Genomic DNA, 56,137 nt, shown 5'->3' with positions numbered 1-56,137 from the left:
GCAACGCGCTGGTTACCGCACGGAAGAAGGGGTCGGATCTGTTGCTCGTCGTTCCGGAGTCGCCGCTGTCGGAGTCGTACGATGTCAAGGCGTTCGAGCAGGAGACGTACCTGCGATCGACGGTCGGCTCCGTGGTGTCGGTCAGAAGCTCCGAGACGCTGCTCGACGGGTTCACCGAGGCGTTTCGACGCGTGGCGGCGGGTGAGGGACCGCTCGCGCTGCAGGTTCCGTGGGACGTGATCGACGGCGAGATGGATGCCACGGCGGATCTCGACGGATACGAGGAGCTGATCGCCGCGGTGGGGAGCCGCGACGCTGCGGCGGCCGGCGGCGCACGCGTCCATCCCGACGAGACGCTCGTCCGACGCGCGATCGACGCGTACGTCGACAGCGACGCGTTTCAACCCCCGGTCGTGCTGGCCGGATACGGTGCGGTCGAGGCGGGCGCGAGGGAAGCGATCGAGGCGTTCGCCGAACGGACCAACGCGGTGTTGGCCACCTCGCTGCAGGCACGCGACTACTTCGCGGAGCATCCGTTCCACGTCGGGTTCACGGGAAGCTGGGGATCACCTCTTGCGAACCGATACGCGAACGAGGCGCACGTCGTGTTCGCGGTGGGTGCGAGCCTGAACCCCTACACGGTCGACGAGGGTCACGTGTTCGGCGATGAGACGCGAGTGATCCACATCGATCGGGATCCGACGGCGATCGGCCAGCACACGAACGTCGACCTCGGGATCGTCGGCGACGCCCGCGTCACGTTCGAGTCGCTGGTCGCGGAGCTGGAGCGGCGCGGGATCCATCGGGGTGACGACCTGTGGACCGAGGATCGCCGGGCGGAGATCGCGGAGACGACGCCGATGAACGACCGCGAGTTTCCGTCGGTGCCGGACGCCGTCGACCCGCGCGAGCTGGTGACGGCGCTTGACGATCTGCTTCCCGAGGATCGGAAGCTCGTTCTCGACGGTGGTCATTTCACCCGGTGGTGTATGGACGGAATCCACACACCCCCCGAGGATCTCACGTTTACGCTCGATTTCGCGTCGATCGGACTCGGGCTTCCGATGGGCGTCGGCACCGCAGTGGCGAGCGACCGTCCCTGCGTCACGGTGTGTGGCGACGCGGGCTTTCTGATGTCGGTACAGGAGCTGGAGACCGCAGTTCGAAGCGACGTTCCGATGACGATCGTCGTGATGAACGACGAGTCGCTCGGCTCCGAGTATCACAGTCTCGACGCACACGGCGAGGCTCCCGAGGTTGCCCTGATCTCGACGCCGGATATCGCCGCCGTCGCCGAGTCGCTTGGGGCGACGGGGCGGACGGTTCGGAGCTTGGAGGAGCTTGACGCGCTCGAGGAGGAGCTCGCCTCGGTGCCGGACGGCCAGCTCGTCGTCGATTGCCGGGTGAACCACGAGGTGCGACATCGGAGCAAAACGTAGATACGGGTCGCGACGAACCGGACTGCATGGAGCGGACGCCACAGGGCACACCCGTCGGGGTCGACGACCCCTACGACGTCGCCGGCGTGTGCGACCACCTTACCGATGACGGCCGCTGCCGGTACGCGCTCGCACACGCCGGCAACGATCCGGAGTTCGCTGCCGCACGTCGTGCCGACGACTACGCCTGCCACGTCGGCTCCGACGGTCGCTGGCGCGCGTGCCCGAAGTACCGGTCGACGACAGACGGACGCGAGTGCGTTCGATGTGGCCTACCGGAGACGCGGATGGCTCACGACGACTCGCGCCCGCTACTGGAGGAACACCACCTGCAGTACGGGAGCGCTGACGTCGACGAGGACGACGCGGGCCCACACGAGATCACCGTCTCGCTGTGCCGCTGGTGTCACGCGAAAGTACATCGGTCGATCGCGCGGGTCGACGACGACGCGAACCCGGATCCGGAGGCGGTTGCGGAGCGAGAACGACGGCGCTCGCTGGAACGGTCTGAGACCGGGTTCGAAACGGCCAACGACCGGTACGGCGAGGACGCCGACGGCTGAGGCGTCGAGTCGGGAGACCGTTCGTCGCGCCGATGGGTCGCCGGCCGGATCGTGGTCAGGACAGCTCCGGCTCCGATCCCGTCCGCAACTCCTCCCCGAGGAACTTACCGAGGAGAAGCAGCGTCGCGACCGCCAACACCACCCCGAACGTCAGCACGGCACCCGACAGCGGCGCGAGCCCCGCCGCCACCTGCTCGCGGATGAAGTTCACGGCGAGCGTTCCGGAGACGCCGAGCAGCGCCAGCCCGGCGATGTTCAACACCGCCGGCGTCGGCCGGGAGACGGCGGGCGAGTTCAGTACATACAACACGACGACGATCGCGAACGGCGTGCCGACGGTCCCGAGCGCGAGCACCAACACGAGCTGGCCGAGCACCTCGCCGCCGATGAACGCTCCGGGTGCCGAGAGGAGCGCGGCCGCGACGAGCAGGCCGCGATACCGACCGTCCTCCACGGTGGTCCCCCACCCGAGCTTGTCGGCGAGGAGGAGTGGCGGAACGATCGTGTTCGCGCCCAGCGTCGACAGCGCCGCGCCGCCGAGTCCGATCATGAACAGCAGCTCCGCGTTCGCTCCGACGAGCGGCCCGAGCGCCTGTGCCGCCCCGATGGCGGTGAGCTCCGGGTCGCTGAGCACGCTTGCGGCCACGAGGAAGATAGACACGCTGTACACGCCGAACGCGACGACCATCGAGAGGAGCACGTCGAGCGCAGCCAGGTCGCCGTCCGTCTCGTCCCATCCCCGCGCCTTCATCCCGTACGCGTGCATGGTGATCAGCGTGATGTGGACGGCTCCGCCGAGGATCCCCGCGGCCACGAGGGCGCTGCCGCCCGGAAGCGTCGGCGTGAGTCCGCCCACCGCGGCGGTCGCGTCGATCGGAACGACGAGCAGCGAGGCGACGAAGGCGACTACCACGCCGGCGACGAGGAGTTTCGCCACGAACTCGATGAATCGGTACCCGCGTCCGGCGAGTCCGAGCGCGAGGATACCGGCCCAGACGACGCCCCAGATCCGCGCGTCGACGCCCGTCGTGGTCGCGAACACCGAGCCGACGGTGTTCATGATGACGAGCTGGGCGGCTCCGGCGGCGATCACGACGTCGGCCACGAGGATCCACGCCCATCGGTCGCTCAGCTGCTCCTCGACGACCGCAACGATTCCCGATCCGGTGAGGAGCCCGAGGCGCATCGCGAGATACTGCGCGGTGGCACCCCCCACGGCTGACAGCACGACGACCCAGAGCAGCGAGTAGTCGAACAACGCGCCGGCCGTGACGAGACTCGCGATCGTCGCCGGACCGGCCGCGATCGCCCCGGCAACCCAGCCGGGACCCATTCGCTTCGCGTACGCGTACGATGCCCGAACCGGGTTCGCCGTTCCTGAGCTTGCCATACACTGGTTGTACTACCCATGAATAAACCGATAACGATCCGTTTCGTGCACTTTTGGATTCGAACGCTCGATCGGATCGTCCGGTGGAGGCGCGACCGATCAGGGGGAGAGCGCATCGGGACCGACCGGGTCGACCCCGTGCTCCGAAAGCAGCCGTTCGAGTCGCGGGACTCGCTCCTCGAAGTCGCCCGGCGCGTGAGCGTCCGTCCCGACCGTCACCGCGACCCCGTGGTCGAGGAGTCGATCCCGGAGCGTCTCGGTCGGATGAAACGTGTCGAGCGACCCCTTCGCCCCGATTCGCCCGGCGTTGATCTCGGGTATCGTCCGGGAGTTCAAACACGCCTTGACTACTCGCTGGCGGTGTTCCTCGGTCGTCAGTCCGTGGAGGTCCGGGTGGTTCTCGACGAGGTCGACGTGGGCGACCACCGCGAACAGCTCGGAGTCGACGAGTGACACGACGGCGTCGTAGTAGGCGTCGACGAACGCGCGTCGCTCCTCCGGATCGGCGTCCTCGAACGACTCGAACGCGAACACCTGTCGCCCGTCGACGTAGTGGACGCTGCCGATCGCGTAGTCGAACCCGGCGCAGTCGAGGAACGACTCGATCCGTCGTTCCAGTCCGGGCTCGTAATCCATCTCTACGGCGTCGTACGTCCGTACGTCGTAGCGTCGCTCGGCGATGGCGAGCGCCTCGCGGCGGCGCTCGTACGTCCGGTCGAAGTTCCGGTTCCACAGGAGTCGCTCCTCGCGCCACGTCTCGCTCAGGCTGCAGTGGTCGGTGAACCCGACCGCATCGAGCCCCGCGTCGACCGCGGCTCGCAACATCAGCGGAATCTCGCCGCCGTCCGAGTAGGAAGTGTGTGCATGGACGTCCGCGTTCACGACCGACGTACGCGGTCGACCCGCCTAAGCCCGTCGGCGCTCGCGTGTCCCGTCCGACTCACGTCAGGGACGGTCACAGATCGAGCGGCCCACTTTTGAGGAACTCCCGGAGGAGCACGGTCGCGTACGACCCGCTCGGGAGCGCGAACGAGAACGTCGGGTCGCCGCCCGTAACGCGCACGTCGAGGTCGGTTCGGCAGAGGATCGCCCGCCGCGTCCCGGACGAGTCGAACGCCCCCGGCCGATCGAAATCGTTCGGCGCCACGTCGGCCGCCCCAACCACCTCCCGCTCGATCGCACCGGGCTCGCCGTCCGCGAACTCGGTGTCGGTGCCCACGAGCGGCGCGGTAACGAAGGCTCGCCCGCGAGCGCAGTGTCGTTTCATCACGCTCACGCGATCGCCGTCGACACGTTGGAGTCGGTCCGTGTCCGGCGCGTACAGCTCGTCCGGGGCGTCCGTGTCCGCGAAGCAGGCGACATCACCTGCGACCGGTCGGTGAAACGGGAGCCCCCGCCGCAGCCGCTCGCTCACGATGCGGTTGAAAAGCACTGACTGGGCCGCGTTGACGAACAGCCGCTGGAGGTTCGAGGGGACCGCCTCCAGCGCGTGCCGCCAGTCCTCATGGTCGGGTGGGGCGGCCGGATCGACCGCCCGCTCCTCCAGGCGGTGGAGCATCGAGCGCTCGAACCGGAGCTTGCACGGCATCGCGTCGAGACAGGTGCTCCAGTCGCCAGTACCTGCTTCGTCGACACCGCCTCCTTCGTCGACGCCGAACGCCTCGTCGACTCGGTTCCTCCCCGCACGGGTGTCAGCGGGTTCGGCCGCGGCGGGGTTACCGGCGTACAACCGAACCGCCTCCCGCCACTCCCCGCGGACGACCGCGAGACCGACCTTGTGGGTGACCGGTCGCTTGCTCCCGAACCGCTGTTGCCCGAAGTAGTTCGGTACGCCGACCGGCTGCTCGATCTCACGTGTCTCGTCGGATTCTACCGACGGATCGCCGGCGAACTCACGGAGGTCGTCCACGACATCGGCGATCCGCTCGTCGGCGTCGGCGACCGCATCTGCGACGCGGATCTCGAAGGCGTTCCCGGCCAGATCGCCGAACGTCAGTCCGCGTCCCGCCAGTCCGATCGGCTCGATGTCGGCGCCGCGAACGTCCGGGAGTTCGTCCGGATCGACGCCGCGGAGAGTGAACAGCTGCGTCGTCACCGCGCGCTTGTCTTTCGTCCCGGCCCAGGACACTCGTTCGCGGCTGATCCCGAGAGCGTCGGACACCCGCCGGGCGAAGTCGTTCGTGTCCCAGTCGCGAAGCGTGACGCGGACCACGAGCTCCGGATAGCTTCCCGGATCGGCATCCAGCGGCTCCGGATCGAACGCTTCCAGCTCTCGGACCCGAAAATCCGCCGGCGACTCACGGAGTCGTCCGTCGATCCCGTCGGCGGCGCTGACGTAGTGGTCGATTCCGACGGCACGCTCGACCGGGTGGGCCCCACGACGGGCGTGTCCGGCGTTCGCTCCGTCCCGATTCGTGTGATCTGTCATTTAATACAGCGACAGCTCACCGGTGACGCGGTCGACGCTCTCGTCGCGGGCGGGGCCGACCGCCAGCGCGGTGACGGTTCCGGGATCCAGCTCCGTGTGCCCGGCGTCACGAACGATCGCGTACGGGAGCCCCTCGGTTTCGGCGCTGTCGGCCAGCTCGAACAGCTGGCTCTCGGAGTCGCCGCCGAGAACGACCTTCTTTTGTCCGGAGCCTTTCCACTCCGTTCGCGCACGCCGTCCCGCGTCCTGATACGCCGACAGCGACGCGTGTGCGACCTGTGCGGCGAGTTTCCCCTCACCCATGCCGAGGTCGCGACGGGCAACGATCGCTTGTTTCATGCCCGCGCCTACCGCCGCCGCGTGTATAGCTCTGTTCTCTCGCTCGCCGGTGACGCTTTCGGTCGGTCAGCGTTCCGACAGTCCCTCCGGTCACGTCGTTTCCGTAACGCCCGAGATCCCCGCGTACACACCGTATCCGACCGCGAGCCCGAACGCGATCGACCCGACCCACGCGACGGCCGTGACGAGGAACTTCCGCTCGCTGACGGTTTTGCTTCCGACGGCGTAGCCGGTCCCCGCGATCGAGGCGATGAAGATCTGATTGAACGACATCGGCAGTCCGAGCGCGATCCCGACCTGTGCGATGACGAACGACGGAATGAATATCGCGATCGCTCGTCGCGGTCCGAGCATCGAGTAATCCTGTGTGAGCGCCTTGATCATCCGCGTCGCCGCCATCCACGTTCCGAGCAGCATGCCGACGCCGCCGAAAAGCAGCACTGGCGTGATAGGGTCCGACGTCGTCATCGTTTCGGCGAGCGGAAGCAGCGGTCCAACCGCTAGTCCGACCTTACCACCCCCGGCGGTAAACGCCATCAGCGCTCCTAACCCGAGCAGGAGTCTGCGTTGTGCCCGCACGGAGTCGGCGTCAGCGTCCCGGTAGACGATCCAGCCGACGGCAGTCGCGATCACGACGGTGATCACGAGCCGGCCGACGAGCGCCGGCCCGGGCACGACCCCGCCGACGGCGGTGGCGACCGACGCTTGCTCGCCCGGCGGACCGAGGAGGAGGAACTCCATGTTCGCGACGACGGCACCGACCGCGCCCGCGAGCAGCGCCACGGTGACCGACTCACGATACGCGTCAGAGCGGAGCAGTTTCGTGATCGCGTACACCGGCGGTGCGACCGCGACCGGCGTCACTAACCAGTAGGCGACGAGTTCGGCGTACGTCCCCCACGCCGGATCGCCACCCATCGCCAGCCCGACGCCGACGATGCTTCCGGTGATGGCAAACGCCGTGGCGATCGGGTATCCCTCGAACACCCCCGCCGCAATGTACACGGACGCGATAACCAGTGCGACGGCGGCCGCCAGCGGCGACAGCGTTACGCCCTCGATGAGTCCCTCGCCGATCGTCTCGGTGATCGCTGCGCCCTGAAGCACGGCACCCGCGAACGCGAGCACGCCGACGAGGAAGGCAGCTCGCATCGTCGTGATCGCGTTGGCGCCGACCGCGGGCGCGAACGGCGTCGATCCAGACGAGCCGGCGCCGATGGTCCACGCTGCGAAGAAGCTCGCTGCCAGCGCCACGACGATCAGGACGACGGTTCCTGCGTCCATCGGTCAGCTCCGTGGTGGTTTCGGTCTCGTCGTTCTTAATTTCACCTCCGACTATCGTCGCGGCCGGTCAGCGCCGACCCGAGCGACCGGGTCCTCGCGGCGTCACTCGGTTACGAACTCGACGCCGGTGACGTCGAAGCGTGCGCCGCCGTCCGCAGTGTCCCCGACGCGGATCTCCCAGCCGTGAGCTTCCACGATCCCCTTGACGATGCTCAGTCCGAACCCGGTCCCCTCCCGGCTCGACGAGTAGCTGGCCTCGAACACGCGGTCGCGCTCGTCCGCCGGGATGCCAGGGCCGTCGTCCGCAACGTAGAACCCGTCGTCGCTGACGCCGACGGTCACCGATACGCTCTCACCGCCGTGTTCGACCGCGTTCCGGAACAGATTCTCGAACACCTGCTTCAGTCGGCTCTCGTCGGCCAGCACGGTCCCGTCACCGTCGATGTCGAGGTTCGCGCACGCCGTTTCGACGGTTCTCCAGCAGTCGTCCAGCGTCGTCGACAGCTGCACCGGCTCGGGGTCGGTCACCGCCGTTCCCTCCCGCGCAAGCGTGAGCAGGTCGTCTATCAGCGCCTCCATCCGTTCGTGAGCCCGATCGATCGGATCGAAATGGTCGCTGTCACACTCCTCTCTCGCCAACTCCAGTCTCCCCTGCGCGACGTTCAGGGGGTTTCGCAGGTCGTGTGACAACACGCTAGCGAACTCGTCTAACCGCTCGTTTCGCCGCTGAAGCTCCTGCTCGCGAGCGTTACGCTCCGTGACCTCGCGGGAGTTGACCACGTGCCCCTCGATCACCGTGTCCGTTCGGTCCGTACCGATCGACTCGAGCCACACCCACGACCCGTCCGCGTGTTTGAACCTGTACTCGACTCGTTCGGTCATGTCCTCGTCACTGTCGACGATCCGCGCGAACCGCTCCACGACACCGGACCGGTCGTCCGGGTGGACGTACTCGAACACGAGGTCACCGCAGCGCTGGCCGGGCTCGTAGCCGAGTATCCGTTCGACTGCGGGACTCTCGTAAGTGATTCTGCCGTCCTCGTCGAGCACGGTGATGACGTCCGAGGAGTACTCGACGAACGCCTCGTACCGCTCCTTGAGCTCGCGGAGCTCGCGACGCCGAGCGTGCTCGCCGGACACGTCCCGATACACCCACAGGCTCCCGTCCCGGTCCGAGAGCTCGATCGGCCGATGACTACGCTCGAACGTCCGTCCGTCGGCGAGCGCCAGCTCCTCGTCGTCGACGGCGTCGCGGGTTTCGACCAGCTCGTCGATCCGCTCGAGGAACTGGTCGGGGTTCTCGAAGCTGTCGCTGACTTGCTCCACGAGCCGCTTGCAATCAGTTCCGACCAGTTCTTCGGGCGATCCGGAGAACTCGAATAGCTCGAACAGTCGCTGGTTTGCCGCCAGGACCTCGCGTGCGTCGTCCTCCACGAGGACTCCCTGTGGCACCGCGTCGAAGAGCGTCGAGAGCAGTTCGTTCTTCCATTCGAGCTCCTGTACCTGCCGTTCATCCGTAATGTCGACGTACAGCGCGAGCGTTCCGATGGTCTCTCCGGTTCGATCTCGGCGTGGTGAAGCACGAAGTACGGTGAGAACCTCCTCGCCGTCCTGTGTCACGAGGGTCCGCTGCTTCCGAACGAACTCGCCGGCCAGCGCTCGTTCGTACCCATCGTCGAGCAGTTCTTCGCTCGACTCTTCGGCGTAGTAGTCGGCGAGTGGAGTCTCTCGGAGCTCCTCGATCGAGTATCCGAGGCGGTCGGCGAACTCTCGGTTGCAGTCGTCGATGACCGGCTTTCCGTCGACGTTACGCGTGAAAACGAGCATCACCGGCGCCTCCTCGAACAGGGTTCGGTACTGGTCGGCGTGGCGTTGCTGGAGATCGACTCGGTGATACGCGTGAGCGATCGTCTCTCCCAATCCCGAGAGCAGTCGTCGCTCCTCCTCGTCGAAGGCCGCCCGACGATCGGCGTACACGTTCAACACGCCGTACAGTGTACCGTCGTGAACGAGCGGCACGGCGGCGCTGGACTGATACCCTCGTTCGAGGGCCGCCTCTCGCCACGGTTCATACTGGGGATCCTCCGGAATGTTCTGCATCACTGCCAGTTCCCGGTCCCGTACCGCTTGACCAGTCGGTCCGAGACCGGTCGGGCTCTCGTCGGTCGTTATCTCGATCGCCTCGAGATACGCCTGCTCGACCCCCGCTCGCTGCCGGGGTTCGACCGTGCGCGACGCGGTGTCGTGTTCGCCGACCCACGCGAACAGATACGGCTCCGCATCGGTGATGATCTCGCATACCGCCTCGTCGATCTCGGCCCGTGTCGTCGCGCGTGCGAGCGCACCGTTGATCTCACGGACCACCGTGTTGATCCGTCGCTGTCGCTCCGCTCGGCGCGCCGCTTCCACCCCGTCGACGGCGTTCACGATCCGGTTTGCGAGGATGGCGAACTGCTCGCTGCCGTGACCTTTCTGCAGATAATCGGTGACTCCAGCCGCGATGGCGTCGCTTGCGACCTCCTCGGACCCCTTCCCCGTGTAGAGCACGAACGGGAGTTCGGGGTGAGCCTCTCGAACCCGCTCGAGAAGTTCGATTCCGTTCAGGCCGGGCATATCGTAGTCGGAGACGACACAGTCGATCTTGGCGTCGGCCAGTGTCTCCTCCGCCTCCCGGACGCTGTGAGCGGATTGCACGACGACCCGGTCGCTTTCACGCTCCAGATACGTGGCCGTCAGATCGACGAACTCCGGATCGTCGTCGACGTGCAGAACGTGGATTGGCTCGTCGGGGGCCATTGGGTGCTTCGTTACCGAACATCGATGGAGCACACACTTAAACAATACCATGGATCGTGACGAACCGCCGGATTCGCCGTATCCGTACTGCGCCACCGGCCATCCCGTCAGGTACGCGTCGGATTCGGGAGTCTTTAGGTGTGGCCCCTCCCGTTACCTGGCATGATACTGTCGGACGCCGACATCCTCGCCCGTCTCGCCGAGGGCGATCTCGCGATCGAGCCGCTGGACGACGTCGATCAGCAGGTCCAGCCCGCGAGCGTCGACTTGCGGCTCGGCGAGCGGTTCCTCGAGTTCCAGCGCACGAACATCCCCTGTATTCATCCGACCCAAGCCGACGAGGTCGGCGAGTACGTCACGGAGACGACGGTTCCCGAAGAGAATGAGTTCATCCTCCATCCGGGTGATTTCGTGCTTGGCACGACCAAAGAGCGCGTCGAGATTCCCGACGACCTCGTCGCACACGTCGAGGGACGATCGTCGCTCGGGCGGCTCGCGATCGTGGTGCACGCCTCGCTGCCGTACGACGAGCAGGTGTTTCTCTGGACGCCCGAGGAGGGGCTCGGATTCTACGAGATCGGGGAGATAGTCGAGAACGAGCGACCCGCACGTGCGGTCGCGTTCGATCCGAAAACCCTTCGTGTGCGCACGCATGCCGTCACCGACCACATCACGAACCCCACGAAACGGATCTACCGAGTGACACTGGAGTCCGGCCGAGAGGTGCTCGTGACGAAGGACCACAACCTGTTCACGATCGACTCTGCCGGCGGTGTCACGCGGATCCCTAGCGACGACGCCGAAGGGACACACGTAATGGTTCCCGGAGCGCTCCCGTCGTCCCCCACGGAAGAATCGGCGATCGACCTCGTCTCGCTGTTCGAGGGAGACGACGACGTGGTCGCGTACGCCGCCGACGGCTCCGGAGCCGTCCAGTGTGTGTCGAGCCCCGGCGCTCCCGCGGACGCCAACGTCGCGTTCGAACGAGGCGATCATCGACTCCCTCGTGAACTGGAGCTGACGCCGGAGTTCGGATGGGTTCTCGGGCTGTATATTGCCGAGGGGTCCGCACGACGGAAACGAGTCGAGTTCGAGAACACGAACGGGGAGCTCCTCGACCGCGTCCAGCACTGGTTCGAGCAGTACGGTGCAAGCGTTCACAGGCACGAGGAGTCCGGCATCGAACGTCTCACCGTCCGCTCCGCGCTCTGGTCGAAACTGTTCCGTGAACTTTCCGGCTCCGGAGCAGCAAAGAACGTCCCCGAACGGGCCTGGAACTGGTCGACGTCCGTGTTGGAAGCGATCCACGAGGGGTTACTGGACGGTGACGGCTGCCGTCGGGAAACGCGGAACACGCTGTACACTGCGAACGAGGATCTCGTCGACAGAGCGATGTATCTCGCTTCCCGGCTCGGTCTGGAGAACTCGGAGCGTCACCGAGACCGCGAGACGCAGATCCCCATGCGCGACAGTCACAACACGAGCGCCGAACGCGCGGTCGACACCGCGGTGAATGCACACGAACGGTGGCAGTACGTGCCGGTCCCGAGCCGACTGCTCCGAGAGATGCGCCACGAGGCCGGGTTAACCATGCAGGAAGCCGCTATCGAGATGGGATACGCCTCGCCGTCCAGCGTCTCGAACGTCGAGAACGAGGCGTACGACACGATCAAACGAGAGACGCTTCGAAGGTTCCGCGACGCATACGCCGACGCCGACGCGAACACGGATCGCCTCGACGAAATCCTCGATGGTGATGTGCGGTTCGAGGAGGTCGTTCGGGTCGAGAAAACCGATCGGATCGAACCGACGTACGATCTCGAAGTCCAGCCGAACGGGGCCCCGGTCGAGAACTTCCTCGGAGGGCGTGGTGGCGTGTTCCTCTCGAACACTGCGGGTCTGTGCGACCCCGGGTATCAGGGTCAGATCACGCTCGAACTCTCAAATCTCGGCACCGCACCGGTGGCGCTCTCGCCCGGCATGCGCGTCTCCCAGCTCACGTTCACGGAGCTTACCACCCCGGCAGATCGGCCGTACGGCGCGGAGCGTGGGTCGAAGTATCAGGACCAGGATGGACCGCAGGCGTCCCGCATCGGCGACGATCCCGAGTTCACCAGCGACGACGACGCGTCCGCTGGCGACGACCCCGATTCCGGGGGTGATACCGCATGAGGTTCATCGAGGAGGTCGTCGTCGACGAGTTTCTCCCGACGGTGCGGTCGATGCTCGCCGAGGATCTCCGTGAGCGCGGGTTCACCCAGCGCGAAGTCGCCGAGGCGCTCGGCATCTCACAGTCGGCGGTCTCGAAGTACGCCCACGGCGACGTCGCCAGACACGAGCGGGTCGTGGCGGACGAGCGCGTTCGGGAGGTCGTCGAGCGCGTCGGCGAGGGGTTGGCGTCCGGCGATATGAGTCCCGTCGCTGCGCTCGTCGAGATCGAGGTGTTGATCCGGCGGCTGGAGGAGGGGGATCTCCTCGCGGAGCTTCACGAGCAGGCGATGCCGGCGCTCGCCGACGCCGACGTCGAGTTCACGGTTCACGACCCCGATAGCGGGCTCCGGGAGCGTGAAACCGTCCTCGCGTCGGTTCGCCGCGGACTCCGGACGCTCACGAACGCCTCCGGATTCGCCGGGCTGATCCCGAACGTCGGGGCGAACGTTGTCGAGTGTCTGTCGGACGCCGAGAGCATAGACGACGTCGCCGCGGTGCCCGGGCGCCTCGTCGACGTGAAAGGTCGCGCGATGGTGCCGGGTGAGCCGGAGTTCGGCGTGAGCGAACACGTCGCCACGCTCCTGCTCGCGGCACGGGATGCTGGCTCCGACGCGCGGGCGGCGATCAATCTCCGCTACGACCCGGAGCTGGTCGCGACGCTCGCCGAGACCATCCCGACCGTCGAGTTCGACGCGGAGCGACCGACCCGAGAAGCGGTCACGGACGAGCTCGGCGACACCGACCCCGGCGAGACGCTCGTCCTTTATCAGACCGGTGCGGTCGGCGTCGAGCCGATCGTGTACGTGCTCGCGCCGGACGCATCGAGCGCGGCAGGGATCGTCCGCGACGTGCTCTGAGATCGGCCGCGGCTTCACACGAGCCGGCCCCTCACGAGGAGCACCCCATCGACTCGGCGAGATCGATGGCTAGCTGTCGCTCGCTGCGGTCCGTCTCCGCGGCCAGGTCGACGCTCACTTCGTGAGTGACGCCGTCACACCTCCAGGCGTACGTCGTCCCGAGGAACGTCTCGGCGAGGACGCCCTCGAAGGGGCCGACCCGCTCTTCGATCACCGCAGAGCGGTCCTCGTCGTGACGCGGCGGTCGTTCGGTCACACGAATCCAGACGTCCTCCGAGGTGTCGCCATCGCGATAGTAGAACTCGGCCGTGAGGTCGCCACGGAACTCGTTCGCGTTGACCCCGCCGAACCTGAATCGATCCGGCACGTCCGGCTCCGGCACGTCGAACGGAAGCGCTTCGTCGGCGTCCGTGACGCTCTCGACGTCGATCGAATCCATCGGCTCGTACACGTCAGTCCCGGTGGGCGGGTCGAACGCGAACCGCTCGTCCGGTATCGGCTCATCGAACCGCACGTCGGTGTACGTCGTCGTCATCGTCCGCGACTCGTTCGGCCCGGAACCGCGGAGTTCGACTCGTTCGCGGATCGGCGTTCCGGTTTCGACGTCGATCCACCACGTCGTCGTTCCGGCAGTCGTGTCCGTTTCGTCGGCGTCGGCCGACTCTCCGACGGCAAGCTCGAACTCCTCGTCGCCGACGAGCAGCGTGATCGCGCCCGTGCGCTCCGGATCGACCGGTCGTAGCTCCACGACGTGCGTCTCGCGCCCGTCGACGGACGCCGAGCGGACGTACTCCGCGTCGATCTCGTCGGCGCGAGCGAGCCCGTACGACCGCGGGACCGACCAGTTCGCCTCGTCGTCGTACAGCAGCTGCTCGTCGGCGGCGAAGTAGTGCTGTCGAACGGTTCCGTTTATCACGATCACGTCCCCGCCGTCGCTGGTCGGCCCCGTGTCGACGATCACTTCCTCGCGTTCCCCGTCCGGCGGATTCCGCCACACCTCCGAGACCGTCCGGATCGTCGGCTCCGTCGGCGTCGTTCCCTCCGAACTCTCGTTCAGCTCGAACTCGCGAGTCGCTTGCATCGTCTCGTATGTGGCTCCGTCGGCTTCGAACACTTCGCTGACGAGCGCCTCCCCGTCCGGCTCCGAGTCGGCGTGAGAGCCGGGGAGCTGGTCGACGACCGCGACGCCACCGACCGCCACGAAGACGATGGCGACGACGGCGACGGCGACGGAACGAGCCGAGTCGAGCTCCATCGACGTGAGTTACGGTCGTCATCATTTATAACTCTCGGCGGACGGTGTGACCGTCCCGCGCCTCCGGAACGATGAGTCGGAGCTGGGTAGCGAGGGAACCACCGGGCGAGATCGAACGGGAGACAAACGCCGCGAACGAGGGACAAACGCCGCGAGCGAGCTATCGGGCCGGCACGACGGTGATCGTCTGCTTGCGGTCGATGGCGTCCTCCAGCTCCTCGGCGATTGCCGAGCCGCGGGAGACCTGTACTTCGCCGCCACGCCCGACCGTCGCGGTGAAGAGGTACTCCCCGTTCGCACGAACCTCGACGGTCTCGCCGACGCCGCCGTCGACGCCGATCACGACGTGTCTGGAGGTGATCTCGGGCTGGACCACCTGACCGCGCTCCTCGCCGACCTGTCCGCCGCCGGCACCGCTCGATCCGCCGCCGGCACCGCCCGCGCTGCCGGAGCCGTCCCGTCCGCCGGGCCGCTCGTCGTGTGTTCGGACGTCGATGTCGATCCCCAGACGATTCTCGATGTCGCTGATGCGGCCGCCACCCTTCCCGATCACCGAGGCGATGTCGTGCTCTTCGACGTACACGACGGCGTCGTTCTGTCCCTGCAGGTCGACGTCGACGTGGCCCTGCGCAACGGAGCGGATCTCGCGTTCGATCTCCTGTTTGGCGATGCGCCCGACGCCCGTCTCCGTCTTCTCGTCGTTCTCGTTCAACGGCACGGTCACGACCTGCCGGTTGAACGTGTATATCTCGTACTCCGGGCTCCCGGTCGCGAAGTTCGTCACCTGGATGACGGGACGTGCGAGATCCTCGGCAGTGAGGCCTGCCGGAACCTTCACCTCCGTCTCGACGTCGTAGACGGTGTGGACCTCGCCCGCCTCGATGTACACGACCGTGTCGACGATCTGCGGGATCATCCCGAGCTCGACGCGACCGACGAGTCGCTGCAGCGCGTCGATCGCCCGCGAGGCGTGGACGACGCCGACCATTCCGACGCCGGCCATCCGCATGTCCGAGAACACCTCGAAGTCGTTCGTCTTCCGGACCTCGTCGTAGATCGTGTAGTCTGGTCGGACCAAAAGCAGCGAGTCGGCCGTGCGCTCCATCTTCCCGCCGAGCGCGCCGTACTGGGTGATCTCCGGGCCGACCTGCAGGTCACGCGGCTTCTCCATCGTCTTTACCGCGTAGTCGCTGTCGTTGAGGAACTCCGCGACCGACTGGGCGAACGTCGACTTCCCGGCGCCCGGCGATCCGGAGATGAGCACGCCGCGTTTCCGCTCGAGGAACCGCTCGCGGAGCTCGTCGGCGAACTCGTAGTCGTCGAGCGTCGTCTTCGCTATCGGTCGCACCGCCGTGATCTCGATCCCGTCCGCGAACGGGGGGCGCGCGACCGCGATCCGGTAGTTGCGGTACTGGACGATATCCATCCCCTCGTCGGTGAGCTCGACGAACCCCTCGTTCGACTGCCTGGCGAGGTTGACGATGGCGGTCGCCCACTCGTGCATCCGCTCCTCGCTCGTTGGCTCGTCGTCGATCGTCTCGTAGCGCATCTCGCCGAGCGTCCCGCGTTTCGCCTTCGGCTTCGTCCCCGACTTGAGATGGACCGACATCGTCTCCTCGGTGAAAAGCTCCGCGATCGGTAGCTCCTCGACGACGCCGCGGGTGACCGGCTCGACGTACTCGACGGAGAGCCCCTTCGCGCGTCCGACCTCCGCCTGCACGACGTCGCTGGTCAACAGCGTGGCGTCGTAGTCGGCGGCGACGTCGCGGATCACCGCGTCGATCTCGCCCTCGTCGGCGCGAGCCTTCGACCCCGCCTCGGGGCGCGTGCCGACGTACTCCAGCTCGATCCGTTTCTCGTCGGCGTACTCCGCGAGCCGCTGGAGCTCTGAGAGGCCATCCCACCCCGAATCAAGCCCGTCGTTGGCCTGCGACTCCAGTTCGCCGACCACGGCCTCGGGAACGAACACCGTCGCCCCCTCGTACTCGCCGTCCTCGACGCGTTCGGACACGCGGCCGTCGATGACCGCACTGGTGTCCGGTACTACGTTCATACCGGGAATCGGGGCGGGAGCGGTATAAGCGTGTTCGACCGGGGCGGACTCCGATAGAGAGTCGAACTCCACGTTCCGAGCCCGGGAGCCGACAGCCGGGAATATCGACACCGATCCGTCAGTCGATCGCCGCTTGGAGTGCGTCGATCGCCTCGTCGCTGCCCGCGATCAACACGCTATCTCCCGGTTCTAGCTCCGACTCGGTCGAGATGTCGGTACGGAACGTCCCGTCGCGTTCGACCGCAATCAGGAGACACTCCGTCTCTCTGAGCGGCACCCCCTGCAGGCTTTGTTCCGGCAGTTGCTCGGCGTCGATGCTTACGATTTCGACCTGCAGGTCGTACGAGCGCACCGCCTCCCGAAGCACGTTCAGCGCGACCAGTCGACCAGCGATGTCGGGCACCGAGAGCACGTAGTCGGCCCCGGCCCGCCGGGCCTTCGATTTGGTATGCAGCTCGTTCATTCGCGCCGCAATCTGGAGTCCATCTCCCAGCTCTCTGGCGTGGAGAACGGTAAGGACGGCGGCGTCGTCGTCCGCTAGCGCGACGACGACCGCTTCCGCATTTTCGACGTCCGCCTCTCGTAGCGTCGCCTCGTCGGTCGCGTCGCCAACCACGTCCGCCGCTTCTTGTCGAACGTCGACGACGATACAGTCGAGTCCCGCGTCCGTGAGCCGGTCGTGGACTGCCGAACCGACTTCTCCGAACCCGGCGATCACGACGGTGCCATCCGTCCGTGAGCCGGGACGCGTCCGCGATTCGACCTGTCGCAGCTCCGCTTCGTCTCCCGCAACGATCAGCGTCACGTGTCGGTCGAGTCGCGTCTCGGGGGATGGGTCCGCAACGAACTCTCCGTCGACCCACAGTCCGACGACCGACGCCTCCTCGGTCTCGAGTAGGTCGCTTTCAGCAAGTGTGGTGCCGTGGATCGGACTCCCCTCGTCGATCGTCGCCTCGACCACCGCGAACTCCTCGCCGAGCGGCACCACGTCGCTAACACGCGGGTCGAGTTCGGACCGAACCCGGTCCGCCAGTCGTCGTCCGAGGAGTTGACGCGGCAACACGACACGATCCGCGCCGGCGTGCATGAGCGATCGCTCCAGCGACGGGTCCTGACACTGCACGACGACCAACGCGTCCGGCGCATGTTCGCGGATCGCGAGGACGCTGCTCGGTGCGTGGGCGTCCTCGACGTCGACGAGAACCGCCGTTGCAGCCCCTACGTTCGCTCGTGCGAGCGCCTCCGCCGACGTCGGATCACCGTGGACGACGGCCGTCCCGTTGCGCTCGAGGGCCAAGATCGCACGCTCATCGTCTGCCACGACGACGTACTCGGCACCGCGTGCCTCGAACTCGTCGACGAGTCGCTCGACCCGCGACGTGATCTCACAAGCGATGACGATGTGCTCCGAGAGCGTCGTCGACTCCGGCGGTGTCGGCGAGAGTCGCTCCTCCAGGATCGGCTGGAACACGTACGGGAGCACGATGAATAGGATGAGAAACGTCGATAGATCCAACGCGATGATGAACAGATTTGCAACCGGCGACATCCACGGGGAGTCGGAGCCGTATCCGGTGCCGGTAAACGTCTCGACGACGACCTGCGTCGAGTGAAAGAAGCTGCTTGCGCGCCCCTCGAAGACGATCATCAGATAGTGATACGCCACGGAGGCGATGACCACGAGAACGACGACTCCGCCGATCGTTTTCGTCGCCCGACGCTGCCATGGCTCCATGCCGGCTCTATTCGACCCGGCGTAATAATTCTCCGTCGTCACAGACCGGATCGGTACGCCCCGGGATCGACCGGCTCAGTCGGCGAGGCCGGCATCGGTCTCGGGGTCGTCGCCGTCACGGCGGGCGATCACGGCCCCGATAACGAAGAGCAGTAGTCCGAGGATCAACAGTCCGGCGGTGAGCGTTTGTCCCGACACGACGATGCCGGCGCCGACCGCTCCGGTCGCGGCGATGTGCAGAATGGCGGTTTGGTTCACACACACGAGTACGGCTCCGATGACCAAAACGCCCCGGGTGACGACCGGCCGGCGGTCATCCAGGCGGTGGACGACGCCGGCGCGACCGTTGTCGACGAGTTCGGATGCGGCCCGCGGTCCCGATGCGGCTCGACGCCTCTGGACGTACAGCACCGACGTCCTCGGCATCGACGAATCCCTTCGCGACGTCGCCGGGGAGGGAGGGTGACGGGCGTGCCACACGACCGCATCCATGCGCGACGGCCGAGCCACCACGTCGACCGGTGGTCAGTCGGTCGGATCGAGTCCATCGGCGAGCAGGACGGTGACTGCGTCGTCACGGTCCGGCCACCCGACGGCGATCCAGTCGAACTCGTCGTCACGTTTGCCGTTCGTGACCTGTTTCTCGGTCGATTGGATCCGGACGACGGGTCGCCGATCGGGGAGCGTGTCCGGTATCGGAAGCGGGGCGCGGTGTCGTGAGGAGCCGGCGTCGACGTGGAGTCGGCAGCGAGAGCGCGGCCACCGTCTTGACCGATATCCGCCGCTCTCGGATCGGTAGGTCGCCCGGTGACGATCACGTACAGCCACGGCGTCGCCACGGCGGTCCCTGCGGGGTTAATGAACCGTTCGGTCGTCGCTCGTGTCGATGTCCTCGATCGGGTCGGCGTTGCCGAACTCGGGAGCCGGCCCCGATCCGGGGGCCGGCCCCGATCCGGGGGCCGCCCAGTCGACGGCGTTGCGGAGCACCCGTCGAACGTCGTCGTCGTAGTACACGGGGTACGTCTCGTGGCCCGGGCGGAAGTAGAACACCTTCCCGCTGCCGCGACGGTAACAGCAGCCGGACCGGAACACCTCGCCGCCCTCGAACCAGGAGTTGAACACGAGCGTGTCGGGTCGTGGAACGTCGAACCGCTCGCCGTACATCTCCGTCTCCTCGAGTTCGACGTACTCGCCGACGCCCTCGGCGATCTGGTGGCTCGGCTCGACGACCCACAGTCGCTCGGTCTCGGCCGCCTCGCGCCATTTGAGCGAGCAGCTCGTCCCCATCAGTCGTTTGAATATCTTCGAGTAGTGACCGGAGTGTAACACCAGCAGTCCCATGCCATCGAGCACGTGTTCGTGAACGCGGTCGACGACGTCGTCACGGACCTCGTCGTGGGCGGCGTGGCCCCACCACGTGAGCACGTCCGTCTCCGCAAGCACCGCCTCGGTGAGCCCGTGGTCCGGTCCCTCGTCCAGCGTCGCGGTCCGGACCTCGTGGCCGGCCGCCTCGAGCGCCGCCGCGATGACGGCGTGGATGCCGTCTGGATACACCTCCGCGACCACGTCGCTTTCCCGCTCATGGCGAAACTCGTTCCATACTGTTACTCGAACCATAGTGAATACTTCTCACGCAGGGTTTTGTACTCTGCTATCACCGTTCGTGCGATCGGCGTTCGACCGAGGTGATCCGGTTTCGGTAGAATCGATCGACAGCCCGCTGCGGATCGGGAACGTTCCCCTCGTCGATGGCGAACCGGTTCGTCGACTACTCCACGACTTCGACGGTGCCGACCATCCCGCTCGTCTGGTGTGGCGTGCAGACGTACTCGTACGTTCCCGGTTCGTCGAACGTGTGCTCGAAGGTGTGTCCGGCCTCGGTGACGAGCTCGGACTCGAACTCACCGTCCTCGGCGACCACGTCGTGAGCGCCGCCCTGTCCGGTCCACTCCCAGACGACCGTGGTGCCAACGTCGACGGTGATGTCGGCAGGGGCGAACTCCAGACCGTTGCCCGCGCCGACGTCGACGGAAACCGTGTCCTGACCGGTGAAGTCGGTTTGTTCCTCACCATCGTCGTCGTCGGAACAACCAGCCAGCGCGGCGACGGCAAGCATCCCAGTTGTCGCTGCGAACTCTCGACGCGTCGGGTCGAACATACGTTTGGTAGGAGATTCAGTATATAAAAGAGCGCGGTCGATCCCGGCCGCTGGGAACCGACGAAACCCCCTGCAGACGGCGTTCTGATGGGAGTGTAGGCTCGGTCCGTAAGCGTGAACCCACCCCGGGGGCAAGTGGTTCGAGAGACTTCGTCTCTCGTCATCACGGAAATCGGAGATGGCTACGAGTACGTCTGATACACCTACACACAACTCACACACCTTCGCAGCCCAACCAGCAGCGGTTGGCATGTCATCACAGGACTCTCTCACGGTGGCTGCAACGGAGAGTCAGGCCGATGGCCCGGCCCGCTGCTCACAGTGCTGGACGCCTGTGAGTGCCACTCCCGCTAGGGAGAGCAACACCGAGCGGATACCCAACTCGCCACATCCTCGTTCGAGGGCCGAAGGTGCGTCAGCGAACCCGCACGTTCACAGCCGGGGTTATCCAAGCGGGATTACCCACGGAGGAATCTTCGCCCGTTAGCGCGGAGAGGAGGTCAAGGTGGTGTCTCCAGCGCAGTCAATCGTGCCGTCCGTGCACGTACGTCTGGTTGTGGTTCGGGAACACGTCGTTAACCGCCGTCTCGCCGTGGGTGTCGGCGATCAGCGTTCGGATCTCGCCCTCGTAGTCGGCTTTCGGGATCTCCTCGCTTGGCCCCTGTTCGACCTCGAACGTCGCGTCTACGAGACGGTCGACCGCGTGTCTGCCGAACCCGGACAGCGGTGCGATGTAGTCGACCTCGTGACGGTCCTCCAAGCTCTGTGCCTGCGCCCGTGACACCGTCGGGACGCGGTCGTCACGCCGGGTCCCGTCCGCGACGGCGTCGACGTCGAGGTCTGCGATCGTCTCCAGTGCGTGTTCGTGCACTCGCTGAATCCCATTTCGGGGGTACCCGTCCGTGAGCATTCGCTCGGCGGCCTCCTCGGCGACCGACCGATCGAGCTCGACACGCTCGAACGGGAACCCGAGCGCGGTCGCCGCCCGCTGGGCGTGCTCCCAGTCGTCGGTGAGTCCGAAACTGCCGGTGACACACCGGACGTCGTAAAACCGATCGAGCAGGAGCGCCGCGAGCGAGGAGTCCTTCCCGCCGCTGTACAGCAACGCGAGCTCCATCTACCGCCGCCGGATGTCGAAGCTCTTCTGGTCCGGCTGCAGCTCCTTGAGCAGATCGCGCATCTGTTCCTCGTCGATTCGTCCTTGAATCCGACCGCTCTGTGCGAGCGAGGCGACCTGCTGTTTCACCTGCTTTGCGAACTCCGGTTTCGACATCTCGACCGCGTTGAGTCGCTGGCGCGCGCCGTCGGTGAGATGTTGTTTGAGCACCGCCTCCTGCTGGGCCTGCGCTCGCTCTTGTGCTTCCTTCTGTGCCTCCGCGTCACCGCCTTCCTGAGCGCGGTCCTGTAGCTCCTGCATCTTCTTTTCGCGTAGTTCCTCGAGCCGTTCGTCGTCGGGATTCCCGCTCATGGGCAACCATTCTCGGTCCGGGTGAAAAACGATTTCGGAGGCCGGCCCTGCCAGGCGTCTGTGGGCGGAACGGACTGCGAGCGGGAACGTCATGCCGTTTACGAAGACCGACAGCCCGGCGTCGCCGGTCGGGCTTTTTAAACGGTTCAACGACGTACGGCGGTTCATGAGCGAGTCGCGCGAGTTCTGTCCCCGCTGTGGCGGCGCCGTTCCGGAGCGACGCGACCCGCTACCCGGGGATCCGTCGGGACGGGACGCGCTGTTGTGTGACGACTGCTACTTCGACGGGTTCGAGTTGGTCGATGCGCCCGAGCGGATCGAGGTCACGGTGTGTTCCGGTTGTGGAGCCGTCCGCCGGGGCGACTCCTGGCGGGACGTTGGTGCACGCGATTACACGGACGTCGCCGTCGATGAGGTTGCCGAGGCGCTCGCGGTCCACGTCGACGCCGAGGACGTGGAGTGGGGCGTCGAGCCCGAACAGGTCGACGAGAACACGATTCGGATGCATTGCCGGTTCTCCGGCGTCGTGCGGGGAACGCTCCGCTCCGCCGAAGTCACGGTTCCGGTGAAAGTGTCCCGTGGGACTTGCGATCGGTGCGGCCGGATTGCGGGTGGCTACTACGCTGGCGTCGTGCAGGTCCGCGCGGAGGAGCGCGATCTCACGAGCGAGGAGCGCGAGACGGCACTCGAGATCGCCGAGACGTACGTCGCCGATCAGGAACGAGATGGGGATCGTGAGGCGTTCATCACGGAGATCGTTCCGACCGATGACGGTCCGAACATTAAGCTCTCCTCGAACCGGCTCGCACAGAACGTCGCAGCTCGGATCACCGAGCAGCTCGGTGGGAGCTTCGAGTCGTATCCGACGCTCGTCACCGAGGACGGCGACGGCAACGAGGTGTATCGCGTCACCTTCGCCGTCCGGCTCCCCCGCTATGCGCCCGGCGAGATCGTCGACCCCGAGGACGGGGACGGCCCCGTGCTCGTCACCGGAGTCTCCGGTCGGATACGGGGCATCAGACTCACAACGGGCAAGGAGTACGCCTCGTCGTTCGACGAAGCCAACGCTCCAGAAGCGGCGCGGCTCGGCACTCACGCGGACGCGACGGAGACCACGGTCGTCACCGTCGAGGACGAAAACGCGGTCCAGCTCCTCGATCCGGAGACGTACGAGGCGACGACGGTCCCCAAGCCGACGTTTTTCGACGACGACGCGGACGTAGTGCTGGCGTTTAAAAATGGTGACGCGGTCCACGTGGTCCCCGACGAGTCGCCGACGGAGTGAGTACGGTACGCGAGACGCTCGCGTCCGATTACTCGATTCGCTCGGCAGCGTCACGGTCAACGAGCGGCTCGGCGTTCGCCGCCGGAAGCGTCACGACGTCCTCGCGTGCGAGGTCGTATTCGCGTTCGTCCACACCGAGGATCGGGCCTACATCCCGGGTTATTCGCACCGTCGTCCGCTCGGTGGCAGAGCCGTCGGAGCCATCGAGATCGCCGGACTCGGAGTCTGCGGCTTCCCCCGGCTCGGATCGCGTCGGAGCGTCGGTCCCGGTCGGAGCGTCGGTCGATCGCCGTGTCTCGGTCGTCGGGGGTTCCGTCACCCGTCCGCCATCGGCGCTCGTTTCACCGTGTGTCGCGCCGGTCTCGGAGCGTTCGTTCCCGGCGTGCTCGTCGGCGGCTCCCATCGCGTTCGCCAGCGCGTCGGATGGATTCACAGCGTCGTTTGAGGGGTTCGCAGCGTCGTCGGGTGACGAGGCCGAATCCGTTGTCGGGGACTTCTCACCTGCGAGCACGTCCAACACGGTCGTTTTGTTCTCGACGATTCGATCGACGAGGTCGTCGAACAGCTTCCGTTCCTGTGAGGTCAGTCCTTCGCTTTCGACCGGCATATCCGCGGCGGCGAACGACGCGAGCTTGACGAGTTTCCCGACGCGCCGCTCGTAGAGGGCTTCCGCGACCTCCTCGGCGGTCTCGATCTCGTCCGACATCCGCCTGACGTCGTCGTCGGAGAACGGGTCGTCGACCTGGGCCGCGCGGCGGTCGCGTGCCGCCCGAAGGTCGGCGATGTACGCCGCGACGTCGTCGTAAAAGGAGTCCCGAAGGTGCTGGAGGCTGTCCTTTCGGCGTTCCTTCGCCTGGACGGAGCGGAGTTCATCGAGATTCATTCGTGTCGGATCATTCGGGTCGGGCGTGTTCCGGCTCTCGGTCGCGGGTCATCCCGTTTCGACGCGCGTCACCGTTCGGGTGCCTTTCGGGCGTCGCCGCGGGCCATTAGGAAGACGCCCGCGAACTCGGGGACGGTGTTCGTTCCGGGTTCCACTATTACGCGCTTCCCGTTTAGTTCTACCGTCCGTCGCTCGTCACACGCGATCCTGATCTGCCGACCCACGAACCGGTCGGGAACCGCGTCCGTGAGCGGATCGAACCCGTCGAGGTCGTCGCGGTCGATCGGCGTCACGACGAGCCCGGACCCGCCGTGGAGGGTGCCGGGAAGCCTGATGAGCCGCCGGGTGTCGGTCGTCACCGGCTCATCGATGGGTGCAGTCGACGTCGCGGTCACGCGCGCTGCGAGCGCGGAGACGAGCCGCCGTACTCCCGGCCCACCCGCCTCGACGTTGCCGTCGCGAACCGCGTCCGGGTTCCGCTCGAACGCGCCGCGGATCGTCTCCGCGCGCCCCTCCCCGATCCCGTCGAGCTCCATCAGTCGCTCAACCGCGGCGTCTTCGTCCATCTCCCGCAGATCCGACGCGTACTCGACCAGCGCCTCGTGGACGCGAGCGCCCCATCCTCCTTCGGTCCTGAGCACGCGCTTCGTGGTCCCGCGCTCCTGAACCGTATGGATCAGGTTCTCCGTGTCGAGATCGATCGCACGGACGTAGTCGACGATCTCTCGGCGAGCCTCGCTGTCGAGGTCGCGGATCGACTCGTCGCGGACGTGGACGTGGTAGCCGCGACCGCCGGAGAAGACGATCGTGAGATCCTCGAACGCGAAGTCGTTTTCGAGAAACGCCAGCAGTCTGAAGAGGGCGTCCTTACACGCCGCGAGCATCTCCGAGTAGCTCTCGGTGTCGGGATCGACCCCGGGAAGATGGTCGGCGTCGAGGTCGAAGACGAGGTCCGCGGATCGCCATCCCTTCTGTGCCATCGTCGACGCGCCGGGGTCGTCGTACCGAGCCGCCGAGAAGTACGCATGCCGAGGCGCGTTGTCCGCGAAGAACGTGTCGATGTCACCCAGATCGTACAGCGACTGGTGACGAACCATCGTGGTTCCCGTCCCGGGCGTCCACGGGATATGGCCCCATTCGCGGAGATGCGCGTCGGGCGGGAGCGCGAGCGAGACGCTCCGGTAGTAGTCACCGAAGCGCCCGGAGAGGTACTCTCGCGTCCGGTCGTCCATGTGCGCTGATCGTTCCGCCGGTCCGCGTATAGTCGTTACCGTTCGTGGCCGATCGAACACTGGCTTGCTTTAACAGTGATCGCACTCTGGAACCGTCATCACTACGGGTGTACCTCCCATACAGCGGATTATGCGCTCCGAAGAGGAGGTTCGCGAGCAGTACGAGTTCCTAAAAGAGCAGCTCGACGACGAGGAGATGAATCATCGCGGCGTCGAGGAGCTTTTCACTCACTACCGGCGCGCACTCGGATGGGTGCTCGAAGAGGAGCATATGTAGTCCCGAAGCAGTACATATCCGATCACACTCGCCCGTCACCGATGAGCATGCGGATCGGTAGCTCCGGTCTCGCTCCGGTATCTTTATCACCTACGACCCGATAGCATCACGTGACGCTTCGTCTGGAGGGCCGAAGCGTCAGCGGGGACCAATTTAGGGCAGCAGGCCTCACGCGGCTTTTTTCCGCGTGGGGCGTGCTTCTCTTCGACACGGATCCGGCGAGCAGCTGCTCTGCCCGGTGTGGCGTGCACAGTTCTCGACTCCGAATTCGATTTGGCCGATGAGACCGCGCTCCTCGGCGGATATCGTTCGGACGCCTACTCGATCGATAACGAAGCGTCAGTAGGGTCGTCGACGTCATCCCACTCGATCTCGAACTCGACGCTGAGTTCGTCCGGTCCCGAGCCGGTCTCTCGCTCGGCTTTCACCTCGAACGTTGCGCGCGGCGGTACCTCAAGCGTGAGGGACTCACCACCCGCGGCGAGCGTCACCGGCTCTCCCGACTCGAGTTTGTCCGCCACGGACCGTAGCGAGGCGGCGATCGACCCGCGGTCCTCCGTCGACTCCGTCGTGAACAGCACTTCCTCTGGCATACCTTCTGTACGACGCCTGTAATTATAAACACGACGGAAGGCACCAGAATGTGTCTGATTGACATGATTCGGCTTCGTCTCGATACCATCGCCCATTGGGTGCTAACCGGACGTTTCAGTTAGTGCGGAACGATATATTTATTTATTCCAGACAAGTATCAGTAGGCAGTACCATGTACGACCTTACAGGTTTTCAACGTGACCTGCTGTACGTGATCGCCGGCCTCGACGAACCCCACGGGCTTGCTATCAAAGAAGAACTCGAGGACTACTACGAAAAGGAGATCCACCACGGCCGTCTGTATCCGAACCTCGACACGCTCGTCGAGAAGGGGCTCGTCGAGAAGGGACAGCGTGACCGCCGGACGAACTACTACACGCTCACTCGCCGCGGCCGACGCGAGATCGACGCCCGGACGGAGTGGGAAGCGCAGTACGTCGACCACTGAATTCGACCGGTACTCCCCGCCAGCGCTCTCCCCCGCCAGCGCTCACGCGTTCGAACGCATCTTCCCGTCGCAGCTTTTTCGTCCGGGAGTCCAACGAGTTGGATGTTTCTCCAACGATTCGCGGGCTCGATCCGATTTAAGCCACGAGTGTCCCTAGCACACGGGCATGGATCGCGACACCGCCACGCCGGACGTGATGGCGCTTCCGGGGCCGAACGCTCGTGAGCGCGTCGAACGACACCACGCCTTGGCCGCGCCAAGCACGTACGTGTACGAGTTCGTATGGGACCGCACGGCTCCGGCGGACGGGCCGTTCTGCACTGACGTCGACGGCAACGTGCTCTTGGATTTCACCAGCCACGTCGCCGCCGCCCCGCTCGGCTACAACAACCCGCTGATCATGGAGCCGCTCGCGGAGTTCGAGATCGTCGACCCGCTGAAGATCGCGGGGCAGGATTTCTACGTCGACGGCGACGATGAGCTCCCGGGTCCGACCGAGCTGATGGAACGACTCACGGATATCACCGCACAGTACGAGATGGACACCGTGTTCCTCTCGAACTCCGGCGGGGAGGCGGTCGAGAACGCGATCAAGATCGCCTACGACGACGCCGACGGCGCGAAGTACGCGATCACGTTCGACGGGGCGTTCCACGGCCGGCCGCTCGGCGCGCTCTCGTTGAACCGGTCGAAGGCGGTCCACCGGCGAGGGTTCCCAGAGATCAGCGGCGTCCACGACGCGCCGTTCTGTGTGGACCGAACCTGCACGCCGGACACCTGCTCGTGCGGCTTCTTCGTCGATGGCGTCTCGCGACTTCGTCGGAAGCTTGAGCCGGAGCGCGGCCACATCGACCCCGAGGAGGTCGCGTACCTGATCGTGGAGCCGATCCAGGGCGAGGGGGGGTACCGGTTCCCATCCGACGCGTTCATGTCCGAGATCGCGGCGCTCACGACGGAACACGACATCACCCTCATCGCCGACGAGATCCAGTCCGGACTCGGCCGGACCGGCGAGATGTGGGGCGCGGACAACTACGCGATCGAGCCCGACGTAATCACCAGTGCAAAGGGGCTCCGGGTCGGCGCGACCGTCTCGCGGTCCGACGTGTTCCCCGAGGAGAAGAGCCGGATCTCCTCGACGTGGGGCGCCGGTGACATCATCGCGTCACTACAGGGCGCGCTCACGATCGACGCGATCCGCAACGAGGGGTTGATGGACAACGCGGTCATCCGTGGTCGGCAGTTCCGGGAAACGATGCGTGACGCGGACCCGGACGGCGTCGTCGACGTCCGGGGCAAGGGGCTGATGCTCGCGGTCGAGTTCGAGTCGAAGGCGCTCCGTGACGACGTGATGGACGCGGCGCTCCAGCGCGGTCTGCTCACGCTCTCGTGTGGCCACGACGTGTTGCGGATCCTCCCGCCGCTTGACGTTCGGGAACGAGAGATCGAGCTCGGCTGTGAGCTGCTGCTCGCGGCGATCGACGACGCGTCGTGACCACCGTGCGTTCGGCAGCACGGTGTCGCCTGCCGCTGCGAGCGCGTATTTAAGGTTCACGAGGCATACGTTCGGACGTGCCACCTCAGGAGTCCGACGACTACGACGAGTCGGCCGCTCAGAGCGCGGACCGCAACGTGTACGGCGGCGAGCTCGAGCCCTGCAGTACCGACCCCGAGACGGGGTACCTCCGTGACGGTCACTGTCGCGACGTCGATGGCGACGTGGGCGAACACACGCTGTGTGCGGTGATGACGGCGGAGTTTCTGGAGTACAGTCGCACGCAGGGGAACGATCTGATCACCCCTCGACCGGAGTTCGCGTTCCCGGGACTCGAGCCCGGAGATCGGTGGTGTGTCTGCGTGGGGCGATGGCTCGAAGCCGTCGAAGCCGACGTCGCGCCACCCGTCGTGATGGAAGCGACGAACGAGTCGGTGCTGTCACGCGTCGATCCCGACCGGCTTCGAGTTCACGAGTTCGACACCGAGGAGTTCGACTCGGGGACGCTCCAAGAGTAACCGGGCGGGTGTCTCGAGCGTTCCTCGCACTCACTGCGCGCCGACGACCCCGTCGACGAGCTCCGCGACGGACTGCCACGCGGCGATCGCGATCGCGGGCGCACCGACAACCCCGGCGAGACCGGCGAACGCCTGCTTCACGCGGGGGCCGTCGTTTTTCGTCCCCAACACGAGCACCAGCGGCTCGGTCGCGACGGCGTACACGTTCATCTCTCGGCCTTTCTCGGAGTAACAGGTATCGACGACCTCGATGAGGTCGGTCTCCTGGAGCTTATCGAGATGATAGCTCGCGTTCTGGATCGACAGGTCGAGGTCGTCAGCGAGCTCCGAGGCCGTGAGCGGCTCCTCGTTCAGGCGGCGAAACGCGTCCATCGTCGTCTCCGAGGAGAGCGTCGATACGAGCTCCTTCGTTTGGTCATTGTCGACGTACAGTACGGACGGATCGCCGCTACGGTCGATCTCCGTGTCCGTTCGTGAAGGGAGTAGTTTCGGCATGGTGTGGGAGGGTGTTGATCCAGTGTACTGTGCCGATCCCGTTAGCTTCTCCGGTGGGTTAAACGGTCGTTTGAGCCTCGGATCGTCCGTGCAACCGGCCGAAGTTCGTCCGCTCGGCGACGGCATCCTTGGATGCGGTCGGTTGATCCGTCGAACCCGTGGGGCCGAACCAGCGGGTTTTTGGCCCGTATGCCCGACGGATCGAATACACGAACATGAGCCACGACGACTTCCCCACCGATGCGCCGGCGGTGGTGACGTGTGGACTGCCGTACGCCAACGGCGACCTCCACATCGGTCACCTCCGCACGTACGTCGGCGGCGACGTGTACTCGCGTGCGCTGAAGCTGCTCGGCCAGGAGACCGCGTTCGTCTCCGGCTCCGACATGCACGGCACGCCCGTCGCCGTCAACGCCGAGCAGGCGGGCGTCTCACCCGAGCGGTTTGCGCTCGACTGGCACGAGCAGTACGACGAGACGTTCCCGAAGTTCAACGTCGCGTTCGACAACTACGGGCACACGCACGACGCGACGAACACGGCGGTCACCCAGCAGATCGTCCGGGATCTGGAGGCCGCGGGTCACGTGTACGAAAAGGAGATCATGGTCGCGTACGACCCGGTCGACGACCAGTTCCTCCCCGACCGCTACGTCGAGGGCACGTGTCCGTACTGCGGCGAGCACGCCCGCGGTGACGAGTGCGACGAGGGATGCCAGCGCCACCTCGAGCCGGGCGAGATCGAGGACCCGGTCTCGGCGATCTCGGGCAACGAGGCCGAGTATCACGAGCGAACCCACAAGTTCTTCGCCGTCTCGGAGTTCGCGGAGTATCTCTCGGGGTTCCTCGACCGGCTCGACGGCACCTCGAACGCGCGCAACCAACCCCGCGAGTGGATCGAGCAGGGGTTACAGGACTGGTGTATCACTCGCGATATGGACTGGGGGATCGACTACCCCGGCGAGAATCCGCAGGATCTCGTCCTGTACGTCTGGGTGGACGCGCCGATCGAGTACATCTCCTCGACGAAACAGTACTCCGAGCGCGTCGGCCCGGAGACGTTCGACTGGGAGGCAGCCTGGAAGGAGGGTGCCAGCGACGAGCATCCGGATGGTGGCGAGATCGTTCACGTGATCGGTCGCGACATCATCCAGCACCACACGATCTTCTGGCCGGCGATGCTCAAGGCGACCGACTACGCGGAGCCGCGTGCGGTGATGGCGAGCGGCTTCGTCACGCTCGACGGCAAGGGGTTCTCCACCAGCCGCGACCGTGCGGTGTGGGCCGACGAGTACATCGACGAGGGGTTCCATCCCGACCCCCTCCGCTACTACCTTGCGACCAACGGCGGGTTCCAGCAGGACGTCGACTTCTCGTGGGAGAAGTTCCGCGATCGCGTGAACACGGAGCTCGTGGGGACGGTCGGCAACTTCCTCTACCGCTCGCTGCTTTTCGCGTACCGCAACTACGACGGCGCACCGGACGTCGAGACGACGAGCCCGGAGGTCGCCGACCGGATCGACGGGGCGGTCGCGGGCGTCGAGGCCGCGGTGAACGACTACTCCGTGCGCGCGCTCGGCGACGCGGTGACGGAGCTCGCGCGCTTCGGCAACGAGTACATCCAGCGCAACGAGCCGTGGCGGCTCGTCGACGACGAGCCCGACCGCGCGGCACAGGTGATCCACGACTGCGTCGCGGTCGCGAAGGCGATCGCCGTCCTGTTCGAGCCGATCACGCCGGAGAAATCCGAGCGCCTGTGGGACCAGCTCGGCGAGGCGGACTCCGTCCACGACGTTACCCTCGAAGCGGCTAGCGAGCCGCCAGCCGGCGACTTATCCGAGCCGACAGAGCTGTTCGAGAAGATCCCGGACGAGCGTGTCGAGGAACTGAATGAAAAGCTCGAAGCTCGGGTCGCCGCCGCAGAGGACGACGGCGGCGAGGGCGACGACGCGGATGACGACGGCGGCGAGGGTGACGACGCGGATGACGACTCCGTCACCACCGAGATGACCGATATCGAATCCATCAGCGACGACCGCATCAGTTTCGAGGAGTTCCAGCAGCTCGACGTTCGAGTCGGGCGGATCGAGGAGGCGGTCGGGATCGACGGTGCAGACGATCTCCTGCGGCTTACCGTCGACCTCGGCGTCGAGACGCGGACGATCGTCGCGGGGCTCAAGCAGCTCCACGACGTCGACGACCTGCCGGGCACGAAGGTGGTCGTGCTCGCGAACATGGAGAAGGCGGAGCTGTTCGGCGTCGAGTCGAACGGGATGGTGCTCGCAGCCGGCGAGGAGGCCGATCTGCTCACGACTCACGAGGACGCCGAGCCGGGGACGAAGATCCGGTAGCCTCGAAACTACAGCCGACGGCTCGACGAGTCGGCGGTGCTGCTTGTTGAGTGTGGCTACTTCATGGACGGGTCGCACCGCGATGCGGGGTGGTCGCCGGCGCACCGATCCATCAAGGATGACTCAGAGGATGCGAATCGGTCCGTACAACGCCAGGTGCAAATCGGTCACTCCGCCGGATCGACCGCGCGGTGGTACGGCATTCGGGCGATCGTCTCGCGGAGATCAGCCAGCGAGTCGCGACCGGCGTCGCTCGCGACGGACATCACGGCGAACACCTCCTGTCTGGAGATCTTCACGCCGGTCTCGGTAAGCGCGTCCTCCGGACGGCTCCGGAGCTCTCGGAGCGTCCCCACCGCGAGCAGATACGGCACCGTCCACGCCTCCATCGTGTTGCCGTGTGACAGCGGCATCGTCTCCAGATACGACTGGGCGTCGTCGAGGAACGACCGCGCGTGGTCTGCCGTCCGGTCGACGACCCGGGCGGACGACTCGCGGTTCTCCGGCGCGATGATCTCCTCCTGATCGACCCCTTCCGCCTCGAGCCATTCGGCGGGCAGATACACGTTGTTCTCCTCGGTGTAGTCGTCGTACACGTCCTTCGAGACGTTGACGAGCTGTAGGAGGAGACCGAACTCCTCCGCGGTGTCGCGGAGCCGTCTGGCGCGCTCCTCGGCGACATCGCCCTGTGTGAGGAGGTTCGTGATGAGATTGCCGACCGTGCCGGCGGCGTAGTAACAGTACTGCTCCAGCTCGTCGCGGTCGTCGATCCGGAGACCCCCCTCGTCGGCGTGACGATCGACGAACATCGCCATCCCATCGACCATCTCGACGACTGGCGGCACGATCGCCTCCCGGACCTCCGGGTCGAGCTCCTCGAACGTCGCGAGGATCGTCGGCGACTCCGCGACCACCTCCCAGTCGTCGTTTCGACGCTCCGGTTCGGGAACCCACTCGTCGATCTCGGTGCGGAATCGGTCGATACTGACGTCCTCGTTCGGGTCGATCGCATGTCTGTACGTCCGGAGGACGTCGGCCTGTTCGTCGGGAGGGATGTGCCCGGCGTCCTCGACGGTGTCCGCGACGCGACAGAGGAGATACCCCAGACAGATCTGCGAGGCCATCGGCTCGTCCAACACGTCGACGGTCAACGCGAACGTCCGGGAAACTCCCTGGACCGCCTCGTGACACCACGCGAGGTCGGGCTCGACGGTAGCGTGTACTCGTCCGCTCATTCGGTTACAGGGTGTTACGGCACGGCCTGTAAAAAAGCCTCGCGGGATACGCTGACACGGATCCGCGAGCCGCTCGGTGGAAAACTGGCCGACAGCACGGGTATCAGCCTGATCAACCGTCGATCCGTGTACGACCGTGTGGAAACGGCTAAGGGCGACCCCCGGAACATGTTGCCATGCGGCTCACGCTCACGGACGAACAGCGAGACGTACGGGACACGGTCGCAAGCTTCGTCGACGAGGAGGTCGTCCCCCGGGCGGACGAGATCGACGAGTCCGACGAGTTCCCGAGAGATCTCGTCGACCAGATGGCCGATCTGGGGCTCATGGGGATGCCGTTCCCCGTTGAGTACGGTGGTGCCGGCGTGGACTACCACAGCTACGCGGTCGCGTTGGCGGAGATCTCCCGTGGCTCCGGCGGGCTCGGCACGGTCGTCGCCGCACACACCTCCCTCGCGGGCAACATGCTGTACGCGTTCGGCGACGAAACCCAGACGGAGCGGTTTCTCACGCCGCTCAACACGGGTGAGGACATCGGCGCGTTCGCGCTTTCTGAGGCGGGCGCGGGGTCGGACGTTCCCGCGATGACGACCACCGCCGAGCGCGATGCGGATGGGTACCGGATCGACGGTGGCAAGCTGTGGATCTCGAACGGCTCCGTCGCCGACACCGTCGTCGTCTTCGCGAAGACCGATCCCGACGCCGGACGCAACGGGATCTCCGCGTTCGTCGTCCGCCCCGACGAGGACGACGGGTTCGTCGTCGAGGGGACCGAGTCGAAGCTCGGAGATAAGGGGTGTCCGACCGCCGAGCTCCGGTTCGACGAGATGTGGATCCCCGAGGATCGGCTGCTCGGCGAGGCGGGTGACGGGTTCGTACAGGCGCTGAAGACGCTCAACGGCGGCCGGATCACGATCGCGGCGCGATCGGTCGGGATCGCCCGCGCAGCGCTGGAAGCCGCGACGAAGTACGCTCAGGAGCGCGAGCAGTTCGGCGGCCCTATCGCCGACTTTCAGGCGATCCAGCACAAGCTCGCCGACATGGACACGAAAGTGCAGGCGGCTACGCTGTTGATGCACAAGGCCGCGGAGTTAAAAGAGCGCGACGAGCCGTTCATCAAGGAGGCAGCGCAGGCGAAGCTGTACGCCTCGGAGATCGCTCGCGAGGTCGCCAACGAGGGGATCCAGATCCACGGCGGCTACGGCTACACGACGGAGTTTCCCGCCGAACGGTTCTACCGGGACGCGAAGCTCTCGGAGATCTACGAAGGGACCAGCGAAGTGCTTCGGAACACGATCGCGGACCAGCTGCTCGACGAGTAGCGACATCATCAGGGACGACCGCCGGAGAGTGTCGTTTATAAACGCCCACGAGCCGAAGCGATCGCCGGCACCTGTACGTCGATCGTCTCCGCGAGCGCGTCGGCCGCGCTCAACAGCCACTCCGCGCGCTCGATCCGCGAATCGAGGTCACCGGGACCGATCCGGTACGCCTCGACTAGCGCCTCGACCGTCGCCCCGTCGATCCACTCCGCGAGGATCCGCGCCGTTTTCACCGACTCCAACCACCCCTCGAAATCGTCGGCCTCCGTCATTCTCGTGGTCAGCTCGCCGGCGTGTGCGCGTGCGAACCGATAGATCTCCGCCCGTTCACGGTTCCCGAGATACGTGTCCTGCATATCCGGTGTGTCACACACGACCTCGAGTACGGTAAGCGTCGTCACGTCGGTCATCTCGGCCGCCGTCCGGAGTCCGGAGACGATCCGGTCACCCGTTTCGGGCCGGACGTACTGTTTCGAGGTGGTTTCGCCGATAGCCGTCGCGACGAGCCGGTAGGCGTCAGTGCCGACGCCCGTCTCACGGTCGAGCATCCCCATGGCGACGAGCTCGTCGACCGCGACGGCGACGTCGTCGGCGAGCCCGCCAGCTCCGGCCTCGCGGGCGTAGAACGTCCCCTCGAACACGTCGAGTATCTCCGCCTCGGTCGATGCGGCCTCCGTCACCACCGCGGAGAGCACGTGCGTGCGAAGCGCGGCGGGATCCGCGAGCCGTGATGCTACCGCCTCGGGCTCCCCGTCGACGTACCGCTCGACTAGCTCCTCTCGAACCGAACGCTCGCCGACGAGCACCGCCTCGCCGTACGGATCGAGCCCGGGACGACCCGCCCGTCCGCACATCTGGTGGACCTCGAGCGTCGGTAGCCACTCCGTGCCCGACTCCGTGTAGCGCGTTTGATCCCTGACTATTACCCGCCGTGCGGGGACGTTGACGCCGGCGGCGAGCGTCGGCGTCGCGCAGATGACGGCGATCTCCCGGTCTCGGAACCCCTCCTCGACGACCGTACGGTGACCGGCTCGGAGTCCGGCGTGGTGGAATGCGACCCCTTCGCGGAGACAGTCCGCGAGCCGGTTCCCGGTGATCGTCCCGTCGACCTCCGAGACGCGGTCGGCGACCGTCGTGGCCGACGATTCGATCCCCTGCAGGTCCGCAAGTCCGACGTCCGCGAGCCGCTCCGCGAGCGCGGCCGCCTCGCGGCGCGACCGAACGAACGCGACGCACTGACCGCCGTTGACAACCGCATCCTCGACGAGTGCGACCGTCGTCTCCGTTCGGTTCGGCTCGTCGTCAGGTTCGTCGTCGGGTTCGTCGCCGACCTCGACCGTCAGCGTAGTGTCGTCGTCGAACTCGACGACACCGTCGACACAGACGCCGGTACGGAGATCCACGGGACGCCAGTCGGATTCGACGAGCGTCGCGTCGAGCCACGCCGCGATGGCCTCCGGGTTATCGACGGTCGCGGAGAGTGCGACGGTCTGTATGTCCGGATTCCGCCGCCGGAGCGCCGCCACCGTCACCTCGAGCGTCGGCCCGCGACGTGGCGCGTCGAGGAGATGCACCTCGTCGATCACGACGCAGGCGAGTCGGTCGACCCAGTCGGCACCGTTACGGACCGCCGAGTCGACCTTCTCGCTCGTCGCGACCACGATGTCGTTGTCTGCCAGCTCCTCGCCGGTGGCGTCGAAGTCACCGGTGGAGACGCCGACGTCGATCCCGGGCAGGGCCGCGAACGTCTCGTACTTCTCGCGGGCCAGCGCCCGTAGCGGACAGACGTACAGACCGGGACCGTCCGCGGACAGCAGCGCGAGCTCCGCGATGAACGTTTTCCCCGAGGCGGTCGGAATGGCGGCGACCACGTCAGCGCCTGCACAGATGCCCGCGTCGACGGCGGCCGACTGCGGGGGGTACAGCTCCTCGATCCCCTCGCCGCGAAAGTGGTCGAGAAACGCTGAATCGATCGGGAGCTCGCCTACGCGCATACGACCGTCGTTCGGCGGGATCCTACTTAACACGTCGCCGGCTCCGGCGAGGACGTAGCACGCGCCGAGTGCGCAGGGCTCCCCGAGTGCGCAGGGCTCCCCGAGTGCGCAGGGCTCCCCGAGTGCGCAGGGCTCCCCGAGTGCGCAGGGCTCCTCGAGTGGGGCAGTGAGCGCTGCACGGACCGTGGAACGCGGAACGCTCTTTGGCTCCGGGCCCGGTGTGACGATCATGGATGTAACCGTCGTCGGCAGCGGCTACGTCGGCACCACGCTCGCGGCGTGTCTCGCGGACGCGGGCCACGACGTGGTCGCCATCGACATCGATGCCGAGGTGGTGGCGGCGCTGAACGAGGGGCGCGCGACGATCCACGAGCCGGGGCTCGACGAACTGCTTGAGCGACACGCCGGCGGCCGCCTCCGCGCGACGACCTCCTACGAGGACGTTCCCGAATCGGACATTACGTTCCTCGCGGTCGGAACGCCATCGACTGACGACGGCGATGTCGATGTCGGGGCGCTTTCGGCGGCGGCCAAGGGAACCGGCGAGGCCCTTCGCGGACTTGATCCGGACGAACTCGGGCTCGTCGTCGTCAAAAGCACGATCACGCCGCCGTCGATCGCCGAGGTGCGCGACGCGCTGCTCGACGGTGTGACCGACGGCGACGGTGCGGATGACGCGGACGACGCGAGCGACGCGACCGACGCGGACGACGCGAGCGACGCGACCGACGCGAGCGACGCGACCGACGCGACCGGCCGTGTCGAACTCGCGACGAACCCGGAGTTCCTCCGTGAGGGGTCTGCGGTCTCGGACTTTCAGAACCCCGATAAGATCGTGTTCGGCACCGACAGCGAGTGGGCGACCGACCGACTGCATCGGCTGTACGAGCCGCTCGTCGACGGCCGCGAGATCCCGATCGTGGAGACGGACCCGGAGACGGCATTGATGATCAAGTACGCGAACAACGCCGCACTCGCGACGAAGATCTCGCTGGCGAACGACCTCGGCAATCTCTGCAAGGAGTTCGGCATCGACGCATACGAGGTGATGGCCGCCGTCGGCCTCGACGACCGGATCGGTGAGAAGTTCCTCCGGTCGGGGGTCGGCTACGGCGGGAGTTGTTTCCCGAAAGACGTCGACGCGCTGCGTGCCGCGGGCCGGAACGCCGGCTACGACCCCGACCTGTTGAACGCGACGGTCGCGGTGAACGACCGGCAGCCCGAGCGCCTGTTGGCGCTGCTCGACGAGCACGTCGACGTCGCGGGCGAGCGCGTCGCGGTGCTCGGACTTGCGTTTAAACCCGGCACCGACGACGTGCGCAACTCCCGGGCGATCCCCGTCATCGAGGGGTTACTGGAGCGTGGGGCCGACGTCGTCGGCTACGACCCGATCGCGACGGAGACGATGCGCGAGCGGGTCCCCGATATTACGTACGCGGACTCCGCGAGGGGCGCGCTCGACGGGGCAGTCGGCGCGCTCGTCGTCACCGACTGGGACGAGTTCGCGGCGCTGGACACCGAGTTCGACGGGATGACCCGGCCCGTCGTTGTCGACGGCCGCCGGATAATCGAGCGACGCGACGGGATCACTTACGAAGGGCTGACCTGGTGAACTGACTGCTCGGTCACTCGACGGGTTCGGTCACTCGTCGGGTTCGGTCACATCGACCGACCGAACTCACGCCCGTGTTCGGAGATATCGATCGACGCGCCCCGCGAGCGCGGAGCGAACGTCTGCCTCGGGGAGCGACGCCGAACCGGTTAGCGCTACCGTCTCCCGGGCCAGTTGCTCCAGTGCGCGCTCGGTGAGCGTCTCGACGGTCACCGGATCGTCGGCCGCCTCACAGGCGGTCCGGACGCGGCCGAGCCACGCGTCCGTCACGCGGTCGTCGAGAAGGGTGTCGATGGGGACGTCGAGCGAACCGTCGGCGTCTCCGGAGTCGGTCTCGACGGTCGGTGTGTCTCGGCGTCGCCTGCGGACCGCGCGCCCGCCCGCCTTGTTGTGGAACACGACGCCGGCGGCGGGGCCGTCGTACCACGCCGAGTCGGGGATCGGGTACGCCGCCGGGTCGACGTCCGCGGCGCGCAGCTCCTTCGCTATCGGGTCGACTGCGGGGAGGCCGACCCGGTCGAACACTGCCTGCACCGCGTCGCGCGGGAGGTATCGGTCGCGATCCGCGTCGTACACGTCGGTACCGAGCACCGACGGCGTTCGCGACCAGTCGTACCGGGGCGTCGGCGGGTCGTCGTCGCGGTCGACGCGATGGACCGCGACGCAGACGAACGTAACCGAGGCGGGGTCGTCGACGGCGTCCCGAAACGCTTCGCGGGCGAACGACTCGCGCACCGCGCGCACGGCGTGGCGGTACTGCAGGGGGATCGATTCGTGTGCGAACTCGCGCTCGGCGTCGCCGAACTCCAGGAAGCCGGCGTCGGTCACCCGGAACCGGAGGGGGTCGCCCGCGATCAGCTCCTCGACCCAGAGGTGGCCGGACGCGAACACGTCGGGCGCGTCAGTGACGGTTGGGTACGGCGGGAGATCCTGCATGACAGTCCCTTCGACGGTCGCGCCCGGGCCAAGAAAAGCTGTCGTCGCGCCCGGGATCTCATGGGATCGGGGAACGGTTCGGCCGTCGGCTGTCGATGGGACGAACACGAGCAGCCACACGGCACGCGGGACCACTACCACCCGCTTCCTGCCGCCAGCACGGCCGCAGCGGTGCTCCCGTGGGTCAACGAGCGGCTCGGAACGTCGCGACTCCTACCGGTTTTCGGAGTCGGACCGGACCGCGCTGTTCGACGAGTTCGACTGACGAACGGCGTCACGTCGGTCTCAGTCGTCGACGACCGCTTCCTCGGTTCCACTTTCTTTGTCGTCGCCGTCTTCGCCGTCTTCGTTGTCGCCCGCCTCGCCGGGGCGCTTGCGGTTCGCATAGAATACAGTACGCACCCGATCTGACCAACATAACTGTATTTAAACGGCCTTCATTACACTTATGTCGGTCTCAAACCACTCTTACTGTAATGAATCCTGCTGAGTTCGAAGATGGACCCGGTCAGATCGAGCCTTACAACGGACTCCCCTGTTACAATCCGACAAGCCTTCCTCCAGAACTCGAATTTACCGAAGCGATTCTAGACGCCCACGGCGATGCCCTCTACGCACTCGGCCAACTCTCGACCCTTCACGATCACATCGAAAACGAGAACCTCTTACTCGCGCCTTTCGTGGTTCGGGAAGCCGCGATGAGCTCGCAGATCGAAGGCACCGCAGTCACCGTCTCAGACATCATCCTTCACGAACCTGATGAAGCTCCTGAACGGTCAGCAGCATCCGAGCGTGACATCCGAGAAGCGTACAACTACGTCGAGGCCGTCCAGATGGGGTTCGATCGGCTCGAACGAGGTGAGAATATCGACCGCGACCTTCTCCGTGAACTCCACGAATCGCTCTTGCTCGATGTTCGTGGCGAAGACAAGCGCCCAGGCAACATCCGGGATACCCCAGTGATCATCGGTCCAAACAAGAATCCCGAGGATGCACAGTTCATCCCAGCCCATCCAGCCCATGTTCCATTGCTACTTGATCAGCTCATCGCATACAACCGAATGGAAAACTACCCGCCCCTCATTGACATCGTCCTCTCACACTACCAGTTCGAGACGATCCACCCGTTTCGTGACGGGAACGGCCGACTCGGGCGACTCCTCATTATGCTCCAGTTGTACGACGCTGGCTTGCTAGCTGAGCCGTACCTGTACTTGTCTGCGTATTTCAACCGGAACCGGAGTGAGTACTTCGAGCAACTGCTGAGCGTCAGCAGGGACGGTACGTGGGAAGAGTGGGTGCTGTTCGCGGTGACTGCGATCGGTGAGCAGGCCCGCGACGCCTACGAGTGTGGCCAAGAGCTCGTAGACCTCCGAGCCACATATCTCGACCAGTACGACGGATATCCAGCTGTTCGCGACGTCGTCAGCCATCTCTTCGAGGAACCGTATCTACAGGCGAATCGCGCTCAAGAAGCGACAGGTCGATCGATGAAAGCCGTTTATAACGCGATTGATATGCTCTCGGAGGATGGGATCATCGATGAAATCACTGGGAAAGAACGCGGGAAGGTCTACCGAGCGCCAGAAATTCTCGCGAGCGTCGGAACACCATGATGCGTCCGAGAACCCGTCCTCGCCACGATCGGAGGGCTGCGCTACGTGGCAGGCGTGGAAGATCGCCGGCGTGACCGTGAATACGGCAGGGTCACCCCTGAGACGGTGCCCTCAGTCGTCGACGATCTCTGCCTCCCTCGGGCGCTCGTCGTCGGGCTTGCGTTCCACGAGAGGGTACGAGATCGCGGGACTCTCGGCGGCCGAATTCTCGGAGCTCCTCGCGGAGCGAGGCGTCTCGACGGATCCGGGCTTCCTCGACCAGGACTCCCGGGCACGGAAACTCGACGACTTCGAATGACGGTCGTCGACAACAACGTTTTGAGTGCACTCGTGAAAGCGGATGCGCTCGAATCTGGCCCCGGACTTCGATCGGTACTCGACAGGCTGGAACGCCGCGACGGCTACCGCCTTTCGGAGTCGGACCGGACCGCGCTGTTCGACGAGTTCGACTGACGAACGGGGTCAGTTCGGTCTCAGTCCTCGACGACCGCTTTCTCCTCGCCGGCGTCCTCGTCGCCGTCGTCCGCCTCCGTGTCTTCGCCGGCGTCCGCCCCGCTCTCCAGTTCCGTCAGGCGCTCGGCGGCGCGGTCGCGGTCCTCGGGATACCCGACGTCGATCCGCCAGCCGTCCAGCCGGATCGCGTCGATCGTGCGGCCGGACTGGATGAGGAGGTCGATCGCGTCCGGCAGTTCGTACTCGCCGCGGTCGGAGGGCTGTACGAGGTGGCAGGCGTGAAAGATGGCGGGCGTGAACGTGTAGAAGCCGGTCATCACGAGGTTGCTCGGTGGGTCGTCGGGCTTCTCGACGACCTCGACGACCTCGCCGTACTCGTTGGTGTCCAAGACGCCGTAGCGGGACGCCTCCTCGTAGGGCACCTCCTCGACGAGGAACGCGGCGTCGGCGCGATCCTCCCGCTGTCGGCGGGTCACGTCGCCGAGGTTGCCGCGGAACACGTTGTCGCCGAGCATGAGCATGAAGTCGCCGTCGACGTGCGGCTCCGCCTGGAGGATCGCGTGGGCGAGCCCGAGCTGCTCGCGCTGGTGGGTGTAGGTGATCGGAACGCCCGCGTACTCGTCGCCGAAGCGGTCGATGATCTGCTCGGCCTTGTAGCCGACGACGACGATCAGCTCCGTCGCGCCGGCGTCGATCAGGTTGTCGAAGACGTCCTGGATCAGCGGCGTGCCGTTCACCTCGACGAGCACCTTCGGCTTGTCGTCGGTTAGGGGCTGGAGTCGGGTTCCCTTGCCGGCGGCGAGGACGACTGCTTGCATGGCTCGGAGGTGTCCGTCGGCGTTCAAATACTTTGTGACGCGTCTCTGACGGGTGGACGCTGGACCGATCGTCGTCCCGGAACCGCGGGCGACGCGAGCGTATTTATGTATGGGTACCCATACGCAAATCATGAGCAAGAACATCGCGATCAGCGACGACGTGTACCGTCGGCTCAAACGCGAGAAGGGCGACCGCAGCTTCAGCGATCTCATCGCCGACACGCTCGACGACGGGGGCCAGCTCGCGGACGTGACCGGCCAGCAGGTCCTCGACCCGGAGACGTACGCCGAGGTCACCCGCGAGATCGAGCGGTTGAGCGACGGAACGCTGGAGCGACTGTCGGACGGGTCGGCCGACGCATGAAACTGCTCGATACGTCGGCCGTCATCGACATCGACCGCGGCGGCGTCGACGAGAAGGTGCGATCCCTCGACGAGCAGGGTCGGCACGCGATCAGCATGGTGTCGGTGACGGAGCTCCGTCTCGGCGTCGAACTGCAGTTCGACTGCGGAACCGACGCGTACCGACAGGCCATAGACGATCTCGATCGACTTCTCGCGCGCTTCGAGGTGTACTCGGTCTCGCGACCGGTCGCGACGGCGGCAGCCGAGATCATCGCGGAGCTTCGGGACGGCGGGCAGCGACTCGACGACCTCCACGACGTGTATATCGCCGCGACCGCGCGCGTCCAGCAGCTGCCGGTCCTGACGGCGAACGTCGAACGCTTCGAGCGCATTGCGGACGTGCAGGTCGTCGACTGGGCCGCGCTCTGACGGTCGGACCCGTCACGTCACGACGTCGGCGTCCGGTTCCGCCGACGATATCGACCGGCTCCGGCGTCTCGGCGGGTCCGAGAACCGGGACGAACTGCTCGACTTCTTGCCGGCGACGAGTACGACTGCTTGCATGGGAGCGAGGCCTGACCGTTCTCTGAACGTTCACATGCGGCGCAACATGTATTTCGTGTGGGCTCGTACTGCCGAGTATGGCGACTGAAGGGGCTTCCGAGGAAACCACGGTCAGCGATCGAGGAATGGTCACGATCCCGGCGGAACTCCGTCGACGTCTCGACATCGAGCCCGGCGACAAACTTCGGTGGCACGCTGACGAAGCGGGGAACCTCTCTGTGGAGGTCGTCAAGCAGCGTTACGGCGCGTTCGACGACTTCGAGCCAGTCTCAATGGGAGGCGACGGGTCCGAAACCCACGACATCGCAGGTCACGAGGACGATCCCGCCTTCTCGGAGCACAACTGATGGCGGTCGCAGTGATCGACACGGGCGTGTTAATCGGGATGGCCGACGTCGACGACGAGCGCCACGACGTCGCTACGGAGATCGTCCGTGGAATGGATCACGGTGATCTTCCGACAGCTCGGGTGACGAACTACGTCGTTCTCGAAACCCTCAACTGGATACACGACCGGAAGCGACACGACACGGCTGTAGAGACGTACGAGCGGCTGAAACAGTCTGCGGGGTTCGAAGTACTCCACGCGGCCCAGAAGGACTTCACCAACGCTGTCACTCTTTTCCGGACCTATGAGGGCCTCTCCTTCGGTGACGCGACTATTGCTGCATACATGCAGCGGGAAGAAATAGAACACCTCTATTCGTTCGATGACGACTTCGACACGATCCAGGGTATCACTCGGCTGGAGACGCCGGATAACCCCTTCAACTGACGTGTATCGTCTCGGTTCGCTGTCGCCGAGGTGTAGTTGGACGACCTCGGTTATCCCAGTCCATTCGTCGCAGGATATCAATCGCAATGGTGGAGTGTCCCGCACTCTCAGGGTGAGACGACGAGTACGGCTGGAGGATTTCCCTGAGAGGATTCTCGATACGATTCACGAACGGGGAGAGTACGTTTCGTCTGTCTGTGTGACGTTCACCGATCGGGTTTCGTCTCGGCCCCCTTTCGGATCTCGATGACTGTCTCCGGATCGAGATCGAGCTGGTACTCGTAGTACCGACCGCCGCCCTCGCCGTGATTTCGATCCCATCGCTGCAGAAACCCGAGCATGTGGAGATCGGAGAGATGGTTCTGGATGCTTTTGAGAGTCGTCAGTGGATCCACGGCATGCGATTCGGCGACCGATTCGTATCGATCCTTGATCGTTCTCGACCGTACCGGAGAGTTCCCGTGCTGTTCGATATACGCCACGGTTTCGAGCAAGAGCTGTGCGTGCTGAGTCTGATCCTCGATCCGATTCCGTAATCGTCCTCGTTGCACGAGTTCCTGGGCTTTGACGATGTGTGAGTCGTCGACACGAATGTCATCGCATCGTCTGGCGACCTCACCGCCGACGCGGAGGAGGTCTATCGCCTGGCGCGCGTTTCCACGGTCCTTCGCCGCGATCGCCGCCGCCCTTGTGATGGCCGAATCGTCACAGGCACCCTCCACGAACGCCCGATCGGCTCGGTCTGCTAGAATGGCGCGGAGCTCGCTCGCGTCGTACGGGCTGAACGATATCTCGGTCTCCATCAAGGTGTCCTTCACTTTCGGCGAGAGCGACTGCCGGAAGGTGTAGTTGTTACTGATGCCGATGACGCCGACCTTCGAGTTCGTGATATGCCCGATCGATCGCGCCCGTGGGAGCTCGTACAACAGCGTGTCGACGTCGTCCAGGTGATCGATCTCGTCGAAGACGACCAGATGAGTGCCGCCGATCCGGTCGAGTTGCGTGTACAGTTCCTCGAACGCGTCGGCCGTTCCAAGTCCTCGCTTTGGGAATTCGCTCGCGTGATCGGAGACAAGTCGATTGACCAACGTGCGAACGACGGTGTAGAGGGAGTTTCCGTTACAGTTCAGTTCGTGGACGTGTAACTCATCGGCGTCGGGCCGCTTCGTGACCTCGTCCTGGAGTGCTTCCATCATGTACTTCGTGACGGCGGTCTTCCCGAGTCCGGCCTTCCCGTACAGCATAACGTTCTGTGGAGTGCGACCGAAGAGAACGTCTTGGAGCGCGTGGCGGTACTGATCGATCTCCTCGTCGCGTTCGAGGATCTGATCAGGTTGGTGGTCCTCGGAGAGTACTTCCTTCGAGACGAAGATCGAACGCTCGATATCACTGAATGGCCCGGCCATGCGTGCTCATGGCGAACCATTGTATATATTTAAAACCTGCTTTTGTTTGTCTCGTTTGACTGTTTGGCTACTCAAAGACGGCTAAAAACACGCCGATGTAGGCTGACACCGAGAAGACAGACGAAACGTACTCTCCGATACCGCTGCTCACTCCATGCCACCTCATCTCCGGGATCCCCGACACGAGAGAAGACAGACGAAACGTACTCTCTCCGAAGCCGTCCCCGGTGAGGGCGTGCCGTCGACCTCGACGAGCACCTCCGGTTTGTCGTCAGTCGTCGGCCGCGAGTTCGGGAACGGTTTCGACGGGATCAGCGGTCGAGCCGGTCAGATACTCCCGGTAGTAGCCGAGGCCGCGCATGCCGGTGAGGAACGTCGAGAGCGCGCCGAACGCGACGCGGTCGCTCGGCGGGAGGTCGCGATCCGGGCGTTTGATCCTGCTGGGTCGCGGCGGCACCCCGGGCGTGCCGTAGCGGTCGGGGTGGTAGCGCTGGAGCTGGCAGAGCCCGCGGCCGACGCGGCGGTCCTTCGCGGCCAGGTCGGCGACGGAGTCGCGGGTCGGGTGGTACATCGTGACGTCCTCGGCGAACGCCTGGTCGTAGCCCGCGTCGTGGACGCGGTTGCCGAACTCCTTGTCGCCGCCGGACTCGAGGCGGTGATCGAACAGGCCGACGTCCTCGAACACCTCGCGGCGGACGACCAGACAGCAAGTGGGCGCGAACCGCTGGGACTCGAGGTACCCCTCGACGGGAAAGCCGGTGTGGTGATCGTAGCGCGCCGGGAGCGGCGGGTCGTCGGGGAGGGTGAGTTCGACGTTACAGCCCATGTAGTCGGCGTCCGCGGCGTGAATGGCGTCGAGGGCGGATTCGAGCCACTCTTCCGGAACGGTCATGTCGGCGTCGACGAACGCCAGGATCTCCGCGTCGGTGCTGCGGATTCCGGTGTTGCGGGCGGCGTAGGAGGACTGGATCTCGCGCTCGTGGACGAGGGTGAGGTTGTCGTGATCGTCCTCGTAGGAGCGGACCACGTCCGGGGTGTGGTCGGTGGAGTCGTTGTCGACGACGTGGACCCGGTAGTCGCGAGGGGCGTCCTGCGCGAGGAGCGAGTCGAGCGTGGTTCGGATGCCGTCGGGGTCGTTGTAGACGGGGACGATAACGGAGACCTTCGCGCTGGTTCCCATCGCTTCGCTCATCGGCGACGGGGGACGTATGCGATTCGATCCTCGATCATACCCGTCGGTAACCCCCGAGCGACAAAAACCGTCGGTGATCCCACGGGTGGATCCGGTTCGTGATGTCGGGACGGAGCCCCACTCAGTTCGGACACCGAAAGGATTTTGCCGAGTCGAATGGCGTTGTCTGTCGTGAACGTCCTCTACTATCTCGACTGGTTCCCGAAGCTCTCACAGAGCTTCGTTCTCAACGAGATCTATTATCTTTCCAAGCGCGGCCACAACGTCGCCGTGTTTTCCTTAAACCGGCCCGATACGGACGTCGAACACGATGAACTCGACGAGATCGACGTCGACATCGCGTATGCGGACGCTCCGTCGATAACGTCGGTCCCGCGGGAGTTGGTCGGCAGCCTTTTCGACGGCAGATCGTCGTACGAATCGTCGATATCCGGCCCGAAGCGTCGCCTCGGCACCCGCTTTTTAATCAAGCAGTGTCTGGATTTCGTCGACACACTCGAGTATGACCTCGATCACGTGCACGCGCATTTCCTCCGCTGGAACAAGATCCCCGCAGCAACCGTCGCGAAGGACCTTGAGATCTCTTCGAGCTTAACAACTCACGCGTACGATCTGTACGCCTCTCCTGACGAGACGACGTTGCAAACGGTGTGTGACTCCTTCGACACGATCCTCACGATCTCGGAATACAACGAGCGGTTCCTGAACGTGGAGGTCGACCCCGACGCGGAAGTCGAAGTCGTTCGGATGGGAGTTCGTACTGAAAAGTTCGATCCGAGCGCGACCACGACGGGAAAGCGGATCCTGACGATATCGCGGTTCGTCGAAAAGAAGGGGATCGAATACGCCCTCTTGGCCGTTGCCGACTGTGTGGACGAGCATCCGGAGCTCGAGTATCGACTCATCGGTTCCGGTCCGCGTCGAGATCGGTACGACACGCTCATCGAGCGGTTGGGTATCGAGGACAACGTCACCTTCCTCGGGTCGGTTAGCGACGAAACGTTGATCGAGGAGTTGGATCGTGCGAGTGCGTTCGTACTGCCGTGCGTGGTTGCAAAGGATGGGGACAGGGACGGCATCCCGGTCGCACTCATGGAAGCGATGGCGATGGAGACGCCGGTCGTTTCGACGTACGTCTCCGGCATTCCGGAGCTGATCACGGACGGCGAGAACGGGTTCTTATGCTCTGAACGGTCGGTGGCGAAGATAGCATCGAATATAAAAACCTGTCTTGAGGATCAACCGGGCTCGATCGGTAAGAATGCACGCCAAACCATAGAGGACAGACACGCAATCTCCGAGATCGGTCACGATCTCCGTACTCTTTTTAACCGCTCGTGAGGTCATACTGCGGTATCTGATAACGGGTGACCGACTACATGCCGATCCATTTTGCACAGTTTTCCGCGGCAGTTGGTCAAATTCCGTTTGCAGTATATCGGAGAACTGTCCCATTTAAATATCGCATCGCAGTTCGGTTGCGAATTCAGAAACTAAAAGGATACAGTGCGTTACGGGATCCACGCCGACCGATACCGATCTCTCCGGCAGATATTTATTACGTCTCCGACACACGGTTTATTCCCGAAGAACGTCACCTCGGAAAAATTAAAAACGGGGACTGGGATAGACAACGAACACCGTTTGAGTCGACATCGACGTATCAGGGACTGTATGAAAGATTCGTCGAAGGCTACGATTGGCGCGAAACCGAGTACTACACTCACGCTGAAGACCGTATTGCGACCGAGGGAGAACACTTCGGATATACGGACATCGATGAGTTTCTCGAGTCACGATGCGAGTACGTGGACGATCTGTACGATAGTATACGTAAAAAGGGCTACCAACCGAATGGGGGAAAAGTACCTTACGATCCACGCCGTCCATGGAGTCGGAAAGATCCGACCGGTGTCTCGGTCGTGGTCGACCGTAACGGTGAGTTTCTCCTCCATGACGGACATCATCGGGTTGCCCTATCGAGGATCTTAAATATAGATCGGATTCCGGTACACGTTCTGGTACGTCACGAGAAGTGGCAACAGTACCGTGAGGTGGTGTTTGATAAATCGCGAAAGGAAGATCAGACCGTGACGCATACACATCCTGATCTACACGATCTACGCTAGATCGATCCTCTGATCTGGAAGGGTAGTCAAATTGTATATCTTGGTCGCTTGCGACACGGGATCGGACGCCTGTCTAACGAACATGTTCTGCTTGAAATCGAACTTCTCGTTGACATCCCTCGCGATCCAACTAGTCACGTCCGCCGTATTGTCAAGAGCGGATAATCCGACTGCCGTCTCGATTCCCGGAAGCATACTTCCCGATGGTACCTCAAAGACATTACCTCGGTACTCATCCGAATGGACGTACGAAACGACGGCATTGATGGGATCGCTTCGCCAGAAGCCGTGATCGGGAAACCGCTTTTTGAGCGCTGACAGGCCAGAGAGATTCACCGAATGATACCCGATCTCCTTTCGGCGGCGCTGGGACGACCGAGAGTAGTAATGGAACACCACCTCATTTAATACAAGCCGCCAGTGGCGGGGAGTAGACACCGCGGTTCTAAGCGAATCGATCGGACGGGGACGAACGTAGTGTTTGATCAGTCCTTCGGAATGTGTTCGTAGATTCACATCCAAGCGATCGAGAAATTGACCGATCCGGACGGTGGCTGAAGATGATAACTCCGTGAGGTGGGTGCTAGCCGCAGCAAACGCGATCTGATGGTTGAGCGTTCGATCGAACGAGAGTTTTGTTCCATCGATCTCGACACGTTCCCACATTCCGAGCCGATCGTCGAACGGATGGAGATCGAACACCTCCGCAGCCGTCTCATGCAACTCGGTTCGTTCGAGGACGAAGCCCGCCCACGCTAACCCCCGTATCGGAGCCGCCTGTCCGACTAATCCGTCACAGTTGTCTTTCTCCTCTACATTCCTCGAGTGAAACGTGTATCCGTGTGGTCGCGCCTCGTCGCTAAGCAGATAGTCGGCCGCGTCGTTAGCGGCCTCGGCGAACTCCTCGTCGCCGGTGATCTCGTACACCTTCGAAAGCGTCGTCAGCCAGTGGGAGGTCGTTCGTACTGGCGTCTCGGACTCGTCGTAGACCCCGTTCCGACCCGGCGGAAACGATCCGTCGTCGCGCTGGAGATCGAGCGCCGCCCGCGCGCTCCGTTCCAGTAGCTCGTGGACCGTGATCGTCTCCCGCTCGGCCCCCGAGTCGGGTCCCGACATCCGTTATTCGGCATTCGTCCCGACGTCGATATAAGTCGTCCGGGAGCGATCTCGAAATCGTCTCGAACTATCCCCAATAAACCGAGGGCGACCTATTCACGATAACCGACGCCGGGCACCGTCGATCGACTTCTGATCGCGTAATCACGACGGTTTTTATTCGGGAAGGAAGATGGATCAGTATGATCGGTCTCATACGCCGGGCTGCCGCCGTCCTTCATCGAGAGGGGGTTACCGGTCTACTGAGATCAACGGGTGCGTACGCCCACAACCAGTGTCTGTTCGATCTTCGCATTCGAGCCCGGTCGTATCTGTACACCAAACGCGGTCACAAAGGCCTTGATCGTCCGTATGACCCAATTTGGATCGATCCCAACCGGATACAGCTCGTGTACGAGGACGATTTTAATCAAAAAAAGAGGCTCGGATCAGTAAAAAACGGGACGTGGGATAAACGAGTATATTCAATTGACGATTCTCCAACATACATTGGACTGAAGGAACGCTTCTGTGAAGGATACGATTGGGAACAAACAACATACTATGAGTATAAAACGAACAAGCTGAAATCGCAATCAAAAGTTAATGATTACTATTCTGTATCACAGTTCGAAGAACGCTTGAATTATTTAGATCAGCTATACGAGAACATCCGCAAACGTGGATACAAAAGCCAGCAGGAGCTCAATAACGAGGATTGGGACTCGATTCGGCATCCGGTGATCACGCGTGCTCACCAACGAACCGGTGAGGTCGGCGTGAACATTGGACGGGAAGGAGAACTGATACAGAACGACGGGATACATCGCTTATCGATTGCAAGGATCCTTGATATCAATAAAATACCAATCCAGATAATCGTACGCCACAAAGAATGGCAGGAAACCAGAAACGAGATCCTGACGAAAGGGAGAGTCCCGGACGGATATCGGACGCATCCCGATATTTCTAACTTCTAATGTATTTAATAAAACTTATATTGCTTAATAGTAATCTGGTTTATTTATGGTGTCGGAATCGGTATTTAATTGTCGTGTCTTAAGCAAGATGACATCACGTAGTCCGCGTAATGATCCTCACCGAGATTTTACGGCGAGTGGTTGTCATACTATATTTTTAATTGATTGACGAATAGATTCGGTGTCCGCCCTCATATCTGTAGAGTCAGGTTGGCACTGTATCGACCGATACGGCACATCAACTACAGCTGCCAATTCCTCGTATGGATCCTTTATCTTCGAACCAAACAGTTCCACGATGAGCGTATCATCACAATAGATCAGATCCGTCAATCCCGCTCCGTGCGCGCCCACGACCGCGTCAGCCTCGTTGAACAACACCGCGTTCTCGGCCACCGTCTGATCCTCGAGTCGGTACGGCTCGAACCCGTACTCCCGGAGCGTTGCAACGACGTCACGCTCGTTCACCACGCGTCTCTCGATCGCGTTCGCTCGCGAGATATATACGTTGTTTCCGGCACCGATGGCGTCGCGATCGACGGATGCGGACTCGAGGACAGCGTCTCGGATCCAGCAATAGTTCTCCGATTTCAGCACGGGGAACGAGGGGATCAACAGCCGATCGACGTCGTACACCGACGCAGTGGCGTGTTCGATCGCCGACTCCGGGACGTCGAGCAGATCCAGCGTCTCCTCGAGCCAGCTCGGCGCATCACTCGGAACGAGATAGGTGACATCGACGTTCGTCGCGGATTCGTACGCCCGAACGTATCGGATCTTTGGAACCGTCTCGATCAGCCAATGGTAGTAGTTCGTAAATCGAGGACACAGCGGACACACGGTATCGATCGATGTCGAGAACGAATCGAGTGTCGCCCCGTCGTTCCGAACCAGCGCTGCCGTGAGACGCGGGCTGTCGTGGAACGCGTGCCAGACGAACGTCTCGATGACGAAGTTGTTCGCTTTGTGTGGGGGTTCGACCGACTCTCGGATCGGTCGCCCGCTTGCATCTGTTGCGAGGCCCGTGTTCGGGAACACGTATCCGCCGTCGAGTTCGGCGACGAATTCGGAGCTGTCGGGATCGGTCGAGTGCTCGGCGACCACCCCTCGTTCGGTCGAGTACACACGCTCCGCGGAGGAGAAAAGCGCCGATCGATCGAGGGTCCGGGTGATCCCCCTCTCGATAAGCGAGTGGCACACCGGTGGTGCGAGCAGTTTGCGAGTGGCGAACTCGGCGGACGACCTGACCGCATCGACGGCCCCGTCCTGTGTCCACTTGCGGCTGAACTTCCGATAGGAGAAGTCCCGGGGCGTCCACATATGCTCTGCTTCCCGGCCGTGCCTATTTAAACGGACCGCCCTGTCGACTGACCAACCGAAAGGGTTTATAAACTGTATCCAATCGAACGGTGTACGGCAGATGCTCACCCGATATCCGAGGCGGTTGTTCGTGCTGCTTTCTCACGCACGCAACACCCTTCTGTCACGGGGACCGGACAGGGTGTTTTTTCTCGCCGTCCGATATCTGAGCTGGAAGCTCCGCTTCCAGAGGCGGGTGAGCATCCTCCCTCCCCGAGTCAATCTCGTCTGTACCACGCTCGTGCTCACGTGGGTGCGAATGACGATCCGACTGTTTCGGCTGTTCGTCCCGGATAAGTATACCGACGCGGATCCCTACGCGATCCGCTACGTCGACCCCGACGAGATAACCGGCGTGTCCCCCCACGAGGGAACGAAGCGACGCGGATGGGTCATCGACGGCGACTGGGATCGGGACGTCGAGTCGTTCGACGAACGACCGATCCCGAAAGCGATCAGACGGCACTTTTGTGAGGGTGTCGACTGGGATGAGACCGAGTTAGCGGCTCAGTACGACGACGAGGACCGGTTTCGACGGAAGTGTGATCGGATAGAGCGACTCCACGACCGGATCGTTGCTGACGGCTATCGGACACAGCGAGAGCTCCTCGACACCGATCCGGCGGCCGCGTGGGCGGGCGTCAACGCGACCATCTCTCCACTCACGAACGAGATCACGGTCGATATCGGCCGGGACGGGGAGCTTCTGTTTAATATGCTCGGGAAACACCGACTGTCCATCGCGAAAGTCGTCGATGTCGACGCCGTTCCGGTGCTGGTGTTTTCCCGACATCGCGAGTGGCACCGCGCTCGAAGCGAGCAGATCAGCACTGATCGACGAACGGGGCCCGATACCCACTCGAGCCCCGAACGAGACGGAGTTCGCCCCGATGAGTGACGAACTCGATCCGCTTCCCGACCCCGTTAGCTACCACGAACTGGATCGGATAGGGCTACTCGGATGTCGTTTCGTGAGCTACCGAACCGATTTCCATCGGCGCGTCGCGTCGATGCCGCCCCGGATCGCGACGTGGGTATTTCTCACGTTCGTCGCTCTTTATAAGTGCGTAGTCAGCTTCCTGCGGAGAGTCGCCCCGGGCCGATGGACGGACGCTGATCCGTACAAATACATCTACGTCGATCCGTCCGATATCGAACACGCGACTGAACGGAACTTTTCCAAGCGCCGTGGATGGGTTGTTGATGGGCCGTGGGATAAAAAAAGGATATCTTACATGAATCGACCGAACCCGAGAGCCATCGAGCAACGGTTCGTGCAGGGCTGTGAGTGGGAAGACACCGTACTCGCCAAAAAATACGACCGCGAGGAATTCATCGAGAGGAGTGACGCTATCGAGCGGCTCTACCGCCAAATCCGCGATGAGGGATACAAATCCCAATGCGAGCTACTCAGTGAATCTCCGGAGGCCGCTTGGAACGATCTGAACGACGCGATGCATCCCCTTGCCAACGAGATCGCCGTCGACATCGGCCGAAACGGCGAACTGCTGTGGAACATCTGTGGACAGCACAGGCTCGCGATAGCAAAAGTGCTTGATATTGACCGGATACCAGTCCAAGTATTTCGTCGACACGCTAAATGGCAGGGACTCCGCAACGCTGCGAGAGAGGGAAAAGACCTACCGGAATCAGTTCGTGACCACCCGGATTTGCAAGACGTACTGGACGACTAACTCCTGATTAATTTAAACAAAACTCATAGATGCCGGACAAAATCGTCGTTTTGAAGCAACTTCTCGAGAAGCTCTGCCACTACCTCATCAGGAGGATTCGTTGCATCAAGCCGCTCGAACTCCAGAGCTTCGTACCGCTGGACCAACTCGGTGATCGACTCGAGAGTATATTCGGATCGCTCAACGAGGATTTCAGGATCGCCAGTGAGGAGAAACGGATAGACGTGATCCGATTCGAACCATTTGAACGTACCACGTAACGGTCCCGAGCGATCGTAGATATCCACGTCATGAATATACCTATCTGCAACGATAACGTCCGCATCCGATCGCTTCGCTTGGATGTAACGAAGGACGATATCCATGTAATGAACTATCGCCTTATGAAATCCATCGCGATCGCCAAGCTCTTTTTGACCGCGTGATTCGAGTTCTTTCACTTTATCAACGTCATAACTGGTAAATCGGTTGTACAGCCGCTTTGCGACATCCATGACGATCGCGGAATCGTTCGTGAGCCCGAGTTTTGCGAGATGAACGTCATACTCCATTGACTCGAGTTCGATAACGACGCTTTCAGTAAGCGTAGATTTACCTGAGCCATCCGGGCCCGTAACGACGATAATTGGTTGAGGAGCGGGCCTGAGTTTCCTTCGTATGGGTTTCAACCAGTTCCTGATGTTGTTCTCGTAGGCTAATATGTATCCGAACTCCGGAACGGCAAGCGGTCGTTGACGACAGTTTGCGGCGATGAGGCGCCATTTCATTGCCGGAATGCGGTCGTGGTCCCCTTCCAGTGCTCGGTCAATAGCTTTCACACCGAGCGATCCGAACAGTTCTGAAGCGTGTTCTCGGACCGCTTCGCGGTCCACCGTCTGTCGTAAATCGACTATGTCCTGTTCGTATGAGTCTCGGTATCCGTTCTTTTTGATGGCTCCATGGAAGACGATCTGAACGAAATAATCCTCATCTGAAGGGATCCAGCATCCGTTTAGTCGGCGGCGATTAGATAGCACTCGGTCGATATCTACGGTCGGCAATCCGTTGTACTCGGAGCCACCCCACGCGACATCCAGTTTCACGATACGTCCATCAATATAACCCTTAAAAAAAGAATGTCTGCGCTTAGAATAGTTATTTCGATTATAAAACCCAGCTCGAGATAGAACTTCTCTCGTTCGTTGTCTGTCTTCTTGTCTAATTGCTATGTCAATGTCTGAACCAATATCTCCGCCGAGGAGAAACTGATAGTTTCTGAGAAGACAATATGGAACTTCAGCCTGATCGAGCTCTTGTAAAACCTCGACTACTCGATCCATTCGTATCCAACGTAAATCAAGACAGGTGAATATTCGTTTCGATCCATGGTGTTGAGTATAACACTCCGAACGTCTTTTAAAAAAGAGAAAGGGAAGTAGAGGACGGAGTGGAAAAGAGATGCGCCTCGGCCAAACCTCCATCGTCTACCTCCTCTCGAAGTTCGGCGGGTCGATCCTCGGCTTCTTCGCGACGATCTACTTCACGCGGACGCTCGGCGAGGAGATCTACGGCTTCTACGCGATCACCCTCGCGCTCGTTTCGTGGCTCGGCATCGTCAAGAGCGTCGGCTTCGGGCAGGCGATCGTCAAGCGGATGAGCGAGGCAGAAGAGCCCGACGCGTATCTCGCCGCCGGAACCGCAGTCAAGGGCGCGCTCACGCTGCTCGCCGCCGTTGGCGTCCTGCTGTTCCGCGATCGGGTGAACGCGTACGTCGGCCAACCGGTCGCGGAGTTCGTCGTGCTCCTGCTCGTGGTCTCCATCTTCAGCGGACTCGTCAACGCCGCGCTCAAGGGCACGCATCGCGTTCACGTCTACGCCCCGCTCAGCACCGCCAAACAGGGTGCTCGAAGCGCGATCATGATCGCGCTCGTCTTCGTCGGCTGGGAGCTCACCGGGATGCTGCTCGGTCACGCACTCGGCACCGCGCTGATCGCGGCGGTCGGACTCTGGTTCGTGCGCCCCTCGCTCGCGATCCCTCGGTGGCGACACGTCGTCAGCCTCTTCGACTTCGCGAAGTTCTCCTGGCTCGGCAGCATGCGCAAGAAGACGTTCAGCGACATGGACATCCTCGTTCTCGGCCTGTTCGTCCCGTCGGGACTCACTGGGATCTACGCGGTCGCGTACACCCTCTCGAAGTTCCTCGACATCTTCGGATCCGCGATCCGGACGACGCTGTTCCCCGAGCTGAGCAAACACTCAGCGACCGGCGACGACGAGATGGTCCGGACGCTCACCAACGACGCGCTCACCTACGCCGGACTCTTTCTGATCCCGGGCATCGTCGGCGGGGCGATCCTCGGCGACCGGCTGATGCGGGTCTACGGTCCGGGCTTCGGCATCGGCGCGCAGGTGCTCACGATCCTGCTCGTCGGAATCCTCGCGTACTCGTACAACAAGCAGCTGCTCAACACCCTCAACGGGATCGACAGACCGGATCTCGCGTTCCGGGCCAACGCCGTCTTCATCGGCTCCAACCTCCTGTTGAATCTCGCCCTCGTGTACGCGATCGGCTGGGTCGGCGCCGCGATCGGAACCGCGACCTCCGCCGGCATCGGACTTCTCTTCGGGTTCTACTACACCCGCAAGCATGTCGCCTTCGCGGTGCCCTACGGCGAGATCGCCCGCCAGTGGGCCGCCGCCCTCCTCATGGGCGGGGTGGTCTACGCCGCCCGCCACCTCGGCGAGGCGACTCTCGGGTGGGTCGACGATCTCAACACCGTCTTCGTCGTCGGGCTCGTCGGCCTCGGCGCGGCGGTGTACTTCGCGATCCTGTTCGGCATCTCGGCGGAGTTCCGCACCACCGTCGCGAACAACCTCCCGTTCGACGTGCCGCTGCTCGGGGATCGCTAGCCACCCACGAGCCTCATCACCACCGGAACTCGAGGTCGGCGAACGTCCAGTCGTCGGGGAGCCGGTCGGCGTAGCCGGTTTCAGCGACCGCCTCCCGGAGCTGTCGCTCGATCGCGTCCTCGAGCGTGACGCTAAACTCGCGGTCAAACTCCGCGTCGACGTCCCAGCCGCG

The 56,137-nt window shown here is 63.9% G+C and carries 54 protein-coding genes and 1 pseudogene (2 of these 55 only partly in view); 27 read left to right on the top strand and 28 right to left on the bottom strand.

What is annotated here, in order from left to right; genetic code table 11:
* On the top strand, positions 1-1,439 hold the 3' portion of the coding sequence (locus ACYQ0R_RS07875) for a thiamine pyrophosphate-binding protein (protein WP_459822220.1). Its footprint begins 244 nt before the window's first position; 1,439 of the gene's 1,683 nt are visible here — the last part of the coding sequence; its start codon lies beyond the left edge, outside the window; it ends in the stop codon at positions 1,437-1,439.
* A gap of 26 nt (positions 1,440-1,465) precedes the next feature.
* A complete protein-coding gene (locus ACYQ0R_RS07870) occupies positions 1,466-2,002 on the top strand; it encodes a DUF7097 family protein (RefSeq protein WP_459822218.1) in 537 nt (178 codons plus the stop codon).
* 55 nt (positions 2,003-2,057) lie between these two features.
* On the opposite strand, the gene ACYQ0R_RS07865 is transcribed toward ACYQ0R_RS07870, so the two are convergent.
* The 6 genes from ACYQ0R_RS07865 to ACYQ0R_RS07840 all read right to left on the bottom strand — a co-directional run bounded on the left by ACYQ0R_RS07865 (position 2,058) and on the right by ACYQ0R_RS07840 (position 10,239).
* A complete protein-coding gene (locus ACYQ0R_RS07865; protein ID WP_459822216.1) occupies positions 2,058-3,392 on the bottom strand; it encodes a divalent metal cation transporter in 1,335 nt (444 codons plus the stop codon).
* A 99-nt stretch (positions 3,393-3,491) separates the two neighbouring features.
* Positions 3,492-4,274: a PHP domain-containing protein gene (locus ACYQ0R_RS07860; protein ID WP_459822214.1), complete on the bottom strand. Its 783-nt coding sequence runs from the start codon at positions 4,272-4,274 to the stop codon at positions 3,492-3,494.
* Between the two features lie 73 nt (positions 4,275-4,347).
* Positions 4,348-5,820, bottom strand: a complete 1,473-nt coding sequence (truD, locus tag ACYQ0R_RS07855) for a tRNA pseudouridine(13) synthase TruD (protein WP_459822212.1) — start codon at positions 5,818-5,820, stop codon at positions 4,348-4,350.
* Positions 5,821-6,159, bottom strand: a complete 339-nt coding sequence (gene pth2 / locus ACYQ0R_RS07850) for a peptidyl-tRNA hydrolase Pth2 (protein WP_459822210.1) — start codon at positions 6,157-6,159, stop codon at positions 5,821-5,823.
* A 90-nt stretch (positions 6,160-6,249) separates the two neighbouring features.
* A complete protein-coding gene (locus tag ACYQ0R_RS07845) occupies positions 6,250-7,443 on the bottom strand; it encodes an inorganic phosphate transporter (RefSeq protein ID WP_459822208.1) in 1,194 nt (397 codons plus the stop codon).
* A 102-nt stretch (positions 7,444-7,545) separates the two neighbouring features.
* Positions 7,546-10,239 carry a PAS domain S-box protein gene (locus ACYQ0R_RS07840; RefSeq protein WP_459822206.1) on the bottom strand — a complete coding sequence of 898 codons (2,694 nt, stop codon included), beginning with the start codon at positions 10,237-10,239 and terminating at the stop codon, positions 7,546-7,548.
* 162 nt (positions 10,240-10,401) lie between these two features.
* Here ACYQ0R_RS07840 and dcd point away from each other — a divergent pair.
* From dcd to ACYQ0R_RS07825, 3 genes and pseudogenes are all read left to right on the top strand, one after another.
* Positions 10,402-10,740, top strand: a pseudogene (dcd, locus tag ACYQ0R_RS07835) (dCTP deaminase); the annotation flags it as partial.
* Positions 10,741-12,411, top strand: a complete 1,671-nt coding sequence (locus ACYQ0R_RS07830) for a dCTP deaminase domain-containing protein (protein WP_459825711.1) — start codon at positions 10,741-10,743, stop codon at positions 12,409-12,411.
* Positions 12,408-13,307 (top strand): thiamine-phosphate synthase family protein, encoded by a 900-nt coding sequence (locus tag ACYQ0R_RS07825; protein ID WP_459822204.1) that lies wholly within the window; start codon positions 12,408-12,410, stop codon positions 13,305-13,307. The genes ACYQ0R_RS07830 and ACYQ0R_RS07825 overlap by 4 nt, the downstream gene beginning before the upstream one ends.
* A gap of 31 nt (positions 13,308-13,338) precedes the next feature.
* Here ACYQ0R_RS07825 and ACYQ0R_RS07820 read toward each other — a convergent pair whose 3' ends face one another.
* The 4 genes from ACYQ0R_RS07820 to ACYQ0R_RS07805 form a co-directional block, all read right to left on the bottom strand.
* The gene (locus ACYQ0R_RS07820; protein WP_459822202.1) at positions 13,339-14,562 is read right to left on the bottom strand and encodes a LolA family protein; all 1,224 of its coding nucleotides are present in this window, start codon (positions 14,560-14,562) and stop codon (positions 13,339-13,341) included.
* A gap of 160 nt (positions 14,563-14,722) precedes the next feature.
* A complete protein-coding gene (locus tag ACYQ0R_RS07815; RefSeq protein WP_459822200.1) occupies positions 14,723-16,615 on the bottom strand; it encodes a PINc/VapC family ATPase in 1,893 nt (630 codons plus the stop codon).
* Positions 16,616-16,733: 118 nt separating this feature from the next.
* Positions 16,734-18,350, bottom strand: coding sequence for a potassium channel family protein (locus ACYQ0R_RS07810; protein ID WP_459822199.1), 1,617 nt, complete (start codon positions 18,348-18,350; stop codon positions 16,734-16,736).
* A gap of 75 nt (positions 18,351-18,425) precedes the next feature.
* Positions 18,426-18,608 carry a hypothetical protein gene (locus tag ACYQ0R_RS07805; RefSeq protein ID WP_459822197.1) on the bottom strand — a complete coding sequence of 61 codons (183 nt, stop codon included), beginning with the start codon at positions 18,606-18,608 and terminating at the stop codon, positions 18,426-18,428.
* Between the two features lie 19 nt (positions 18,609-18,627).
* Here ACYQ0R_RS07805 and ACYQ0R_RS07800 point away from each other — a divergent pair, with 19 nt between their 5' ends.
* Positions 18,628-18,816, top strand: a complete 189-nt coding sequence (locus ACYQ0R_RS07800) for a hypothetical protein (RefSeq protein ID WP_459822195.1) — start codon at positions 18,628-18,630, stop codon at positions 18,814-18,816.
* Between the two features lie 5 nt (positions 18,817-18,821).
* Positions 18,822-19,070: a DUF7861 family protein gene (locus ACYQ0R_RS07795; RefSeq protein WP_459822193.1), complete on the top strand. Its 249-nt coding sequence runs from the start codon at positions 18,822-18,824 to the stop codon at positions 19,068-19,070.
* Positions 19,071-19,205: 135 nt separating this feature from the next.
* Here the strand turns inward: ACYQ0R_RS07795 and ACYQ0R_RS07790 are convergent, their stop codons facing one another.
* The 4 genes from ACYQ0R_RS07790 to ACYQ0R_RS07775 all read right to left on the bottom strand — a co-directional run bounded on the left by ACYQ0R_RS07790 (position 19,206) and on the right by ACYQ0R_RS07775 (position 21,976).
* A complete protein-coding gene (locus tag ACYQ0R_RS07790; RefSeq protein WP_459822191.1) occupies positions 19,206-19,967 on the bottom strand; it encodes a ThuA domain-containing protein in 762 nt (253 codons plus the stop codon).
* 151 nt (positions 19,968-20,118) lie between these two features.
* Positions 20,119-20,508 carry a halocyanin domain-containing protein gene (locus ACYQ0R_RS07785; RefSeq protein ID WP_459822189.1) on the bottom strand — a complete coding sequence of 130 codons (390 nt, stop codon included), beginning with the start codon at positions 20,506-20,508 and terminating at the stop codon, positions 20,119-20,121.
* Between the two features lie 523 nt (positions 20,509-21,031).
* Positions 21,032-21,625, bottom strand: a complete 594-nt coding sequence (locus tag ACYQ0R_RS07780) for a DUF7411 family protein (RefSeq protein WP_459822187.1) — start codon at positions 21,623-21,625, stop codon at positions 21,032-21,034.
* Positions 21,626-21,976 carry a DNA-binding protein gene (locus ACYQ0R_RS07775; RefSeq protein ID WP_459822185.1) on the bottom strand — a complete coding sequence of 117 codons (351 nt, stop codon included), beginning with the start codon at positions 21,974-21,976 and terminating at the stop codon, positions 21,626-21,628.
* A 166-nt stretch (positions 21,977-22,142) separates the two neighbouring features.
* On the opposite strand from ACYQ0R_RS07775, the gene ACYQ0R_RS07770 reads away from it, so the two are divergent.
* Positions 22,143-23,261: a 60S ribosomal export protein NMD3 gene (locus ACYQ0R_RS07770; protein WP_459822183.1), complete on the top strand. Its 1,119-nt coding sequence runs from the start codon at positions 22,143-22,145 to the stop codon at positions 23,259-23,261.
* Positions 23,262-23,289: 28 nt separating this feature from the next.
* Here the strand turns inward: ACYQ0R_RS07770 and ACYQ0R_RS07765 are convergent, their stop codons facing one another.
* Positions 23,290-24,144, bottom strand: a complete 855-nt coding sequence (locus tag ACYQ0R_RS07765) for a DNA replication complex subunit Gins51 (RefSeq protein ID WP_459822181.1) — start codon at positions 24,142-24,144, stop codon at positions 23,290-23,292.
* Between the two features lie 68 nt (positions 24,145-24,212).
* On the bottom strand, positions 24,213-25,376 hold the full coding sequence (priS, locus tag ACYQ0R_RS07760) for a DNA primase small subunit PriS (RefSeq protein WP_459822179.1): 1,164 nt from the start codon (positions 25,374-25,376) through the stop codon (positions 24,213-24,215).
* A gap of 130 nt (positions 25,377-25,506) precedes the next feature.
* Here priS and ACYQ0R_RS07755 point away from each other — a divergent pair, with 130 nt between their 5' ends.
* Complete coding sequence (locus ACYQ0R_RS07755; RefSeq protein WP_459822177.1) at positions 25,507-25,653, top strand: hypothetical protein; 147 nt, start codon at positions 25,507-25,509, stop codon at positions 25,651-25,653.
* A gap of 317 nt (positions 25,654-25,970) precedes the next feature.
* Here the strand turns inward: ACYQ0R_RS07755 and ACYQ0R_RS07750 are convergent, their stop codons facing one another.
* On the bottom strand, positions 25,971-26,246 hold the full coding sequence (locus ACYQ0R_RS07750) for an amphi-Trp domain-containing protein (protein WP_459822176.1): 276 nt from the start codon (positions 26,244-26,246) through the stop codon (positions 25,971-25,973).
* A 173-nt stretch (positions 26,247-26,419) separates the two neighbouring features.
* Between ACYQ0R_RS07750 and ACYQ0R_RS07745 the strand changes: the two genes are divergently transcribed.
* From ACYQ0R_RS07745 to ACYQ0R_RS07735, 3 genes are all read left to right on the top strand, one after another.
* Positions 26,420-26,695 (top strand): PadR family transcriptional regulator, encoded by a 276-nt coding sequence (locus ACYQ0R_RS07745; protein ID WP_004046948.1) that lies wholly within the window; start codon positions 26,420-26,422, stop codon positions 26,693-26,695.
* A 166-nt stretch (positions 26,696-26,861) separates the two neighbouring features.
* The gene (locus ACYQ0R_RS07740; protein ID WP_459822175.1) at positions 26,862-28,190 is read left to right on the top strand and encodes an aminotransferase class III-fold pyridoxal phosphate-dependent enzyme; all 1,329 of its coding nucleotides are present in this window, start codon (positions 26,862-26,864) and stop codon (positions 28,188-28,190) included.
* A 77-nt stretch (positions 28,191-28,267) separates the two neighbouring features.
* The gene (locus ACYQ0R_RS07735; RefSeq protein WP_459822173.1) at positions 28,268-28,708 is read left to right on the top strand and encodes a DUF2237 family protein; all 441 of its coding nucleotides are present in this window, start codon (positions 28,268-28,270) and stop codon (positions 28,706-28,708) included.
* Between the two features lie 30 nt (positions 28,709-28,738).
* Here the strand turns inward: ACYQ0R_RS07735 and ACYQ0R_RS07730 are convergent, their stop codons facing one another.
* On the bottom strand, positions 28,739-29,203 hold the full coding sequence (locus ACYQ0R_RS07730) for an ArsR/SmtB family transcription factor (RefSeq protein WP_459822172.1): 465 nt from the start codon (positions 29,201-29,203) through the stop codon (positions 28,739-28,741).
* A gap of 215 nt (positions 29,204-29,418) precedes the next feature.
* On the opposite strand from ACYQ0R_RS07730, the gene metG reads away from it, so the two are divergent.
* A complete protein-coding gene (gene metG / locus ACYQ0R_RS07725) occupies positions 29,419-31,551 on the top strand; it encodes a methionine--tRNA ligase (protein WP_459822171.1) in 2,133 nt (710 codons plus the stop codon).
* Between the two features lie 167 nt (positions 31,552-31,718).
* Here the strand turns inward: metG and ACYQ0R_RS07720 are convergent, their stop codons facing one another.
* The gene (locus tag ACYQ0R_RS07720; protein WP_459822169.1) at positions 31,719-32,786 is read right to left on the bottom strand and encodes a phytoene/squalene synthase family protein; all 1,068 of its coding nucleotides are present in this window, start codon (positions 32,784-32,786) and stop codon (positions 31,719-31,721) included.
* Positions 32,787-32,962: 176 nt separating this feature from the next.
* Here ACYQ0R_RS07720 and ACYQ0R_RS07715 point away from each other — a divergent pair, with 176 nt between their 5' ends.
* Positions 32,963-34,108, top strand: coding sequence for an acyl-CoA dehydrogenase family protein (locus ACYQ0R_RS07715; RefSeq protein WP_459822168.1), 1,146 nt, complete (start codon positions 32,963-32,965; stop codon positions 34,106-34,108).
* A gap of 35 nt (positions 34,109-34,143) precedes the next feature.
* Here the strand turns inward: ACYQ0R_RS07715 and ACYQ0R_RS07710 are convergent, their stop codons facing one another.
* Positions 34,144-36,102: a DEAD/DEAH box helicase gene (locus tag ACYQ0R_RS07710; protein ID WP_459822167.1), complete on the bottom strand. Its 1,959-nt coding sequence runs from the start codon at positions 36,100-36,102 to the stop codon at positions 34,144-34,146.
* Between the two features lie 229 nt (positions 36,103-36,331).
* Between ACYQ0R_RS07710 and ACYQ0R_RS07705 the strand changes: the two genes are divergently transcribed.
* Positions 36,332-37,714 (top strand): nucleotide sugar dehydrogenase, encoded by a 1,383-nt coding sequence (locus tag ACYQ0R_RS07705; protein WP_459822166.1) that lies wholly within the window; start codon positions 36,332-36,334, stop codon positions 37,712-37,714.
* Between the two features lie 66 nt (positions 37,715-37,780).
* Here ACYQ0R_RS07705 and ACYQ0R_RS07700 read toward each other — a convergent pair whose 3' ends face one another.
* On the bottom strand, positions 37,781-38,785 hold the full coding sequence (locus ACYQ0R_RS07700) for a hypothetical protein (protein WP_459822165.1): 1,005 nt from the start codon (positions 38,783-38,785) through the stop codon (positions 37,781-37,783).
* Between the two features lie 341 nt (positions 38,786-39,126).
* On the opposite strand from ACYQ0R_RS07700, the gene ACYQ0R_RS07695 reads away from it, so the two are divergent.
* The 3 genes from ACYQ0R_RS07695 to ACYQ0R_RS07685 all read left to right on the top strand — a co-directional run bounded on the left by ACYQ0R_RS07695 (position 39,127) and on the right by ACYQ0R_RS07685 (position 40,719).
* Positions 39,127-40,266, top strand: a complete 1,140-nt coding sequence (locus tag ACYQ0R_RS07695; protein ID WP_459822164.1) for a Fic family protein — start codon at positions 39,127-39,129, stop codon at positions 40,264-40,266.
* A gap of 157 nt (positions 40,267-40,423) precedes the next feature.
* Entirely contained in the window at positions 40,424-40,564 is a 141-nt protein-coding gene (locus ACYQ0R_RS07690; RefSeq protein WP_459822163.1) for a hypothetical protein, read from the top strand.
* Positions 40,561-40,719, top strand: coding sequence for a hypothetical protein (locus tag ACYQ0R_RS07685; RefSeq protein ID WP_459822162.1), 159 nt, complete (start codon positions 40,561-40,563; stop codon positions 40,717-40,719). The genes ACYQ0R_RS07690 and ACYQ0R_RS07685 overlap by 4 nt, the downstream gene beginning before the upstream one ends.
* Before the next feature lie 20 nt (positions 40,720-40,739).
* Here the strand turns inward: ACYQ0R_RS07685 and aglF are convergent, their stop codons facing one another.
* Positions 40,740-41,537: a UTP--glucose-1-phosphate uridylyltransferase AglF gene (gene aglF / locus ACYQ0R_RS07680; protein WP_459822160.1), complete on the bottom strand. Its 798-nt coding sequence runs from the start codon at positions 41,535-41,537 to the stop codon at positions 40,740-40,742.
* Positions 41,538-41,667: 130 nt separating this feature from the next.
* Here aglF and ACYQ0R_RS07675 point away from each other — a divergent pair, with 130 nt between their 5' ends.
* The 4 genes from ACYQ0R_RS07675 to ACYQ0R_RS07660 all read left to right on the top strand — a co-directional run bounded on the left by ACYQ0R_RS07675 (position 41,668) and on the right by ACYQ0R_RS07660 (position 43,221).
* Positions 41,668-41,901 carry an antitoxin VapB family protein gene (locus tag ACYQ0R_RS07675; protein WP_459822159.1) on the top strand — a complete coding sequence of 78 codons (234 nt, stop codon included), beginning with the start codon at positions 41,668-41,670 and terminating at the stop codon, positions 41,899-41,901.
* On the top strand, positions 41,898-42,311 hold the full coding sequence (locus tag ACYQ0R_RS07670) for a type II toxin-antitoxin system VapC family toxin (protein WP_459822158.1): 414 nt from the start codon (positions 41,898-41,900) through the stop codon (positions 42,309-42,311). Before ACYQ0R_RS07675 ends, ACYQ0R_RS07670 begins: the two co-directional genes overlap by 4 nt.
* A 212-nt stretch (positions 42,312-42,523) precedes the next feature.
* Positions 42,524-42,793: an AbrB/MazE/SpoVT family DNA-binding domain-containing protein gene (locus tag ACYQ0R_RS07665; RefSeq protein WP_459822156.1), complete on the top strand. Its 270-nt coding sequence runs from the start codon at positions 42,524-42,526 to the stop codon at positions 42,791-42,793.
* On the top strand, positions 42,793-43,221 hold the full coding sequence (locus tag ACYQ0R_RS07660) for a type II toxin-antitoxin system VapC family toxin (protein WP_459822155.1): 429 nt from the start codon (positions 42,793-42,795) through the stop codon (positions 43,219-43,221). Before ACYQ0R_RS07665 ends, ACYQ0R_RS07660 begins: the two co-directional genes overlap by 1 nt.
* A 206-nt stretch (positions 43,222-43,427) precedes the next feature.
* Here ACYQ0R_RS07660 and ACYQ0R_RS07655 read toward each other — a convergent pair whose 3' ends face one another.
* Both ACYQ0R_RS07655 and ACYQ0R_RS07650 read right to left on the bottom strand, forming a co-directional pair.
* Complete coding sequence (locus tag ACYQ0R_RS07655) at positions 43,428-44,627, bottom strand: orc1/cdc6 family replication initiation protein (protein ID WP_459822153.1); 1,200 nt, start codon at positions 44,625-44,627, stop codon at positions 43,428-43,430.
* Positions 44,628-44,898: 271 nt separating this feature from the next.
* On the bottom strand, positions 44,899-45,819 hold the full coding sequence (locus ACYQ0R_RS07650) for a glycosyltransferase family 2 protein (RefSeq protein ID WP_459822152.1): 921 nt from the start codon (positions 45,817-45,819) through the stop codon (positions 44,899-44,901).
* 171 nt (positions 45,820-45,990) lie between these two features.
* Between ACYQ0R_RS07650 and ACYQ0R_RS07645 the strand changes: the two genes are divergently transcribed.
* A complete protein-coding gene (locus ACYQ0R_RS07645) occupies positions 45,991-47,160 on the top strand; it encodes a glycosyltransferase (RefSeq protein WP_459822150.1) in 1,170 nt (389 codons plus the stop codon).
* A gap of 779 nt (positions 47,161-47,939) precedes the next feature.
* Here the strand turns inward: ACYQ0R_RS07645 and ACYQ0R_RS07640 are convergent.
* On the bottom strand, positions 47,940-49,064 hold the full coding sequence (locus tag ACYQ0R_RS07640) for a glycoside hydrolase family protein (protein ID WP_459822148.1): 1,125 nt from the start codon (positions 49,062-49,064) through the stop codon (positions 47,940-47,942).
* A 389-nt stretch (positions 49,065-49,453) separates the two neighbouring features.
* Here ACYQ0R_RS07640 and ACYQ0R_RS07635 point away from each other — a divergent pair, with 389 nt between their 5' ends.
* Complete coding sequence (locus tag ACYQ0R_RS07635) at positions 49,454-50,023, top strand: hypothetical protein (RefSeq protein ID WP_459822146.1); 570 nt, start codon at positions 49,454-49,456, stop codon at positions 50,021-50,023.
* 144 nt (positions 50,024-50,167) lie between these two features.
* Here ACYQ0R_RS07635 and ACYQ0R_RS07630 read toward each other — a convergent pair whose 3' ends face one another.
* The gene (locus ACYQ0R_RS07630) at positions 50,168-51,343 is read right to left on the bottom strand and encodes a glycosyltransferase family 61 protein (RefSeq protein WP_459822144.1); all 1,176 of its coding nucleotides are present in this window, start codon (positions 51,341-51,343) and stop codon (positions 50,168-50,170) included.
* Between the two features lie 235 nt (positions 51,344-51,578).
* Between ACYQ0R_RS07630 and ACYQ0R_RS07625 the strand changes: the two genes are divergently transcribed.
* Positions 51,579-52,280, top strand: coding sequence for a hypothetical protein (locus ACYQ0R_RS07625; RefSeq protein WP_459822142.1), 702 nt, complete (start codon positions 51,579-51,581; stop codon positions 52,278-52,280).
* Positions 52,273-53,076 carry a hypothetical protein gene (locus ACYQ0R_RS07620; protein ID WP_459822140.1) on the top strand — a complete coding sequence of 268 codons (804 nt, stop codon included), beginning with the start codon at positions 52,273-52,275 and terminating at the stop codon, positions 53,074-53,076. The genes ACYQ0R_RS07625 and ACYQ0R_RS07620 overlap by 8 nt, the downstream gene beginning before the upstream one ends.
* Positions 53,077-53,099: 23 nt before the next feature.
* On the opposite strand, the gene ACYQ0R_RS07615 is transcribed toward ACYQ0R_RS07620, so the two are convergent.
* Entirely contained in the window at positions 53,100-54,395 is a 1,296-nt protein-coding gene (locus tag ACYQ0R_RS07615) for a nucleotidyltransferase family protein (protein ID WP_459822138.1), read from the bottom strand.
* A 118-nt stretch (positions 54,396-54,513) separates the two neighbouring features.
* Between ACYQ0R_RS07615 and ACYQ0R_RS07610 the strand changes: the two genes are divergently transcribed.
* Entirely contained in the window at positions 54,514-55,965 is a 1,452-nt protein-coding gene (locus ACYQ0R_RS07610; protein ID WP_459822136.1) for a flippase, read from the top strand.
* A 16-nt stretch (positions 55,966-55,981) separates the two neighbouring features.
* Here the strand turns inward: ACYQ0R_RS07610 and ACYQ0R_RS07605 are convergent, their stop codons facing one another.
* Positions 55,982-56,137: the 3' end of a DUF8137 family protein gene (locus tag ACYQ0R_RS07605; protein ID WP_459822134.1), read on the bottom strand. Its footprint extends 864 nt past the window's final position; the window shows 156 of its 1,020 coding nt (coding positions 865-1,020); the start codon falls outside the window, past its right edge; its stop codon occupies positions 55,982-55,984.

The organism is Halorubrum luteum (assembly GCF_054652935.1).
Note: the sequence above shows the minus strand (reverse complement) of the source record. Positions and strands in the feature narration are given on the sequence as shown.

Bases quoted from the DNA above. Each gene is read 5' to 3' on its own strand.
- ACYQ0R_RS07810 (WP_459822199.1), bottom strand. From the start codon at position 18,350: ATGGAGCCATGGCAGCGTCGGGCGACGAAAACGATCGGCGGAGTCGTC.
- ACYQ0R_RS07670 (WP_459822158.1), top strand. From the start codon at position 41,898: ATGAAACTGCTCGATACGTCGGCCGTCATCGACATCGACCGCGGCGGC.
- ACYQ0R_RS07800 (WP_459822195.1), top strand. From the start codon at position 18,628: ATGACCAAAACGCCCCGGGTGACGACCGGCCGGCGGTCATCCAGGCGG.
- truD (WP_459822212.1), bottom strand. From the start codon at position 5,820: ATGACAGATCACACGAATCGGGACGGAGCGAACGCCGGACACGCCCGT.
- ACYQ0R_RS07870 (WP_459822218.1), top strand. From the start codon at position 1,466: ATGGAGCGGACGCCACAGGGCACACCCGTCGGGGTCGACGACCCCTAC.
- ACYQ0R_RS07695 (WP_459822164.1), top strand. From the start codon at position 39,127: ATGAATCCTGCTGAGTTCGAAGATGGACCCGGTCAGATCGAGCCTTAC.
- metG (WP_459822171.1), top strand. From the start codon at position 29,419: ATGAGCCACGACGACTTCCCCACCGATGCGCCGGCGGTGGTGACGTGT.
- ACYQ0R_RS07825 (WP_459822204.1), top strand. From the start codon at position 12,408: ATGAGGTTCATCGAGGAGGTCGTCGTCGACGAGTTTCTCCCGACGGTG.
- ACYQ0R_RS07655 (WP_459822153.1), bottom strand. From the start codon at position 44,627: ATGGCCGGGCCATTCAGTGATATCGAGCGTTCGATCTTCGTCTCGAAG.
- aglF (WP_459822160.1), bottom strand. From the start codon at position 41,537: ATGCAAGCAGTCGTCCTCGCCGCCGGCAAGGGAACCCGACTCCAGCCC.
- ACYQ0R_RS07770 (WP_459822183.1), top strand. From the start codon at position 22,143: ATGAGCGAGTCGCGCGAGTTCTGTCCCCGCTGTGGCGGCGCCGTTCCG.
- ACYQ0R_RS07820 (WP_459822202.1), bottom strand. From the start codon at position 14,562: ATGGAGCTCGACTCGGCTCGTTCCGTCGCCGTCGCCGTCGTCGCCATC.
- ACYQ0R_RS07765 (WP_459822181.1), bottom strand. From the start codon at position 24,144: ATGAATCTCGATGAACTCCGCTCCGTCCAGGCGAAGGAACGCCGAAAG.
- ACYQ0R_RS07750 (WP_459822176.1), bottom strand. From the start codon at position 26,246: ATGCCAGAGGAAGTGCTGTTCACGACGGAGTCGACGGAGGACCGCGGG.
- ACYQ0R_RS07740 (WP_459822175.1), top strand. From the start codon at position 26,862: ATGGATCGCGACACCGCCACGCCGGACGTGATGGCGCTTCCGGGGCCG.
- ACYQ0R_RS07665 (WP_459822156.1), top strand. From the start codon at position 42,524: ATGGCGACTGAAGGGGCTTCCGAGGAAACCACGGTCAGCGATCGAGGA.
- ACYQ0R_RS07730 (WP_459822172.1), bottom strand. From the start codon at position 29,203: ATGCCGAAACTACTCCCTTCACGAACGGACACGGAGATCGACCGTAGC.
- ACYQ0R_RS07780 (WP_459822187.1), bottom strand. From the start codon at position 21,625: ATGGAGCTCGCGTTGCTGTACAGCGGCGGGAAGGACTCCTCGCTCGCG.
- ACYQ0R_RS07615 (WP_459822138.1), bottom strand. From the start codon at position 54,395: ATGGATCGAGTAGTCGAGGTTTTACAAGAGCTCGATCAGGCTGAAGTT.
- ACYQ0R_RS07775 (WP_459822185.1), bottom strand. From the start codon at position 21,976: ATGAGCGGGAATCCCGACGACGAACGGCTCGAGGAACTACGCGAAAAG.
- ACYQ0R_RS07745 (WP_004046948.1), top strand. From the start codon at position 26,420: ATGTACGACCTTACAGGTTTTCAACGTGACCTGCTGTACGTGATCGCC.
- priS (WP_459822179.1), bottom strand. From the start codon at position 25,376: ATGGACGACCGGACGCGAGAGTACCTCTCCGGGCGCTTCGGTGACTAC.
- ACYQ0R_RS07815 (WP_459822200.1), bottom strand. From the start codon at position 16,615: ATGAACGTAGTACCGGACACCAGTGCGGTCATCGACGGCCGCGTGTCC.
- ACYQ0R_RS07840 (WP_459822206.1), bottom strand. From the start codon at position 10,239: ATGGCCCCCGACGAGCCAATCCACGTTCTGCACGTCGACGACGATCCG.
- ACYQ0R_RS07790 (WP_459822191.1), bottom strand. From the start codon at position 19,967: ATGGTTCGAGTAACAGTATGGAACGAGTTTCGCCATGAGCGGGAAAGC.
- ACYQ0R_RS07785 (WP_459822189.1), bottom strand. From the start codon at position 20,508: ATGTTCGACCCGACGCGTCGAGAGTTCGCAGCGACAACTGGGATGCTT.
- ACYQ0R_RS07710 (WP_459822167.1), bottom strand. From the start codon at position 36,102: ATGCGCGTAGGCGAGCTCCCGATCGATTCAGCGTTTCTCGACCACTTT.
- pth2 (WP_459822210.1), bottom strand. From the start codon at position 6,159: ATGAAACAAGCGATCGTTGCCCGTCGCGACCTCGGCATGGGTGAGGGG.
- ACYQ0R_RS07755 (WP_459822177.1), top strand. From the start codon at position 25,507: ATGCGCTCCGAAGAGGAGGTTCGCGAGCAGTACGAGTTCCTAAAAGAG.
- ACYQ0R_RS07715 (WP_459822168.1), top strand. From the start codon at position 32,963: ATGCGGCTCACGCTCACGGACGAACAGCGAGACGTACGGGACACGGTC.
- ACYQ0R_RS07865 (WP_459822216.1), bottom strand. From the start codon at position 3,392: ATGGCAAGCTCAGGAACGGCGAACCCGGTTCGGGCATCGTACGCGTAC.
- ACYQ0R_RS07685 (WP_459822162.1), top strand. From the start codon at position 40,561: ATGACGGTCGTCGACAACAACGTTTTGAGTGCACTCGTGAAAGCGGAT.
- ACYQ0R_RS07845 (WP_459822208.1), bottom strand. From the start codon at position 7,443: ATGGACGCAGGAACCGTCGTCCTGATCGTCGTGGCGCTGGCAGCGAGC.
- ACYQ0R_RS07640 (WP_459822148.1), bottom strand. From the start codon at position 49,064: ATGTCGGGACCCGACTCGGGGGCCGAGCGGGAGACGATCACGGTCCAC.
- ACYQ0R_RS07720 (WP_459822169.1), bottom strand. From the start codon at position 32,786: ATGAGCGGACGAGTACACGCTACCGTCGAGCCCGACCTCGCGTGGTGT.
- ACYQ0R_RS07650 (WP_459822152.1), bottom strand. From the start codon at position 45,819: ATGAGCGAAGCGATGGGAACCAGCGCGAAGGTCTCCGTTATCGTCCCC.
- ACYQ0R_RS07660 (WP_459822155.1), top strand. From the start codon at position 42,793: ATGGCGGTCGCAGTGATCGACACGGGCGTGTTAATCGGGATGGCCGAC.
- ACYQ0R_RS07705 (WP_459822166.1), top strand. From the start codon at position 36,332: ATGGATGTAACCGTCGTCGGCAGCGGCTACGTCGGCACCACGCTCGCG.
- ACYQ0R_RS07630 (WP_459822144.1), bottom strand. From the start codon at position 51,343: ATGTGGACGCCCCGGGACTTCTCCTATCGGAAGTTCAGCCGCAAGTGG.
- ACYQ0R_RS07675 (WP_459822159.1), top strand. From the start codon at position 41,668: ATGAGCAAGAACATCGCGATCAGCGACGACGTGTACCGTCGGCTCAAA.
- ACYQ0R_RS07620 (WP_459822140.1), top strand. From the start codon at position 52,273: ATGAGTGACGAACTCGATCCGCTTCCCGACCCCGTTAGCTACCACGAA.
- ACYQ0R_RS07610 (WP_459822136.1), top strand. From the start codon at position 54,514: ATGCGCCTCGGCCAAACCTCCATCGTCTACCTCCTCTCGAAGTTCGGC.